Origin of the sequence: Vibrio sp. 10N.286.48.C11 (assembly GCF_041469805.1) — a bacterium.
Taxonomy (GTDB): Bacteria; Pseudomonadota; Gammaproteobacteria; order Enterobacterales; family Vibrionaceae; genus Vibrio; species Vibrio crassostreae_C.
Genome location: NZ_JBFRLK010000019.1, coordinates 1 through 57,671 on the forward strand (window position 1 = coordinate 1; position 57,671 = coordinate 57,671).

The window sequence follows — 57,671 nt, forward strand, 5'->3', positions numbered from 1 at the left end:
TAAAACACCATCTTAATGTCAAAATGAATCAACACTACAAAATTTGGAGCGATACATCGGGTTCGAACCGATGACCTCAACCTTGGCAAGGTTGCGCTCTACCAACTGAGCTAGTATCGCATTTTCATTCTTAATATCTCTTAACTTATCAAGCTAAGAAAAAGAATGGAGGCGCCTCCCGGAGTCGAACCGAGGTCCACGGATTTGCAATCCGCTGCATAGCCACTCTGCCAAGGCGCCTTTTTAATTCAACACTTTAGGGACTTAAGTAAGCCGCACCGCTGTGTTCGGGTGCCTACTTTACGGATTGAGGGGAGATAGTCAAACAAAAAAGTGAATTTAAATTCCGTTTGCTGACATTTAAATCAAATTGCTGCATGTTCGATCTCTTTAATCAAAAAACACACAGCAAAATCGAGTTAAACAAGATGTTCTAGCGCTACCACTTCTTCATAAAACGACCGACAAGACTCGGATGATACGCCCAGCAGTGGTCAAACATAGTCATAAGTTGAGGGTTGCCATACTTAGAAAGACTAACCGCATGGAAACGGTTTTTGTGTTCTTTCAACTTTTCAACCTGAGCAATCATTTCGTCTGATTGTTTCGGCGCAATAAAGTCAGAAAGTACGATTAAATCGGCATTCTTGTATTTATCACCAGTCATTAGGTCAATCGACTTCATGAGAACAGGTTCCAAATCCGTACCGCCGTGGAATGAGTAACTTAAGAAGTCGCTCGCTTCACGTAGGCCATCTTGCCTTGTTAACTCATAGGTAATCTGCTCAGAAGAAAAAAGAATCACATAACAGTCTCTCTCTTCTGCAAGAGCAATTTGCATTAAGGCATAAGCCATTGCTTTAGCAGACTGCTCAGGGAAACCACTCATAGAACCCGAAGCGTCCACACAGACGATAAACGGGCCCTTTTCAATATCGATGTTCTTGCTATCTGGTTTTTGCGCCTTCACTTTGCGTAACGTGCGTGATTTACCTTGCGAGCGATAGCTCAGTAAACGCTTGTCGGCCAAGTGCTTGTAAAAGATAACCTCAAGTTCAGGATAAGCTAAGAACATGGTTTCGTTTGGCAGCATCTTGTTAAGGTCATCACTTTCATGAATCCCGACAATATCATCGACCGCTTCATCGCTTTTCTCTTCAACCACCTGCAATTCTTCTACAGGGGCTTTGTGTAGCGAAGGATCATCTTCCTCACCAGCCATACGGCCTAGCTTTTCAGCGATCTCTTGCAAGCCCTTGTGCTTATTCAAGAACTCAGCATGACGTTTCATGATGGTAAGGTCTGTTTTGCTTAATTTGGCAGAAGCCATGTCCCACAAGCGCCCTACACTGCCTTCATCACCCGACTCAGTCACTTTATCCATGTTTTTCATGGTTTCCATGCGCTGATAAAGATCGGCTAAGACTTTTTCTTTGCTTGTTTCAAGTTCAGTTACTTGAGCTTGTTTAATCGCATCAGAAAGTGATTGGTACCATTGGTCGCAAAAGTAGTGTGGAAACATCGCGTTATAAACACCCTTGTTGTTCTCCATAAGGCGTCGAGCTTGTAGATAAAACGCTGAGTGCCACTCGAGCTTTTTGATAACACTGTCTATCTCATCAAAGAACTGAGGTTCATCCCAGTAAATCACTTCTTGATAAAGGGCGATTTCCTCTTGGAATCGATCAGTTTCACACACCTTGGTGACGCGTTTTTTTACTTTACCGCGCCATTTGACTAAGTGGTTTTTCACTGATGTTTTCACACCTTTGTTCTCTGCAGCCATCATGACTTGAGAACGAGCGATGAGATCATTCATCGCGGTATCAATGATTCCGGAATCAGCTACCATCAAAGCGAGGTTTAAGCCGTCTGCTCCTAACATATGCTCTCCTCTTACTCGAAGTACTGGCTCATAAACTTAATACGCTGAGCGATCTTGGCACTCTTCACTTTCGTGGTTTCAAGATCTTGCGTTACCGATTGCAAACTTGCTTCCATCGCTTTTGGTAAATCAGGGTCAATATAGTTATGAGGTAATGCATCATGGAATTCAGTACGAACGCGTTTTAACTTGAATTCAGCTTCAGTTAACTGTTCTAAGGCTTTCTCAGCGCCACTCAACCACTTGTTGTACAGTTCTTGGTCTAAACCGTCAGTAGTAACCACACTCACCAATACAGAGCGATTGGCGATGTCTTTAATCACTAATTGGTTTGATGCATCCAAGTCGAGTTTTAAACGGCATAGGTTTTTATTTTCGTTTACGTAACCGTAAATATCACCGTGACCTTCTTTAAGAACACGATCAAAATCGTCTTTGGCTACGTATACCCAACGGCTATCGCCTTTCTCAGATTCAGAAACCGACATGTTGCTTTGCAGCATAACCAGTTTCACTAGATTGTAAGCACTGCCCACGCTGTACATTTTCGCGTTCTTGATGTCATTCTGGTAAACATCTTTACGCAACAAGCCACTAGTTGACTCCATAGAAAGTGACACCGACAACGTTGATTCAACATCGTCTTGAATCTCTTCTAACTCTTCACGAGACATTTCAATTTGAGCTTTCGACTCTTGTTGATCAAACGCTCGGTTCAATGCAAAGTCTTTCACCACGCTACGAACCACATCACGTGATTCTGGGCTATGCCACAAACAATCTTGCAGAAGCATAATATCCAGCGGGTTCACGCTATCGCGACCACTGAAGAACGCACTCGCTTTCAATAGTTTAACGGCCTTCTTCCAGCGTCTGTCTGATACATACAATTCTGACTCTGAAGCAGAGCCTTGCTTCTTAACCGTCTCTTCAAGCATGGTTTTTAGTTCAAACAACTTATCAAACGAATTGTCTGTCAGTTCCAGCTTATCGAGCTCTTTCTGCCATTGATGATATTCAATATCCGTAATCGCCAAACCTTTTGGAATTACCGCTTCTTGAGAAGTACCCGTTGTCAGCATCGATTTGAAGTTTTGTTTGTTTTGAATACGGTTTACGAACACGCGTACCAACATACGGTCATAAAGTGCTTCCAAGCCACTGTCTTCATCTGGAAGTTCGTTGGATGCCGACACGAGTAGACGCATAGGTACACGTTCAATATCGCTGCCGTTTTTGAAAGTCTTTTCGTTAACGACAGTAAGTAGCGTATTTAGGATTGCAGGGCCGGCTTTCCAGATCTCATCGAGGAATACAACTTGTGCAGTTGGTAGGTAGCCTTCGGTCAGTCTTACGTAACGACCGTTGTCTTTTAATTCTTGGATACTTAGTGGGCCGAACACTTCCTCTGGAGTAGAGAAGCGAGTCATCAAATATTCGAAGTAACTACTGTTGTCAAAAGCCTGAATGAGACGTTTAGCGATAAGGCTTTTTGCGATACCCGGAGGGCCTAATAGGAACACGCTTTCACCAGCCAAAGCGGCCAGTAAACAAAGCTTAATTGTGTCTTCTCTTTCGTAGACACCATCAGAGAGAGCGTGCGCTAATTTGTTGATTCTTTCAGAGAGTAGCGCCTTGTCAGCATGTGAAGAAATAGAAGGGTTCATGCGTTACTCCGAAAATCTTTGAACAGTTGAGAGTGTAGAATTGTTTTTATACATTTGTTAGCACTTTGTTACAAGTGTATTTTATTATTGAGTTGCATTTATATCAGATGGTTACGTCGGTAATTTTGGCGCAATCATAGATTCCAATTATGAGAGTAACATCACGAACGGCGTGAAACTAAATCTATTGCGAAACCTAATTTTTCTTTTATTTTCGACACCATAGACGTTATGGTGGTGCACGTCTTCCGTTATACGAAAAATTGGCAAGGAATGTGGCCAGACTGCATGAGTAAAGTTATCCATAAATGGAAAAGTATTTCTCTCATAGAAGAGAACGTGACGCTCCCTACGAACGTCGTGGTAAAACATACAACAATCAACCACCCTGGCGCGGCAGTTATTCTTCCTATCACTTCGTCTGGAAAAATCATCCTCATTAACCAGTTTCGCCCTTCTCTTAAGAAATGGCTTTTGGAACTACCCGCAGGCACGATGGAAATAGGTGAGACACCTCTTCAATGTGCCCAGCGCGAATTGGAAGAAGAAACCGGTTACAGCGCAACTTCCTTTCAAAGCTTGGGGCAAGTTACCCCTTTAGCTGGATTCTGTGATGAGATTCAGCATTTGTTCGTCGCCAAAGACTTAAGCCTCACCACCCGCTTTAAATGCGACGAAGATGAAGTCATAGAGGTGATCGAACTGAGTCTAGAAGAACTGCACGACAAAATACGACACGATCAAATTACCGATACCAAAACTATCGCTTGTTTAAGTAAAGCCCAACTATGCGGCCATCTATAGCCAATTATATGACTACCTAAAGTACTCTAGGAGAGAAACATGGACTTTCGTTCTGATACCGTAACTAAACCCTCACAAGCCATGCGTGACGCAATGGCAAACGCAGAAGTGGGCGATGATGTTTATGGCGATGACCCAACCGTCAACGAACTAGAACAGTGGGCAGCAAATGAGACAGGCTTTGAAGCGGCAATGTTTACCTCTTCAGGTACACAAGCCAACCTTCTTGGCTTAATGGCGCATTGTGAGCGTGGTGATGAATATCTGTGTGGCCAGCAGGCGCACAACTACAAATACGAAGCTGGCGGCGCTGCGGTCCTTGGTTCTATCCAACCTCAACCAATCGAGAATAACCCAGACGGTACTTTAGACTTTAAAAAGCTTGCCGCTGCGATTAAGCCCGACGACAGCCACTTTGCTCGTACCAAGCTTCTTAGTTTAGAAAACACGATCAATGGTAAAGTCCTGCCAATGTCTTATCTAGCGGAAGCACGTGAGTTCGTAAACCAACACAGACTTCAAATGCACCTAGATGGCGCGCGCGTCTATAACGCAGCAGTCGCATTAGATGTACACATCAAAGAGATCGCACAACATTTCGATTCTATGACGATTTGCTTATCGAAAGGTTTAGGCGCTCCTATCGGTTCATTACTTCTTGGCAACAAAGAATACATCGCAAAAGCACGTCGACTACGTAAAATGGTCGGTGGCGGTATGCGCCAAGCAGGTATTCTTGCCGCAGCGGGAAAAATGGCTTTAACAGAGAACGTTACTCAACTTAAAGCTGACCACGAGAACGCAAAAAATCTAGCGATTGGTTTAAGCAAACTAGAAGGTTTTTCTGTTAACCCTGATTTCATTCAAACTAACATTGTATTTGCTAAGTTAGATGAGTCTGTGGATATCAACCGAATCGCACGCGAACTGGGCGAACAAGGCATTACGATGTCACCAGGGAACCCTGTTCGATTTGTTACTCATAGAGATATCAGTTCAGAAGACATCGCTACTTTCCTAACTAAGTTGGAAAATGCGCTTTAAGCCATACTAAATGTTCACCCAGAACAAATAAGACTTGAGCTTCCTCTTAGGGGAAGCTTTATAATCATGTTTTTATCGGAGTAAAAACGTGCATTACCCAACCTTCGCTCTAATATTACTAGCTCTTTCCTCTAACCTTCATGCCTCTGATTTTGGCGACGCTGAACTAGGTAAAGTTAAATCACCAAGCTGCGTTTTTTGTCATAACCCTACCAGTCAATCGACTAATAACTCCTATCCTAAGCTTTCTGGCCAAGATCCAACCTATCTCTTTAATACAATGAAAGCGTATCAAACCGGAGATAGGCAGGGCGATTACGCGGATATGATGCGAGCGCAACTAAGTAAGCTTAACGATCAAGATTTGAAAGACATAGCGGCTTTTTACGCTTTACAAGATTAGCGGCTCCCACCTTCAATAGGTCAATCATCAGCTAAATAAACATCACCAAGTCGCCTATACTTCAAGCAAACTCACTGAGCTCATTGAAGGTCGGGATAGATATACCTTTACACGTATCATCCAACCCTTACAATGTGCAGCAAATATATTTATCAAGGTTTATCTCTATGTCTATTCAATGGTTTCCGGGTCACATGCATAAAGCCCGCAAAGAAATCGAAGAAGTTATCCCACAAGTTGATGTGATCATCGAAGTACTGGACGCTCGTATCCCGTTCAGTAGTGAAAACCCAATGATCTCTTCACTGCGCGGCGATAAGCCTTGTGTAAAAGTGCTGAACAAGCGTGACCTTGCAGATCCTGAACTGACTCAACGTTGGATTGAGCACTTCGAGAAGGAGCAAGGCGTTAAAGCGATTGCGATTACGACTAGCGTAAAAGAAGAAGTTAACCACGTTATGGAGCTGGTACGTAAACTGGCACCGCACCGTGAACAGATGGGCAAAAACATTCGTACAATGATCATGGGCATCCCGAACGTGGGTAAATCGACCATCATCAACTGCTTGGCTGGACGTACGATTGCGGTTACTGGTAACCAACCTGCGGTAACTCGTCGCCAACAACGTATCAATCTGCAAAATGGCGTGATCCTTTCAGATACTCCAGGAATCCTTTGGCCTAAAGTAGAAAACCCACACAGTGGCTTCCGCTTGGCTGCAACAGGTGCTGTAAAAGATACAGCAATGGAATACGATGAAGTGGCATTTTACACAGTAGAGTACCTAGCAAAACAGTACCCTAACCTTTTGCAAGAGCGCTACCAAATTGAAGAGCTGCCTGAGTCTGACATCGAACTGATGGAAGCGATTGGCCGTAAGCGTGGTGCACTTCGTGCCGGTGGTCATATCGACATTCACAAATGTTCAGAAATCCTGCTTCACGAATTGCGTAATGGCACTTTAGGTAAGGTAACGCTTGAGTTGCCAGAAATGATCACACAAGAGCTGATCGAAGTTGAAGAAGCGGCTGCGCTGAAAGCGGAACAACAGATTAAGAAAAAAGAAGAGCGTCGTAAGCGTTACCTGAAGAACAAGCGTTAATCGCGATTAGTTTTTATAATCTGCTTTAATTTCTGTTTACCACTCTTACACCAGCCTCTAGATATTCACGCTCTATCGATAATAGAGCGTGAATATTGCCCGCTACCGTTTGTTGATCTAGCTAACATACTGACAAATCTATAGAAATGGTCGTTTACAATCCCAAAGACTGTGACATACTACGCAAATTATTGTGTATCAATCTCGGCTAATTTCTCAATGCGCTCTTATTCTGGGTTCAAGAATCAAAGATTTAAAACCTATTTCGATAATGAAATTTATTTGCCGTACATAAATTTCATCTACATCCCTATCTCAATATTCTGTGCTTTTATCGTCACCGACTACATCCACTTTGGTAGCGAGTGCATTACGCCTATCATTTTCCGAGTCATACTTTTTTTATTGATGATGGCCGCCGCCAGATACTGTATTACAAACAAACCCAACGTTTTGAAACTCGTAGAAAGTGCCTTCCTTGTAATTAGCTCACTTTTCTTGGTCTATATCGGTCGACTAGCCATCGAGCTGAACAACTTCGATTACCAAGGTGGCATCATTTTAGTGATGATCTACATTGGTACGTTTTCAAGATTGTCAGCCAGATACAGTATATCTACGCTGTCGTTTATCTTTTTGGCTTATCTCATCGGCCTTGCGCCACTGCTTTATGAAGCGGAGCCAGAGCATGAAATAGAAACAATTTCCGTTTATATCTCGGCTTACATCCTAATCTCAGCGGCCTGTGTTAGACGTGACCTGGAAGTACACAAACGTTTCGCTCAATCCGAGCAACTCCGCAAACAAGCGATTCAGCTTCGCAAGCAATCTAATATGTTCGAGGCCCTTTCCTATCAAGACGCACTAACGGGCTGCTACAACCGCCTTTATCTTCATCAGGTGATAGAACCGAGCATAGACCGTCAGCGATCCATTACATCGCTCATGATAGATATTGATCATTTCAAATCGATTAACGACACCTACGGCCATCAAATGGGTGACATGGTGATTAAAGAACTGGCCGATGAGATTCAAAAACGACTACCGACTAGCAGTAACTGCTTTCGATACGGCGGTGAAGAGTTTTTGGTGCTGGTCCAAGGAGAAACCGAGGCTTCAATTGAATCGCTGGTTAATGCCCTTTTAGAATCCCCTACTCGCCTTAGATTAGAAGTAACAATTTCAATCGGTGTGAAACATGCCCATCAAGCCCTTGGTTCTGTCGAGCAGCTTATCGACGACGCTGACCAAGCACTCTACATTTCGAAAAAAGGCGGTAGGAATAAGATCACATGGTGTGATTAATCGCCCAATATTTCACGCATCTTTGCGAATCATTAAAACGACCACTAATTCAATCAAAAAAGCCCCGAGCAACTTAATACTCGGGGCTTTTGTCTTTGTTCTTCTGCTTTAAAATAGCTTCGTTAAGAACCTGCTACTCAGCAAAAAACAGTATTCAACAAGAATCGACTAAGAATACACAACGCTCGCTGTTTTCTGTTCAAGTTCAACGGGAGAGCTCCAAGAAATCACTTTTTCATTCACTTGGCTGCCACATGGTGCGTTCCAAACTTGCTCTAGTTCTTCTTTGCCACCAATCGCCTGATAAAAAGCAATCGCTTGGTGGTTCTCAGACATCACCTCTAGGTAAAGCCCTGAGTCCGAATAGTATTGCTGCAACCACTTCGACAATTCAGACAACAGACGCTTGCCTACACCTCGTCCACGATAATTATTATCTACATGTAACGCATCGATGAACGTACCACGCTCAAAGTTGTGATTACCGAACGCGCAGACAAAACCAACCAGTAAACCGCCTTCCTCAAGCAATAAAACATGTTGGTTGAAAGGAGGATTAATCAAACGAGTCTGCCAAATAACAGATCTGTCCTCCAAAACATCATGTTCTAGGTAATCATCAGCAAGAATGCCACGGTAATATAGCTTCCAGCTATCCGCGTGTAATTGGGCAATCCGCTCATAATCTTTATATTCAGCTACCTTAATTTCCATTTATTAGCCCTTAGTACTTCCATTTATGACTTGCTACTACATTTCACACTACCTTTATACAATATTTAAGCAAAACATACTAATACACGTTTACACTTTCAATATTGACTTACACGTGTACGCTGATATTCTAGCGCACAGATGTAAGCCCAATGGAAATTTGCTAATGAATAGTGCCGACAAACAATCTACAAAAAAGCCGCCATTAATCTGGCTCAATATTTTTGTGTTCTCTTTTAGTATGCTGCTTGCTGTTGTAGCGGCTCCCGTTTATGGCTACTTTTTTGGCTATGGCATGGAGCACTGGATATGGCTAGCAATCTGCTTTACGTTCTGTAACCTTTCAATCACGACAGGTTATCACCGCTTATGGTCACATAAAGCGTTTGAAGCGCATTCAAGCCTAAGATTCCTGTTTGCATTAGGTGGTGCATTTGCCCTGCAGAACAGCGCGCTACACTGGTCTTCTGATCACCGTGTTCACCACAAGCATGTCGATAACAACGACAAAGACCCATACTCTGCAAAACGTGGATTTTGGTACTCACACATTGGCTGGATGATTCGTAATTACAGCACCTCAATGTACGAAAACTACGAAAACTGCCGTGACCTTAAAAAAGATAAGATTGTTATGTGGCAGCACAAGCACTATGTTCTGTTAGCATTACTAATGAATTTCGGTGTTCCTATCGCTTTAGGCGTGATTTACGGTGACGTGATTGGCATGTTGTTAATCGTAGGTGCAGTTCGTTTGGTACTTAACCACCACACAACATTCTTTATTAACTCTCTTGCTCACATCTGGGGTAGCCAACCTTTTACTGACAAAAACACAGCGCGTGATAACGGTGTGTTAGCAGTACTCACTTTCGGCGAAGGCTACCACAACTTCCACCACATCTTTGAGAACGACTACCGTAACGGCATCTACTGGTGGCAATACGATCCGACAAAATGGTTGATTAAGAGTGCTTCGTTGATGGGACTGGCAAGTAAGCTTAAGAAAACCCCTCAAGCTCGTATTGAGAAAGCTGAAGCGTCAATGTTACTTAAACGCACCCAGCAAAAAATCATGCATCGTGCCGACAAGCAACAAATCGCAGAGAAGCTTCAACAAGAGTTTGATGCTCTAGTATCAAACATGAACGAATATTACGAAGTTAAAAAACAGCTACTTGAAAGCAAGCGCGAAGACGTTGTGAAGAAGTACGAACACTCTGTTCTTAAGGTTCGTTATCAGCAAATCAAAATGAATTTCGAACAACAGAAGAAAAATTGGGCAATGACGGTTGAGCAATACGCTTAAGGTAAAACAGTACGCTTAACACCCCAGTAACAACACAGTTTGATTCTTATTCAAAAGCCCTCATATTGCTATGAGGGCTTTTTTTTAATAAGCATAACCTACTCGGCTCTGGCCCTATGCTCTCGAGTTTGAATTGTGGATGGTAAGAACCATAGTTATTGGATTTCAGAACTCTTTCTTCATTCTGAATTTATACTTATATTACTTAAACTTACCGAGTTTAAAGCGAAGGAATTGAAAATGAGCAAACTGACTATTATTGCAACGATCGTCTCTAAAGAAGACAAAACTGAGCTTGTAAAAGCTGAGATGATTAAATTGATCGATAAAACCCGTGTTGAAGACGGCTGTATTAACTACGATCTGCACCAAGATAACAGTAACCCTGCTCACTTCGTTTTTCATGAGAACTGGGAGTCTGAAGTTCATCTAGAGAAACACTTAGCGAGCCAACACATCGCTGACTACATGGCTGCGACTGAAGGTTGTATTGAAACCTTTGTGCTTAATAAAATGACGCACATTGCCTAACCAGTCACTCAGTACTAATTCAATAAAAAGCCCTGCTCTGATCGCAGGGTTTGTCTTTTCTACAAGCTTATATCTGCTCATTCTAATAATGAAAAAACCCGCCAGAGTAGCGGGTATGGTCAATAATCATGACTGTCAAAGACAGATAGGTAACAACCATCAATCCAATATTGAGTACCACTTTACAGTGGCACTCTGACATTTCTTTTGCTGATCGCTAGCACGGGGGCACTAGTTAAAAGCACGAGCCAAAATGCCATTCCCTTGATATTGGTAAACACTTGAATTACTACTTACAAAGACCGATTCTCCGGGCTTAAGAGAAACTGACCGCCCTTCTGAAGTGACGGTCGCCTCTCCTTCCACACAGAACAAGATCTCCGCGCTACGTAAATACTGTGACTTGCTCTCATCAGTCGCAGACAAGATATCAAAGCCAAAGTCATCCACTGGAATCGGATAGCTCATCTTGCCCTCTTTCAATACAGGCTTAAGACGAATATCTTCTGGCTTAATCGGCTCAAAGATCGTGTTATCGATAAGCTCAGGAACGTCTATGTATTTGGGTGTAAGACCGGCGCGCAGCACATTGTCTGAGTTTGCCATAATCTCCAAACCTGTGCCTTGAACATAAGCGTGAGGTGTTTCTGCGAACAGGAACATCGCTTCACCGGGCGCCAGTTCAACCGTGTTAAGCATTAATGGCGCAAACAAACCAATATCACCCGGATAGTGCTGTTTGAATTCAATGCTGTATTGCAGAGCTTCACGCCCCATAACCGTTTTGGCTGGTCGCGCATGTGCAGCATAAAGCTCATCAAGTGCGGCTTCTTTACGTTCACCTTCAAGAGACATAATTGCGCTAAAGAAAGACTTCAGAGAATCACTGTCGGCATTGGCTTTCAGTACATTAAGCTCAATCGCTAACGAAGGAATATCCGCTTCTTCGAACAAGGCAATAATATCGTCGATTGGACGAAAGCCATTCATCGCTTTGTAAAAGGTCAACGCATAAACCAACTCAGGCTTATGGTTTGGATCTTTGTAATTACGATTTGACGCATTCAAAGGGATACCAAGTGCATTCTCTCGCTCAAAACCTAATTCAGATTTGCGCTTATTCGGATGAACCTGAATCGACAACGGTGTTTCAGCGGCTAACACCTTAAACAGGAAAGGGAGTTCACCGAAACGTGCCGCCGTGTACCCACCTAAGACATCAATTCTATTTTCATCAATCATGTGAGAAAGCGGCTCACCGGTATCGCCTACTTTTGAGCAACCATTTGGATGAGCACCCATCCAAATCTCTGCTTGAGGTTCTTGGTTTGGGTTCACAATACCAAACAGTTGGTTAATGGAGTCTTTGCTTCCCCACGCGTAGTTTTGAATAACGTTGTCGAGTTTAAATAGAGACATAATTACTTCTCATTAAAAATCTGGCTGCCAAGCTTGAGCGTGGCGGCGATATTACGGGCAGTACGAGTCAGGTTTTGATTCGCTTCTAATAAAACTTGGTCTAAAGACTGAGGTGAACGTACAGTTCCAAATAAGCTAGACATTGAACCGTAAAGCTTTTCAACGTCTTGCCCCAAAGAGCCCGCAATTCCTATCGTTGGAATATTCAGCTTTTGAGCTCGCTGAGCGATACCGAAAGGTGTTTTACCTTGCAGGGTTTGGTTGTCCATCTGTCCCTCTCCGGTCAAGACCAGTGAAGCACCTTCAAGAACCTTATCTGCATCCAAAGCATCTAGTACCATCTCAATACCCGCTTTAATTTGGATATTGAATGCCAGACTTAACCCCAGTGGTGTACCACCAGCCGCACCAAAACCAGCTGTGTCTCGATGATTAATACCCGTACGCGCTTGAGCGATATCGGCAAAGTGTCCGATCGCAGTATCAAGTTGTTCAACTTGAGCTTTTGATGCTCCCTTCTGCGGACCAAACACAGCACTTGCTCCGCTTTCGCCACACAGTGGATTATTTACATCACACGCGACCACGAACGTGACTTCTTTACATCTCGGGTGCAGCCCATCAAGATCGATGCTTGCTAGCTGACTTAATTCGGCACCGCCACCAGATAGCTCGTTGCCTTGCTTGTCTAATAACTTGCCTCCCAATGCTTGTAAAATGCCTGCACCTGCATCGTTGGTTGCGCTACCGCCCAAGCCGATAATGATTTGTTCAACGCCTTGATCTAAAGCATCTTTAATCAATAGCCCTGTGCCAAACGAAGATGCAGTTAAAGGTGATCTTTCTTCTACGGTTAATAGGTCTAAACCCGACGCTTGAGCAAATTCCAACAAGGCAGTTTTCACCTTAATTCCATCAAAAGTCTGCTCTAACGATGCCCAATAAGCCGTACATTCGCGACCGATTGGATCCGTCGTTTGCAACTGTTGTTTCTTGCCATTAAGCGCGTCTAGCAACACGTCTACCGTGCCTTCTCCGCCATCGGCGAGTGGCATTTTCACAAACTCTGCGTGAGGGAAAACGTCAGCAAACCCAAGCTCAATACAAGACGCAACTTGATGAGCGTCGAGTGATTCTTTAAATGAATCAGGGGCAATTACAATTTTCATTGTCGTTCACCATTCCCGCCCACCAAGGTGAGCGGGTGATTAAAATTAGAATTTAATTTGGAATGTTTTTGCTTGGCAAGATGCCAAGTGGCCGAAGTCTTCAGATGCTACATCACCTTCGCGTACTCGCTCGTCCATGCTTGTCTCTTTCCAACTTGAAACGGTTTGAGTGAAGGAGATTGAATCTGACACTGAACCTGTTTCTGCCGGGTTGTAGACACGCAGTATCAACGCATCTTCATCTTCCGCTTTCTTCAGCACACTCAGCACAGCGCCTGATTGTTGCTTAGACAGAAGGCTAAAACTCATCGGTAGGTTTTGCTCACCCACATTCAGCTTCATCGCGTTGTAAGGGATCTTGTTGTAGCATTCGATTTGAGTGACATTGTCACGTGCTTGCGCCATGATGTTCGCGTCAATGTGGTTACCAGAGAATCCACACAGCGTGAATTCACACACTAACTTGCCGCGCACTTGTGAATCTGGTGTCGGGATCTTGATACCTGAAGGACGACCCGGACGAAGCAATAGCTCTTCTTTACCTAACACGCCGATACCGCGGAATAGTGTCAGTGCGAAGGTATCTCGGTTTTCGTCACCTTGAGATGCAATCACTTCAAATTCACGTAGACCATTCGACATGATTGCGATGCCCGCGTTACCGTTTTCTAACGCAGCGAAGTTCATCAGTTGGTAAACCGGAACCGGTGCTTCTTTCCACTTCTCTTCTTCCCAAACCGCCATTGCTGGGTCATTGGTTGGTCGAGTAATACAACCGAACTGGTTATCCGCAACCACAGTTTCAGAAACGAATGGCGTTGGTACTAAGACACGTACACGGTGGTCGTCGGCTTGGTTGTCTAGTTCCATACGTACTTCAATGCGGCGAGAACCTTGCTTCAATACCACTTGGCATTGCGCTTCAACGAATCCGTTTTGACCCGTGCGTTCTTCACGCTCTGCAAGGTTTGCAGGTACGTTCATTCGGAAAGCGATGTTCGCTACCGATTGGAAGCCTTGGTGGGCAATTGATGTTTCTACCGGGAATTCATCTGAGTACAGTAACCATTCTTGACGAGATGGAGAGTAGTCGTATTCATCGCCGTCATCAGAGCCGTCTTCTAAACGAAGGACTTGGTCGAATACTTGCTCTGTCTCTTTATCGAAAATAGTCAGAGTACCGTTGTCGTTTACATTGATTCGGTAGTATTCGTTTTCTAATAGGTAGTCCTTTTGCTCGGCAACTTTTACAGCGCCCTTCTCGTTACCTTGGATGTGTAACGTGGTGAAGCCCATTGCTGGAACACTGCGTTTGATTTGAATATCAAACTCCATGAACGGGTCGTAGTTACCGTAGTGAACGATTTGGCGGTCTACTTTACCCGGGTCAATTTGGCGCTTGTCTTGGATGAAGTACTCAACTGGGTTTTCGTTTTCATCAAAGATTGAGAATTCTTGAGCACGGATAGTAATGGTTGTGTTCACCACTTCTTCACGCTCGTATGGAGAAAGGTTAAACATCGCCAACTTGTCGCAACCTTCGCGATCTGGCATGTGGTCAACAATCTTACGCTTGTAGAAATGAATCAGGTTGGTCGCCATGTCGTCCGCAAGGATGTAACGGTTAAGGATCTCAGCGTGAACCTTGTCAGAACAGCAGCAGCCAATCGAGTCATGAGCGTGGTTCTTCATGCTCTCTTTCCACATTTTCTCAATCAAACCGTGGTGGTATTCAAAGCCTAATGTCCAAGCGATAGATGCTAGCGGTTCTAAGATATTTACAATCTTGTTTTCGATTTCTGCATGGATCAGTTTGATGTCCATACGCGTAGAAGAAATCGTACGGTGAACACGCATGTATTTTCCGTCGTTGAATTCACCTTTGATTGTATCGAGTTGGTCGCGTGCCGCTTCTACTTTTTCGAATACTTCTTCAAAGCGGCTCATTGAGAATTCGCGATCTGGGTAGATTTCGCGGAGCTTGTCCATTACTTCAAAGATGTCTTTTTGAATCGGCATTTGGTCATGGCCATTCGGCAGCAAAATGTCTTTCGTTACCGATGGCTTTTCTAGCACTGGGAAGTACTTATCTAAACGAGCACGCAAGCCTTCTTCGTCTTGTGGAAGGTATTTGCCAATTGCGTAACCTAGCGGAAGCACTTGTGCCGTAACTTCACTGCCGTCGTTTGATTGCCATAAGAATTCTGTTTTGTTGGTGCCATGACGTTCTGAACAACCACGCCAGAACATTGCACGCGTGATGTCGAAACCGTTGTAGATCATCGGCAGCTGTGAGCTCATGCTGAATGAATCTGGTAGGTAACCGATCTTCATTGCATCGCCAAATTTCATACAGTCACGAATGCCATACATCATGTTACGTACAATTGACTCACCAGAAACTTGCATTGTGTCGGTTTGAGAATACCAAGGGCCAATAATTAGCTTGCCCGCTTCAACCAATGCTTTTACGCGTTCTGTGTTCTCTGGTTTGATCGCAAAGTAGTCTTCTAGAACAGCGGTTTGACCATCTAGAACGTAGTATTTGTATTCTGGATCACTCTCCAGACGGTTCATGATTTCTTCCATGTTGTTCACAAGAAGAATGCGAGACTCTTCTGTTGTGAAATACCATTCACGATCCCAGTGCATGTGTGGAGTAATATGTACGCGTGATGTAGTCATAATCATTTACCTAAATGTGTCGCTTCGAGTAAATCTAAAATTCGAACTCAAATACGACTAAATTAAAGTTTTTCAAGGGGTTAAAATTGGCTGCCACTAAATTTAGAGTGCAGAAAACCACGCCCAGAATCTGTGTGAATAAAACCGTTAGGAGCACAGGTATTTAGGACAGCCAGTTGTTTGTTATTTTTTATATATTGATTTCGCAGTGAGTTAGGAGCTAACTCAAAATTCAGTTAGTTCTGTGTTGCAGTACTTGCTTCAAACTTACCCTTTTTTACAGCATGACCACGCCACATCAGAAGAGTAATGGTTGAAATCACTGTGCCGACAATCGCAGCACCGAACCAGATTGCAGCAGCAGAGAATGCGCCTAAACCAGAATCGTGTAACAAGAAAATAGAGAAGATACCTGCGCCCGGAGTGGATAGACCAATACCTGCCGCACCCACCATTGCACCTGTTACTACAGAGCCTAGTAAGAATGAGCCGATTACACGGATTGGATCTTCAATCGCCATTGGGATTGCACCTTCAGTAATACCCGCAAGACCAAGTAGCCATGTAGATTTACCGGTTTCAATCTCAAAGTCTTTGAATAAGCGTGGAGCAATCATGGTAGAAGCCGTTACCGTGAACGCCGATACCATTTTTACTGAGCCAAAGATTGCGTAAGGACCATAAACACCGTTTGCCATTGCACCTAAACAGAATGCGTAAGCAGCTTTGTTTACCGGACCACCTAGGTCGAATGATACAAACAGACCTAAAATTGCACCCAATAACAACGCATTGGTGCCTGACATACCGTTCAACCAGTCCGTTAAACCTTGGTTTAAGAACGCAACAGGTTTACCGATAACAAACAGCATCAAGCTACCCGCTACCAAAGTACCAATCACAGGGTAAAGGTAGAAAGTAAGGAAACCGTTAAATGCAGGGCCTAAGCGAACATGCTCTTTTACCCAACGCATTACGTAACCCGCAATCAAACCACCAACAACACCGCCTAGGAAACCAGAACCAATGATGTTTGCGGCAATACCCGCAGCAAAACCAGGACCAAGTGCCGGTTTGTCGGCTAATGAGTATGCTGTGTAAGCTGCCAGTACTGGCACCATTAATGTACCTAATAGGCCGCCACCTAATTTACGATACATCCACAGCCAAGAATCTTTTGTTGCGTAAAGCTCTTGCAGGTCAAAAATTTGCGCGATAAGAACAGCAACCGCAAGAACAGTACCACCAGCAACGATAAGAGGAACTGCGTAAGAAATACCAGAAAGCAGCGCTTGTTTAAGCTCAGTTTTCAGTGGCAGTTTTTTCGGTTTGTCATCAGTAGCCACTGTGCGTTCTGCACCGTTACCTTTTTTCGACTCTTCAATCGCTTCATTTAGAATGCGTTCACCGTGTTTAATCGGTTCTGCAACTGGCGTTTCAACACGAGGGATTCCGTTAAAACGATCCACTTCTTTAATCGCGACTTCAGCAGCAAAAACACACGCCACAGCATTGTTTAATTGCTCAGCCGTCAAACGATCTTCAATGCCATTTGCGCCCTGCTTTTCAACATGAACCTTGTAGCCAAGCTTTTTGCCCGCTTTTTCAAGGTATTCTGCAGCCATATAGGTGTGAGCAATGCCTGCAGGGCAAGCAGTAACACATACAATTGTCGGCGCATTTGTATCTAAGTTGTCTTGTTTTTCTTCTTGCTGATTATCGCCATCAAGAAGCGCGAAGATTTCATCAGCGGTTGTTGCTTTTAATACTGCTTCACGAACATCGTCATCAACCAATGTGGTTGTCAGTTCGGTCAGCAGGTGCATGTGGGTAGAACCCGCTTCTGCATTTGGAATGGCAATTAGGAAGATAAGATTCACATCTTCGTCTTCATCTAGGCCTTTCCATTTCATGTCTTCTTTCAATGTTGCAACAGCGAAACCAGCTTCTTTAACCGCGTCAGTCTTGCCGTGCGGTACTGCTAGGCCTTCGCCAAGCGCTGTCGGGCCTTGCTCTTCACGAGCAAATACTGCATCAAGATACTCTTGTTTGTTGTGCAGTTTGCCTTGCTGATTCAGTTGGTCAGCAAGTGCGTAAATCGCTTCTTCTCGACTGCTAAACGTAGTTTGCAGATTTACGAGCGACTTATTCGTTAGAGTAGTAAGTTTCATAACCTTTGTCCCATAGTCACGGATTAGTACGACAGTCGTCCCTGTCGACGAGATGAATAATACAACTTCAAGACATTTAATCCGTGATCACGATCTCATCAATACATATTTGTATTTAATTTGTATTTAAACTGTATTGGTAAATCCTTTAAGAAAGCTTGTTATGTATCGTTTAATTTGTATTATATGTACTACAAAACACCGATACGATGCTCACACTAACCTTTAAAGCAAAGCTTATATAGAGCAAATTTACGTATTTAAGGTACAGGTTGTTAATCAAAGTCTAGTTGTCCTAGCGCACAAATGAGGCAAAAATGGCAAGACTCCCTATGTATCGCCAAATCGCCGATGCAATAAGAGAAAAGATCAGTTCTGGAGAATATAAAGTTGGAGAAGCACTCCCAACGGAAGCGCAATTGCGTGAAGTATTCTCGGTAAGCCGCGTAACGGTTAGGCAAGCACTGAAACTACTGATCGAAAACGATGAGCTTGAAAGCGTTCAAGGCAGCGGCACTTACGTAAAAGAGAACAAGATCAATTACGACATCTACAAACAGTCGAGCTTTCAAGAAAAGTGGGCGCATTTGGATGTGGTTACACACAGTGAAGTTCTGGCCTTTGAAATGAAGCCCTGTTCTTTGGCGATGTCTGAACATCTAGATATTAAAGAAGGCGAATTAGTTTTCTACGTAAAGCGTGTTCGCTTCATAGACAACAATCCAATCACGGTTGAAGAAACTTGGTTACCTGTTGCTCTATTCCCAGATCTCACCTATCAAGTGATGCAGACATCAAAATACGACTTTATTGAGAACACCAAAGGCATGGTGATTGATCGAAGTGAGCAGGAATTGGTACCGATTCTTCCGCCTGAAGACGTTGCTAAACAGTTAGGTATTGACCCTGCTCAACCGATTATTGAAAAACGTACTCGTGGTTACCTAGCTAACAACACAGTATTTGAATACAGCCGCAACTACTTCACATCTAACGATTACCGATTCACTTTGGTCGCCAGACGCCAGAGATAATGCTCATCAGCGAGTTTCGATAATAGCAAAATGACCAACACAGAGAGCGCCTTGTTCTCTGTGTTTCTATGCTGTTAACTCAATCATAAAACCAACTTTCCTACCCAAATATTCCTAAACCAATATCAAGTAACCTCACGAAAGATCATTCACATTCATTTAAATACTGTTCTGGCGCTTTGACCATAAACTAAGCGCCAAATTACAAGAACAACAGTCGACAGGAATGCAGATGAATACCAAACAACTTGAGGACGCTGTAAGTGAAGTGAGCTTATTCAATCAGCACCTCCACTTAATCCAATCCGTGCATACCATTCCGACCCCAAAAATGAATTGGGAGTCGATTGCGATGGAACCTGCGCCGACAATGCCAACGGTTCGATTCGATCACTGTCTACTCATCAGACTAACACTTAGTTCGTCGTGTTAAATCACTTTATATACAAAACCATTATGTCGAAACACACTATCTCACGAACATCGCACCCATTAGCAAATACAATTTCATACACACGATTCCTACCAAAGCTACCTTTAGTTCTAATCGCTTTCTCTATGCCCCTATTCGCAGAAGAAGTTGAAGAAGTGGTACTCGAGGACGAAGTCGTATTAAATGAAGGTTCTGAGTTAAACGAAGAAGCTGAAGAATCGCCTTATTATAACTTGTGTTTTAGCGCTTACTTATGGGAAGTAAGTAGGCGTTAAACATAAGTAATCTTTAAATGTAAGTAAGCTTAAAAGCTAAGATTCTCACCTCTTTACTCCGATAAATACCCACTTCGTTACACGTTTCCTTCCAAAGTACAAAAAATACTCGCGATTTATAAAATAACACCACCATATGCAAATAGAACAACCAAAGGTGATCCAAGTTATATTCTAACAAGCCACAAAATTTGTTTATTAACATCTAAACAACAGTAGTTATTCACGATTTACAACCACAATTAACATCGAAAAAAATGTTTGTCTTAGATCATATCAACCTCAACTATGCCTCGTGCCACAGTGCAGTTTTCTGTACATTCATTGTCATATTCTGAAACACTTTCTTATATTTTTTAAACTTTGTGGAGATTTCTATGTTAGAGCTCTTGATCGGATTAGTGATTACTATTGCTGTTGGTTACTTTATTGTAAAAGGCTATAAAGCGGCGGGTGTATTACTAACTGCTGGCCTTGCCCTACTTCTTATCACCGGCCTTATTGGTCACACAGTCTTACCAGCTAAGGTAGCTTCAACAGGTAACATGGTTACCGACTCACTAGAATTTGTTAAATACATGCTTCAGTACCGCGGGGGCGGCCTAGGCATGCAAATCATGCTTCTTTGTGGTTTTGCTTCTTACATGACGCACATTGGTGCTAACAACGTGGTAGTGAAACAGTTCTCTAAACCGCTTGCTGCGATCAAATCTCCCTATGTACTTCTTGTTGCGGCTTACATCGTAGCGTGTCTGATGTCTCTAGCAGTAAGTTCTGCAACGGGTCTTGGTGTGCTATTGATGGCAACCCTATTCCCAATGATGACGGCAATGGGTATTTCTCGCCCAGCGGCAGTTGCAGTTTGTGCGTCACCTGCAGCCATCATTCTTTCACCAACGTCTGGTGATGTGGTTATCGCGGCAGAAAAATCAGGCATGTCTCTTGATGTGTTTGCTGTTCAAACGGTACTGCCTGTTTCTATCTGTGCGATCATCGTGATGGCGGGTGCGGCTTTCTTCTGGAACAAATACCTAGATAAGAAAGAAAACACACCAATGGAAAAAGTAGACGTTTCTGAAATCGAAACAACGGCGCCGGCTTTCTACGCTGCACTTCCATTCCTACCTATCATCGGCGTTTTCCTATTCAACGGTCGTACGATTCCAGGGCTTTCACTTGATATCTACACTATTGTGGTAGGTTCTATCTTCGTAGGCGCAGTTATCGATTACGTTGTTAAGAAGTTTGACGGCGAGAAAACACTAGAAGATCTAGACTCTTGCTACCAAGGCATGGCTGACGCGTTCAAAGGCGTGGTAATGCTGTTGGTTGCGGCGGGCGTATTTGCTCAAGGTCTAATGTCTATCGGTGCAATTGATAACCTAATCGGTCTTGCCGAATCTGCAGGCGCAGGCGGCATCGCATTGATGCTTATCCTCACAGGTCTAACGGTTGCTGCGGCAATTGCGACAGGTTCAGGTAATGCACCTTTCTATGCATTCGTAGAACTGGCTCCATCATTAGCGGCGAAAATGGGCTTGAACCCAGCGTTCCTAATCATCCCAATGCTTCAAGCATCGAACCTAGGTCGTACAATTTCACCAGTATCTGGCGTAATCGTAGCGACTTCTGGTATGGGTAAAATCAGCCCATTTGAAGTCGTAAAACGTACGTCTGTACCCGTAATCTGTGGTCTTATTACGGTTATCTTCGGTACGCTTGTATTGGTTCCAATGTCGGCGTAAGCCTTAAGTTTCTAATCTCAAAGAACGAAGAACAAACGAACACCAATACTGAATATAAAATGCGTAAACAAAAAGGCGCTGAACTTAATAAGTTCAGCGCCTTTTTTAATGTCACTTTCTCAACATCGTTAAAACTATCGAGACATGTACAAAATGTATAAACAGTCAGGCTTGAAATAGTGTTATCTCAAAGGAACAAGCCCTACTTCATTTCACCATAGCGTTCTAGATACAGAACCGTTGCAGCGGTACGGGAAGGCACTTGCAGCTTTTTCAACAAGCTTTTCATATGTACCTTAACTGTCGATTCAGAAATAAACAGGTGATCGGCGATCTGCTTATTACGGTAACCTTTCGCGACTTCTTGAAGGATCTGCATTTCACGTTCAGTCAGTTGTTCGAAGATATCATTGCGGCTTCCAGCATCATTTAGGTAACGAGCAACCACACTGCTGTAAGCCTTGTCACCGCTGTGTGCTTGCTTAAGCAGTTCAATTAACTCATCGGGTTCAGTGTCTTTCAACAAGTAGCCATCAGCGCCTGCTTTTACAATCGCTTCAATGTCTGCAGGGCTATCAGAAACCGTTAGAATAACAATGTTTGCGCTAGAACCGTCAGTGCGAAGTGCTTTCAAGGTATCTAAACCAGACATGCCCTTCATATTGAGATCCAAAAGGATCAAATCAGGTTCTTCTTCATGAGCAAGAGCAACCGCTTCAGTGCCGTTACTTGCTTCTGCAATCACTTCGAATTCGTCTTCAAAGCTCAGTAATTGGCTTATACCTCTGCGCATCAATGGATGATCATCAACCAGCATTACTTTACAAATCGTCAACTTTAACTTCCTTCAAACTTTTATATTTCAATATGACTGTACAGCCTTCACCTTGCGCCGCTTCAATCGTCAAGTCGCCATTCAGTCTTGCCGCACGCTCCTGCATAATGCTCATCCCGTAGTGGTTCACCTTGGAACTACTTGAGTCAAAGCCATCTCCATTATCTTTTATCACGACTAATACTTCACCGTCCTCATCGATACAGCATACATCTATCAAGTCGGCATTGGCGTGTTTTATTGCATTTATTGTTGCTTCACGAATCAATTGAAGCAAGTGAACCTGACTATGCGCATCAAGCTCGATCGATGAGAGATTATTAGTGAGGTTAATCTTCGCATCGGTTCTCTCGCTGAGCGCCTCAAGCATGGTACTTAAGGCGTCTCCAAAGTTGCCCTCTTTAATGGTCAACCTAAATGTGGTGAGTAGCTCTCTTAACTGGGTATAAGCGTCGGCTAAGCCGTTTCCGATCTCAGACGCGATTTGTTCAGATTGCTCTCGGTGCTGTTGCTCTGGCAGTTTGCCAATCACACGCTTTAATAGTGTAACTTGAATTTTCAAGTACGACAGTGATTGAGCCAATGAATCGTGGAGTTCACGTGCAATCGTGGCACGCTCTTCCATGATAATAAGCTGTTCAGCTTTCTTTTGAGCACGATTGTAGTAGATCGCTCTCGATAGCAGTTGAATGAAGCTTTCGATCAGAGCTTTAGTTGAGTGCCCGTGGTGATATGAACAGTATAAATAGCCGAGAATAAGTTCGTTATCGTCGAGTTTCATCTCAAACTTTTCGTAGTCTAAATTCGAATCGTAACCTTCATCCATAATCAATGAACGGCCTGAGTTATCGACAATCTCGAGCCTCAGTGATCCAATCCCTTCCAAGCTCACGAGATGCTGCAAGATAGCTCGGAAGTTTTCAGGAGCAATACGCGTCACCGTGAGCTCTTGTGACGAGTTATAAAGTGCCTGCAGCGACTGGTTCGCATTTTGCAACTCAATCGTCTTTGCATCCACCACATCTTCAAGGTTTCGATAAAGCACGCCTAAATCTTTGGCCATCGAGTTGAAGGTTTTGGTCAAAATGCCCATTTCGTTGTTACTGGTCACCTTGAGTTCTACCTCGAAGTCGCTGTTTTTGATTCTTTGGCTCGCACCGACAAGAGCATGTAGCGGTTTAACAACCTGTTTACGTACAAAGTGAACAACAAAAAGAGATATGACCAGAATCCCACCAAGGCCGATACCACCAGCCCACGCTAACTTTATTAACTTGTCTTCAGAGAACTCTTGCAGCTTATAAACGAAGCCATCGATTTCAGCCACGAAGTTTTCAACCAACACGAGATAGTGATCGCGCTCTTCGCTATTCAAGACCTGTTTTAGCTCATGCCAACGGCCGATAATTAAATAGTAATCTTCTGTGATGTCTGTCGGAACATTCCAACTGACCAAATTGGTCATGGATGGCGAGTAAAGAGAACTTTCGAATTCACGAATATGAGATTCATAATCGACAGATTCTATTTGAATATCATGGGCTAAACGGTAGCTTTGCATTCGCATTGAACCGGCCACGTTAACCGCTTCCGCATCATTCAAACTTGAAGCCAAAGTAAAGATGGCAAAGCCAGTCGTAGCAACCGACAACAGCAGTATAGAGAGCAAAGATTTTGCTATCGTACTTGTTACAGATGAAACCGGTTTTATAAGCAAAAGTGCCTTCCTATTGATAAATGACTTGCCAGCGATATCGTATTGTCACACATCAAAAATCATAGCTCCATTCAATATGTGATCACTCGCTCCGTAATTTATTGATCTAAGACAATATATGCCCCCAATTAGCCCTTAGGGGGTATTTATACAATTGTTTCTAAAACTACACTACTTGTGAGGACTCATTACAAGATATTAATAGAATAATGACCTACAATTACAACATCTTAGTAACATCTATAGGTATCTAGTGGTAGATCTATCAAAACGCCGTCTTTTTTCAAGACGAAAAGTTGACTCAAGCCAGATTCGTTTGCCTTGGATTGACAGCCTAGAAAGCTTTACAGATGACTGTACTCGCTGCGGTAAATGCATCGAGAGTTGTGAGACTAAGATAATCATTGTAGGCGATGGTGGTTTTCCCACTGTAGATTTCTCTATTGATGAGTGTACGTTCTGCTATCAATGTGCAGATGTTTGTCCCGAACCCATTTTTAAGCCAAAGCAAGGAGAGCCTTGGCAAGCAAAAGCACAAATCTCTGATAAGTGTTTAGCGCAACAAAATGTTGAATGCCGAAGCTGTGGTGACATGTGTGAACCTATGGCCATTCAATTTGAACTTAGAGCAGGCAGTGTTGCTCTACCAAAAATCGAGTTAGATGAGTGTAGCGGTTGTGGGGCCTGCGTAGCAATTTGCCCTACTTCGGCTATTCTTGTGAGTAATGCATAAAACAAAAATAACGAGAGCAATTTATGGCACTAAATGAAGTGCATATATCAAGTTTAGTCGTGCATGTGAGCCCAGAGCATCTAGACGAGATCAAAGCACAAATCGAGCAATTCGATAATGCAGAGATTTACGGCAGCAGCCCTGAAGGCAAAATCATCGTGGTCCTAGAAACCGAGAACCAAGGTTTTGTAACGGACACCATCGAAGAAATTAATAATATTACGAACGTTTTAGGGACAGCTTTGGTTTATCACCAAATCGAGACTGGACTGGACGAAACGGATTTAGAAACTGGAAGCAACAATTCTCAACTTGAGGGTGAAGTATGAAAATGACAAGACGTGCGTTTGTGAAAGCAAACGCAGCTGCATCAGCGGCAGCCGTTGCAGGTGTAACTCTACCGGCAACAGCAACCAACCTGATTGCTAGCTCTGATCAAACAAAAATCACGTGGGATAAAGCGCCTTGTCGTTTTTGTGGTACGGGCTGTTCAGTACTAGTAGGTACTCAAAACGGTAAAGTGGTTGCGACTCAAGGCGATCCAGAAGCTCCTGTAAACAAAGGCCTTAACTGTATTAAAGGCTACTTCCTTTCAAAAATCATGTACGGTAAAGACCGTCTTGAGACTCCTCTACTTCGCATGAAAGACGGTGAGTTCCATAAAGATGGTGATTTCGCACCCGTATCTTGGGACAAAGCGTTCGACGTGATGGCTGAGAAATGGAAAGCTTCACTGAAGAAGAACGGTCCAACAGGTGTTGGTATGTTCGGTTCAGGCCAATGGACAGTAATGGAAGGCTACGCAGCCGTTAAGATGATGAAAGCGGGTTTCCGTTCAAACAACATAGATCCAAACGCTCGTCACTGTATGGCTTCTGCTGTAGTAGGCTTCATGCGCACTTTCGGTATTGATGAGCCAATGGGTTGTTACGATGACTTTGAACACGCAGACGCATTCGTACTGTGGGGTTCAAACATGGCAGAAATGCACCCAGTACTATGGACTCGTATTACAGACCGTCGTCTAAGCCACCCACACGTTAAAGTAAACGTACTGTCTACTTACTACCACCGTTCTTTCGAGCTTGCAGACACGGGTTACATCTTCAACCCTCAGTCTGACCTTGCGATCGCAAACTTCATCGCAAACTACATCATCCAAAACGATGCGGTTAACTGGGACTTCGTGAACAAGCACACGAACTTCAAGCAAGCAACGACAGACATCGGTTACGGTCTGCGTGACGATGATCCACTACAGAAAGCAGCCGCAAACCCTAACTCAGGCGAAATGACTGCTATCTCTTTCGAAGACTACAAAGCGTCTGTTGCTGAATACACAGTTGAGAAAGCGTCTGAAATGTCAGGTGTATCTCAAGAAGACCTTATCAAGCTGGCTAAGCAATATGCCGATCCAAACATCAAAGTAATGTCACTTTGGACTATGGGTATGAACCAACATACTCGTGGCGTATGGATGAACAGCCTTGTGTACAACATCCACCTTCTTACAGGTAAGATTTCTACTCCAGGTAACAGCCCATTCTCACTAACTGGCCAACCGTCAGCGTGTGGTACAGCGCGTGAAGTTGGTACATTCGCTCACCGTTTACCTGCCGATATGGTGGTTGCTAACCCTAAACACCGTAAAATTGCAGAAGATATCTGGAAACTTCCAGAAGGCACCATTCCACCGGTACCCGGCGCTCACGCTGTTCTTCAAGACCGTATGTTGAAAGACGGTAAAATCAACGCTTACTGGGTAATGTGTAACAACAACATGCAAGCGGGTCCAAACATCAACACTGAACGTCTGCCAGGTTACCGTAACCCAGATAACTTCATTGTATGTTCTGACCCGTACCCAACGGCAACAGCTCAAGCGGCTGACCTCATCCTTCCAACAGCAATGTGGATTGAGAAAGAAGGCGCTTACGGTAACGCAGAGCGTCGTACACAAGCATGGTACCAACAAGTGAAAACTGTAGGTGAAGCTAAGTCTGACCTATGGCAAATCATGGAATTCTCTAAGCGCTTCACTATTGAAGAAGTTTGGGGTGAAGAACTGGTTGCGAAAATGCCTGAGTACCGTGGCAAAACCATGTACGACGTGCTTTACAAAAACGGCAACGTTGATGCATTCCCACTGTCTGAAGCTCAAGAGCTTAACGACGATGCACAAGCTCAAGGTTTCTACGTTCAAAAAGGTCTATTCGAAGAATACGCAGCCTTTGGTCGCGGCCACGGTCACGATTTAGCACCATACGATCGCTACCACCAAGTTCGTGGTCTACGTTGGCCTGTTGTTGACGGTAAAGAGACACTATGGCGCTTTAAAGAAGGTTCAGATCCATATGCTAAGAAAGGTTCTGATTGGGACTTCTACGGCAAACCAGATGGTAAAGCACTGATCATCAATGCACCATACGAAGCGCCACCTGAAGTACCAAACGATGAATACGATATGTGGCTATGTACAGGTCGTGTTCTTGAGCACTGGCACACAGGTACTATGACTCGTCGTGTACCAGAACTTTACAAAGCAGTACCGGATGCACTTTGTTACATCCACCCTGCTGATGCTAAAGCTCGTGGTCTTCGCCGTGGTGATGAAGTTCTTATCGAAAACAAACGTGGTGAAGTACGCGTTCGTGTTGAAACTCGTGGTCGTAACCGTCCACCACAAGGCTTGGTATTCGTACCATTCTTTGATGCAAGAATTCTGATCAACAAGTTGATCTTGGATGCAACGGATCCTCTATCTAAACAGACGGATTACAAGAAGTGTCCAGTTAAGATCACTAAGGTCGCTTAAGGACAATATGTTCTTACCACTTAGCTCGTAGATCTGACGTTTTTAATATTGCGACTGCTTTTTTCGTTACTTTTTGAAAGAAGTAGTCCACTCAAAGAATTAGCCTTTAGGCGGAGAAATTAACCATGAAAAAACTGATTACTGCCCTACTATCAGCTGGTCTTTTGCTAGCTGGTGCAGTTCAAGCTGAAGCTGAACTGGATAACCCAGGCGGCATTGGTGGCGTAGAATCTCTACGTGGTGCAAGTGAACTTGAAGCAACTCGCGCAGCAGATGACTTCAAAAAGTTCCCTCGTGACCAAGTACTTGAGAGTGACTACGTATACCAACCACCTCTAGTGCCTCATACTATTCGTAGCTATGAAGTTTCTCTTAACGCTAACAAGTGTCTTTCTTGCCACAGCTGGAAAAACGCAAAAGAAATGGGTGCTACTAAAGTGAGTGTAACTCACTACATGAACCGTGAAGATGCGGTACTTGCAGACGTATCACCTCGTCGTTACTTCTGTCTACAGTGTCACGTACCTCAAGCTAATGCTAAGCCACTAGTTGAGAACGAGTTCAAACCTGTAGATTCACTGCGTTAATCGTAGCCGGACTGTAAGAGAGGCTATATATGATAAAATTACTTAAAGCGTTTTGGAAAAGACTTGCGACACCAAGCAAAGCAGCCGTAGGCGTTGTTTTGTTCTTGGGTTTCTCGGGTGGTCTTTTGTTCTGGGGTGCATTCAACACGGGTATGGAGGCAACCAACACGGAAGAATTCTGTTCTGGCTGTCACGCACCTATCGTTGCTGAAATCCAAGAGACAATTCACTACTCTAACCGTTCTGGTGTTCGTGCTATCTGTTCAGACTGTCACGTTCCTCATGAATGGACAGATAAAATTGTTCGTAAGGTTCAAGCATCTAAAGAGCTATACGCACACTTTATTGCGAAAACCATCAATACTGAAGAAAAGTTCAAAGCACGTCGTGCTCACCTAGCGGAACGCGAATGGGCTCGATTGAAGAAGAACGATTCACTTGAGTGTCGTAACTGTCACCAGTTCGATTACATGGACTTCTCAGAGCAGAGCCCCCGTAGTGCGAAACAACACTCGACTGCGCTAGCTTCTGGTGAAAAAACGTGTGTAGACTGTCACAAAGGTATTGCACACAAACTACCAGACATGCACGGCGTTGAAGGCTGGCAATAAGGAGCGATTGAATGAGTACTTTAGAAAGCGTAATTTGGCACATCCTAGGTTACAGCGCTATGCCAGTTATCATTCTTGGTGGCTTTGCAGCTGTTGCAGCCGTATCTCTTTGGATTTTATCTATGGGTAAAGACAAAGAAATCGATTAACAATCGAGATTCCATCAACTTCTACCAGATAATTCTGATATGAGTTGATACGAAAAAGCCACTGATTTCAGTGGCTTTTTTATTATCTGACGTTGTGTATCTTTATAATTGAATGTGACTTAACGCCCTAAGCTTCGTTTTCTGGCGCTTCGTTTTCTGGCGCTTCTTTCTCTGCGGTCTCTTTATCAACCTGCTCTTGATCGACAATCGGCAGCACCTGTTTTACATAGTTGCCTGGCGCTTTGCCAATCACAGGATTAAGCTCTGAGCCTTGATTGAAAGGTTCGATTTTTTCGTCAGTTTCAAAACCTTGTAGCCACTGATTCCAGTGTGTCCACCAAGACCCCTCATTATGAGTCGCATTAGTTAGCCACTCATCCGCCGAGTCGTCTAGGTTGTCATTCAGCCAGAACCCGTACTTCTTCTTATCTGGATGGTTAACAATACCCGCGATATGACCAGATTCACCAAGCACGAACGTCTTGTTGCCACCGGTATTCAAGGCACCACGGTAAGTCCCCTGCCAAAGCGCGATATGATCTTCTTTCGCTGAAATGAAGTAGCTTGGTATTTTTATCTTATTGAGATCAATCCAGACACCGCCTACTTTCACGCCTTTGTCTTGAACAAGTTTATTCTCAAGGTAAAGCTCACGCAGCAAGAAATTATGGCATTTAGCTGCAACGTTAGTGCTGTCACTGTTCCAGTACAACAGATCAAACTCCATTGGGCTGCTGCCTTTTAGGTAGTTATCAATGTAGTAGTTCCAGTACAGGCTGTTTTCACGAAGCAAACTGAATGTCACGCTTAATGAACGACCATCCATGAATCCTTTAGCATCGTTCTGTTTCTCAATGGCGTTAATGATCGTTTCATTGATATATGCGCCAACCTCTCCCGGCTGAGAGAAGTCTAATAGAGTCGTAAAAAAGGTCGCAGTTTTAATGCGTTTCTTCATTCTTTTAGCAGCATAGTAAGCGACCGTTGAAGCGAGAACAGTACCACCAATGCAGTAACCTGCAGCATTGATTTGCTCTTTACCCGTGATATCTTCAATTGCCGTCACGGCTTTCGCTACGCCTTCCGTGACATAGTCACCGAACTCTAAGTCTTTTTGCGCTTCACCTGGGTTGCGCCAAGACATCATGAAGACGCTGTGCCCTTGCTCAAGCAACCAACGAACCATTGAGTTCTTTTCACGAAGGTCGAGAATGTAGTACTTATTGATGAATGGAGGAACGATCAACAAAGGCGTGGCGTTCACCTGAGGTGTTTTTGGGTAGTATTGAATAAGCTCGAACAGATCATTTTGAAAAACGACATCACCTTCCGTGTTCGCAACATCAACACCTAATCGGAAGGCATTATTGTTGGTCATACGGATCTTGAGGATATCCGCGCTCGCTTCAACGTCAGCTTGTAGCTGCTCTAGCCCATCTAGCAAGTTCTCACCATTGCGCTCAAGCGTTAGCTTCATCAACTCTGGGTTAGTCGCAATGAAGTTACTAGGAGAAAGAGCATTGATAGCCTGACGTGAAAAGAACGCCACACGTTCCTTGGTTTTCTCGTCTATGCCTTCGATTGAATTAATGGTGTCTATATAGCTTTTGCTGAATAACAAATAAGACTGCTTGATAAAGCTGTAAAACGGGTCATTTTTCCACGCTTCATCAATAAAGCGTTTATCACTGCGCTCTTCAGTAATGACGCTTTCGGTATTACCCATCAGTGCGGCATTTTGCCAAATCTTAAGTTGCTGTTCCCACCACTGGGATTGTAACTGAAGGAGAACGGCGGGTTGGTTAGCGGCTTGCTCGAAGATTTTTGACGCATCATCAAAATTCAACTCTTGCATCGCTTGATTTAGGGGAGATTGCGCGGCTTCCTTGTTTTGTTCAAAGTTTTCCCACCATTGCTGGTTTGTTTGTTGAAGTTTAACAAGGTAGTCCGAAAAGAAGTGTTGAAACATAACATGACTCCAATAATCGGAAAATCGCCACCGAGCCTCACAGTAAACACTGTGCTGACTCGATGGCGATTTTATTTATGCAGGTGTAACTGTTTTCAAGTTTTCAGTTGTTAGTGTTTCAACATCTTCTTTGAACTCTTTTGCAGCAGCTTGCATTTTTGAGCTATCACTCATCATCTGTTGAGACAATTGAGTTAGCGCTGCTAGTTGCTGGCTGTTGAACGCCGTTAGGCTAGTCACGTCTTTGATTTCAGTCACTGCTTTCATTTGCGCAAGACCCATGTTCGTGTAAGTCTGCATTGCATTCATTTGCAGTTCTGTCATCGTTTGGACGTTCTTTGCAACCAACTTGTTGAACTTTAAGTACGGTTCAAATTGCTTTTCAGTTTGGTCAGTAATTGTTTTGAAAATATCCGTGTACATAAGTAACTCCTGATGAATACATAGTTTAATAAATTTGTGTCACTATCGTTTCAGCCAACGCTCATCGATTAACTCGCGATGCTTTGAAAAGCTGATCCGATATTTAAGCTTGCTACCGATATATCAGGCTCTAACCTTCAATACCTTTTAGCAAAACAGCGGTTCCCATTCCCCCACCCACACAGAGTGAAGCAACGCCATAAGTCGTTTTCTGTTCAAGCATTTCATGGATGAGTGAAACAATAATTCGATTGCCTGAAGCACCTAAAGGATGGCCAAGCGCGATTGCACCACCATTCACATTGACCTTTGGCTTGAACTCATCAAGCGGTAAGTCATGCTGCTCTGACAATTGGTACATTACGCCAAGAGCTTGTGCTGCAAACGCTTCATTCAATTCAAACAAATCTACTTCTTCTAGAGTGAGATTCGCCTTATCAAGCGTTTTAGAAACGGCTTCTACTGGGCCTAAACCCATAATCTTTGGATCTAATCCAGACTGTGCGTAGCTCGTTAGCTCTACCAGTGGTGTCAGTCCGTATTTCGCTACTGCACTCTCTGAGGCTAAGATGATTGCACTCGCGCCATCATTGATGCCCGAAGCGTTACCTGCCGTAACAGACCCTTCACGGTCAAAAGCTGGACGAAGCTTTTGCAGACCTTCGAATGTCGCGTCTGACTTCGGATACTCATCGGTATCAAAAGTGACGGTTTGTCTGCGCTGCTTAACTTCTACAGGCACGATTTGCTCGTTAAACTTACCCGCCTCAATCGCAGCAACGGCTTTTTGTTGGCTTTCTAAGGCATAGTTATCTTGAGCTAGGCGCGAAATATTCAACGTGTTCGCGATATTTTCAGCGGTCATGCCCATGTGGTAATGATTAAACGCATCGGTTAAGCCATCACCAACCAGTAAGTCTTTCATTGAGATGTCACCCATTTTGTGACCATTACGAACGCTCGCTGGTACCACAAAAGGAATTTGTGACATCACTTCAACGCCAGCAGCAATAACCACTTCAGCATCTTGTGCTTTGATGTGCGCCGCTGCGTCCATCACTGATTTCATTCCGCTGCCGCAAATCATGTTCACGCCGTATGCTGGTGTTTCCTCAGGAAGCCCTGCATAGATGGAAGCCTGACGAGCAACCCCCATGCCTTGACCTGCCGAAATCACGTTGCCGACGATTACTTCATCAATCGCATCTAACGAAAGATCGACAGACTCAAGTGCACCTTTGATCGCAACGCCAGCCAGTTCACCCGCAGATACGTTTTTTAGCGACCCGGTAAATGCACCAATAGGAGTGCGCTTAGCCGCAACAATAAATACTTTTTCCATCATTCCAACCCCTTCAGTTTCGCCAATTACTGCATGTACAAGCCGCCATTCACAGACAATGTTTCGCCTGTAATGTACGCGCCAGATTCACTCGCTAAAAAGCCCACTGCGTCTGCAATTTCAACAGGTGTTGCTAAGCGTTTCATCGGAATTTGGTTCTTGATTGAATCCAGTACTTCAGGCTTCATTTGCTCAACCATAGGAGTTGCTGTGTAGCCAGGGGCAATCACGTTCACGGTTACGCCGCTACGAGCGCCTTCTGCAGCCAAAGCTTTAGAAAAACCAATCATTCCAGCTTTCGCTGCTGAGTAGTTAGTCTGTCCAAATTGACCTTTAAGACCATTGACGGAAGAGATGTTGATGACACGGCAGTTACCCTTTTCACACATAGGAGCGAACAAAGGTTGAGTCACGTTGAACAAACTGTTTAAGTTCGTTTCAATCACATCTTTCCACGCTTCGGCATCCATCTTTTTAAAGACGCTATCACGTGTAATACCTGCGTTATTGACCAGCACATCCACCGTGCCTTCTTCTTCTAACAACTTGCTTAAGCTCAGCGCACATTCCGCAGTATTGGTAACATCTAATTCAAACAATCTCACTTGATCTTCGGTGAATTGTTTTTCGTTAAACCAATCCAAGGCACATTGGTAATTTCCAGTAAAATAAGTCGCGATAACACGATAGCCGTCTGCAACTAATTTAGAGGAAATTGCTGAGCCGATACCGCCTTTTGACCCTGTAATTAAAGCAAGCTTTTTCATTAATGGTTCCATCCCTTACAAGCAATTAAATAACAATGATGTTAATAAGATAATGTCTTAGTTGATAATTAAACTTTACGTTTTGCTTTAATTAAACCCTACAACTCAAAATCAAAAATTATTATTACAAATATAAAATATTTTCGTATTATGATTAAAAACTAGACTTGCATCCCAAAACCAATGAAATGTTACAATTATGTAAATCAACGCAAGACTCTGATATTAATAAGGTTTGTTTAATTTTACTTTTATCACCAAGCAGATAAGCCTTTGTAAATACGAGATAAATCTATATCTCTCAGCTTGTTTCAAGAATAATGCAATGTGGGAATTTGAAATGATTGATCACGAGAATAATAACAAAACTCTTATTAGCCATTAATAAATGGTTCCTAATTATTCTATATAACCTTCGATATAATTAACGTTCTAAATGGGAAAGATGAACATTATGGATAGACAAAAAAGCCCACTCAACCTATGAGTGGGCTTTAGTAAATAGCATTATTAAATAGAGCGTGGGATCTTACTTCGTAAATATTTCATTTGTATTTACATCAAGATAAATTTTGTTTTCAAGGGACAACCCACCACAATAAATAAAATAGACATCTCGATTGCTGTACTTAACAGATTTCACCCATCCGCCTAATTCTTCAAAATCACTTGGGGCACACTCCCCCTCAGAGATCAGTTTAGCCACCGAATTACGGAATTTCTCTTGATGGATCTTGAGATCATCAGACTTAACCAAATAGGAATCCAATATCTCTTTGCTTTCTTTTTCCGAAATAATGACTTCATCATTCGATAAGCCTGACATAGAGACCCATTCCGCCGTCTGTGGGCCGCCATCTTTAAGGACAATATAGTCTGAGATACGAGCCCATTCTCCCTGTTTCTCGAGTACCTCCACCTTTTCCCCTTTGTAGAGGTAATCCGTTATCAAGCCATCAATTTCAGGTTGCTCGACCACTTCAAGCTTTCTCTCCAAAACGTAAAATTCCGTCTGCTCGGGTTCAGGCTGAAGATCCATGATGGGTACAAGCTCAGATTCAGATTGCTCGGTAGCTTCTAACGCCGGCTCTTCCGTTTTCTCTTGTGGGATTGGGTCTTTATTCATGACCAAGAAGTAGTATGCCGCTCCTCCCCCTCCGCCCAATATCAACAACACAAGTAAAGCGATCAGCGCTTTTTTCATCAAATCCACCAGCTCTTCCGTTATAGGTATGTCTCAAGTGTACATCAACTCATGCTGCTGCTCATCTATACTCTCAATAGAGCGCACGGTAAGTAGAGGAAAGTCATGAGTTTTTGGGGGAAAGTTATCATTGTAAGCGCAACTTTTAGTGCCAATGTCGCTCTAGCGAATCATTGTGACCGTGAAAACTGGCATACACTGTTGGATCGTCAGCTCTCTTTTGAAGGTCGCTATAATCAGTACACCAAAGAGTTCAACCAAGTTCTTTCAACCTATGAGTCACAGACATTGTTATCTAAACACTTTAATGAAAAGCAGATCATTGAGCTTTGGGCAAAGTACGAAGAAAGGTTTAATGTGCAGCTCAATAGTCATATGAATACCGCGTATGACGTCTCTGAGGTTTTGTTGCAACAGGCGTATGTTGTGTCTAGTGAACTTGAAGGCGCTGACTCTCTAGTGTATTCATGGCAAGCCGTCGCCAAACACTGCACCAAAGCAAAACTCCCGCGCCAGGCAGAAAGCGCAAAGGTGCACGTACAAAGCTCACAATCACTCTCCCGAGATCTCCATACACTCAGTGAAAAATTCCGTCAGCTGTCTTCAAAATACCGCAGAGAAGCGACGATGATTGATGAAGCGCGCCACATAAACCAACCAGTAAACGATGCATCAAACTGAAATCACCATTAGACTCTCTCACTCGTTCGACTGGACTTTTCCGATAAATATGCTTAATCCCATTCATAATATTCTAAGAACTCGTTAATCAAAGCTTTATCAATAGGTTGTAAAAGTAATGTGCTATCTATCAACAATGAAGTTCAATTTTCGACCAATGCAAGCGAGTATGTGAGATATTCATCACAAAATAGATTTACAAACGCCAGAAAATTGTTATCATGAATCTTCATATAACTTAATAACAAGAAACATTTTGGCTAGGTAATATGCAAAAGACTATGGCTTTCAACTGCTTGAGTAACACGGAATGGACTGCAGAGATAAGAGGTAAACTTTTATCTGTAGCTAAACACATGGAAGAGTTCGGTTCAGTAAGTGAGCTAGAGCTATGTAAGATATTTGGAGAGACAATTTGGAATGACGGCGTGGATTATCATTCACATGCTTTTTCATTCAGAATTAATGCACAAACTGGGGATTGTTCAATCTCTAACTTTAAGTATCACTAAGTTTTGCACCTATCATATACGGAGTACCTTTCACGAGGTGCTCCGTTTTTTATTGCCTGAAGTCTGACAATTTATCAATTAGTTTTAATATTGACCAAGCTTCTACTTCAAGGTCAAACCATTTCGTTTTCAGCTCATTCTACCACCGTGTTACTGCTCAGAGTTTGGCTTAATCGGTATAAATTGGCAGTGGTGCATTGCCTTTTACTTGTCTTATCGCAAGGTGGGTATGAATATCTTTGACGTTAGAGAGCCTTTGAAGTTTTCTTGTAAATGCTTCATAGGCCATCAAGTTCGGGCTAACCACTTCTAGCAAATAGTCATAAGCCCCAGATACAACGTGGCAACTGATCACCTCTTCCATCTCTACAACGGCCGCTTCAAACTTATCTATCGACACTTCTTGGTGGTTGTTTAGGCTCACCTCAACAAACACACTCATTGCGATGCCGACTTGTTCTCGTGACAAGCTCACACGATAACCGTCAATAATGCCCTTTTCTTCTAGCCTTTTGACTCGTCTTGCACAAGGCGAAGGTGATAAACCCACTTCATCAGCAAGTTCAGCCGTGGTTAACCTGCCATCTTTTTGTAGCAGTTCGAGAAGGTGCCTATCAATTCTATCCATAGCAAATACCAAACATTAGTTAAATCCGTTAATTTTTTGGTGAATGTTAGCAGAAATCATCAACGATAGTTCAAGTTAGGCCAAAACTTGCCAACCTGTGGCACAACAACTGTTCCATAATGAGTCATCACCCACTCTCCTTCAATATTATGAATCTTGGCTACTTATCTATTACTGTCACCCTACTCATTTGGGCGAGCTTTTTCCTGTCTCTTAAAGGCGGCGCAAATTCAGATTTAACACCTGCAGATATCGCCCTCACAAGATTTCTCATACCGGCTTTGGTGTTATTGCCTTTGATGTGGAAAGCACGCAGCGCGATTGCCGTCGTCCCTAAACGGTATCTAACGGGTATGTTTGTCGGTAGCGGATTGCCTTATCTGCTTGTTGCGGGAACGGCCATGCAGTTTGTTCCGGTCTCACATGGCAGTGCTCTTGTTCCGGGCACGCTCCCTCTGTTCGTCACAGGAATTGCGGTACTCTTTTTTAAGCAACCACTCAGCCGACACCGTGTTGTTGGTTTAGGTTTGGTTTTACTCGGTATACTGTTGTTTTTAGGAAGTAGCTTAAGCAGCTTCAACTTTGAATACACCAAAGGTCATTTATTGTTTTTATGCGGAAGCTTAATGTGGGCGATGTTCACCATCTCAGCCCGTGTCGCTAATCTTAATGCGTTAGTCAGTGCCGGTTTTATTTCTCTCTGTTCTACTTTGCTTTTACTCGTCCTAATTCTGACTGGAACCCTCCCAAGCCACCTAATGGACACACCAATCGCTAATTGGCCCTTCACGGAGCTTGCCGTTCATTCAACAGTGCAAGGCGTTGGGGCGGGTTTAATCGCTGCGTTCACTTACCTTTATGCGGTTAATACCTTAGGGGCTGAACGCTCTGCCGCTTTTGGCAGTGCAACACCCGCAGTGGCGACCTTGTTGGCGATCCCACTATTCAACGAGATTCCTGATGCGATGACTTGGCTCGCCCTTGGCTCTATTTGCATCGGCAGTTTGGTCGCGAGCAACATATTCATGAGAAACGACCAGTCGATGCAGTACCAACCGCCAAGCCATAGCAAAGCCTGATACTGCGTTCAAACCTAAATACAGTTCCCCTAAGCATCGATTTTAGGGCTTGTAGTACACAGATAAGCCTGCCAACGCAGGCTTATCTAAAATCTGCTTTTTCTAAACTCGCTTCTCCATTAAACTGTCCGACCTTTTTGCAGATCCAAGAGAACACCATGCAACGCGACTACACCTTAAATTGCTTAATCACCATGCCTCGCCATGAACTAGAAGAATTTAGTTTAAGAATGATTCATCGCCTTGTACCTGAAGATGCAATGACGGAATTGTTTACGTTCGAGCAAGAAGAAGTCACCAGCGAAGAACGCATGCAATCAGCGAAATTTGACGCAATGCTTCGAATGACAGCTATCGCGCTTGGTGAAGTAAACCTAGCCTTCTCAGAGTCGGATAACTCGCAACAGAACATCGAGCGAATGACTCGCCTACTGCTTTGGCACTTCTACTCAATTTCTTTCAACCTTGAAGAAGCAATCGCAATCGAAGTACACTGTGAGAAAGTAGAAAAGATCTTAAAGAACGCACCTAAAGATGCGTTTGGCTGGGTTAAAGAATTAACTGAGCTACTTCACTTCTACGCGAAAGTGAACGAAAGCAACGAAGACAGTAAAGACGCTTAACGTTAGTTCTACGTAAGTATACATCGAGCTAAACGAAGGCAGACAGAGCTATACCGAAGGCAAATAAAAGCTTTGCTGAAAGGAGTTCTCTGCCTTTGTTGTTTCTAGCACACTGTGATGCAACATCAGTATCGACTGCGCGATCTTGGTTCCTATTCCCAAAGAACCATTCGGCGCTTCCAGTTCAACCTCATTATGAATCACCACCTTCACCCGTTTGGAATCCGCTTCAAAACCAACATCTAACGACACCACAGTGCCACTTGGGCTATGCCTCAATGCATTATCTAACAGATTCAAAATCAACCTCTCAAGCAGATCACTGTCACCCACAGCCTTGATTCCAATAGGCATATTAATGTTCAACTCAACATTTTTATGGCGATATTGGCTTTGTATCGTTTCTAAGCATTCGCTCATCAGCCCATTGAAATCGATTGAAGCGTATTGATATGTGGGTACCGGGTTATCATTCTTGGCGCTATCTAACAGCGAATGGAGCTGTTCAGATAACTTGTTGCCATTGCGATATGCCACATCTATGAGTGGATCCGAATGTGGGTTTTGAATCCTCCACGTTTCTAGATACCCCAATACACTCGACAATGGCGTTTTCAAATCATGACTGAGCTGTAATAAGCTTTGTCTTCGATGTGACGACTGATATTCAAGTTGCAAAAATTGCTGTTGAATGTGCTTCGCCATCAACTGATACGAGCGTGCAATCGGCACCAATTCTGGTACTTGATGAATGAAGTTCGGGTCCAATCGAAAATCTTGCTCTGCTTGTTGTTGCAGCTTGTTGGTTACTGCTTCTATTGGGTTTAACAGGCTACGTTTAACCAATAGATAAGCCCCAACTGCAAAACCCAAGATAGAGATCAGCATGAGCCCCGCGAGCGCTATGTATGGCGTGTCGACCTGCGAATTGGCAATCACGGTGTGACGATTACTGCCAATCAAAACGTACAGATACCCGACGGTCGAACCTAGCTCTTCAATCGCTGCTACGGAAAACACCTTACGAGCCCCGGGATTGATCGGATCTTCCCCCAGAATGGGATAAGGCTCGTCGTTTAAAAACTGTTGAATGGGTGCTAAGTCTATCTGGTTCGCTAACACAGTGCCTTCTGGCGCAGCATGAGTCGTAATCTTGCCCTGACTATCGAGGAAATAGATATCGAAATCTGGCCCTATCAACATCAAGGTGTGGAAAATTGATTTGAGTGCTTTCGGGTTGTAGTCGGTGCCAATCATCAAAGGATTATCATCGCGCATGTGAACCGCGAGCTCTTTGTGTAAGCTCTGTTTAGTTCTCTGCTCTATGGTCTCTTTTTGCCAATGATAGGTGTAAGCAATCACCACACTCACGAGCAGAAACCACAAACTGGTGAACAACACTAAACGCGATTTGAAACTCATGTTCTCTCCTCGATGGCTCTTAGGTCTTACTGGCCTTTTAGTAAACTTCGGACGCGACACATAGGCCTAAGCTTTCGACTCAAACTTATAACCAACACCCCAAACGGTTTTAATGAAATCATCATCACTATTCGGCATCGCAAGCTTGGTTCTTAGACGGTTGACTGTGCTACACACGGTATGGTGATAGCCAGAGTGATGAGTATTCCAAACATGATCGAGCAGCTCGTCTTTGCTATACACACGCCCCGGGCGGGTTGCTAAGAAATGAAGTAAGGTAAACTCGGTAGCTGTCAGCGGTACGTCTTGATTATTGAGTGACACCTGATGGCGTTCAGGTTGAATAGTGAGCACACCAAAATTCATAATCGATTCTGCTGTCACAACCTCTTGAGTCGCTGATTCGACATGGCTTAAACGGCGAAGCACGTTCCTCACTCTTGCTTGAAACTCGAGAACGCTGAAAGGTTTCGTTATGTAGTCATCAACACCGGCTTCTAAGCCTGACACCTTATCTAACTCAGCGTCTCTTGCGGTTAGCATGAGTACTGGCGTCCAATCCTCTTGCTGACGCAACATTCGACAGAAATCGAGTCCGTCACCGTCTGGTAAGCCACGATCCAGTACGATCAAATCGAAATGACCCTCTTTATAGAGCGCCTGAGCCTTTTCAATCACATTAGCTCTGATTACGTTATGCCCTAGGAACTTAAGATGCATCTGCACCAGTTCAGCCAAGTCATCATCGTCTTCAACCAACAATATGTTTGCCATCAAATTTACCGCAGCACTATTCATGATCCCTGCTCTATTCTGAGTCCGCCCACCTTTCAATTGACCGGAACAGAGCAGGAATTCTTTCATCGTGCTTTCAACCTGTTACTGAGTTCGAGTAATGGTGATTCTTGCACCGGGGTTAAGGAAACGATGATTTGCACTTAAAGTAGAAGTCGTAAGGCCATCATCTTGGCTGATTACGCCAGAGTGAAAACTCACTATATCGGTGTCGTCTCGTGTGGTATTAAAACCTTCACCACCGCCTGCTGGTCCCGGAATGGTTGCAGCAAGCTCATCGTTCAGCTCAGTTCCCGAATCCCAAACATTCATGTTCATGGTAAAGGTATCACCCACCGCTAATGACTTGAGCGATAATCCGGATTCGCCGACAAACGCATCATTGGTGTTCACCAACATGGAAGCAACTGAGATATACCCTTCTTGATTTGGGTCGACACGAATCGACACCGTGTCTTGCTCACCTGAAAGAATCAGTCCATTGCCTGAGATGCCTTGATAAACATTGGCGTCACTGTCACTGAGCGCAAGCAATTGTGCATTACTACCCCCTTCCGCCAAGTATTCCAGATCGACAGAGGCACTTTGCCCAACTTCAAACAGATCAAAATTCGTATTGTGAGTCAACACCGCGAGTGGTGACATTGGTTGATTGGGGGTGAGGTTAGTAACACTCACATCATAGCGATAGTAATCGTCGTCATCGTCCGGACAACCCGCTAACACAGCTACTGATGCAGCGATAAATAGAATTCTAGCTTTCATACATCCCCCTTACTTCACAACAATGGTGATAGTTGCAACAGGGTTTAACCAGCGATGGCTGCTGCTATCGAGGTCACTAATACCGCCTGCAGCATCACTATCACCAATGTTGCCCGGATGAATATGAACCTTAGCGTTAGACACGGCAGTCTCTACACCGGTACCACCAGCACCAAAGGTAATAAAGGGAGGATTTGGCATACTACTAGCCAACTCATCATTGGCTTCAGTACCGGCATCGTAGCCATTCAGTATGGCTTTATAGGTACCTGCTTGAGTTGGGATCTTCCAGCTGTCTAATCCAACAAAGCCATCGTTGGTTGGCAATAACATCGCGCCGAGTGACAAGTAAGCCAGATCACCCGTATCAATATCGAATGTGGTCGCGACACCTGGGTCAAGAATACCGCTCGCAGGGTTTTCAACGACGACACCACCTGCATTGGCGATGACACCAGATAAGCCCGAGATGTCACCACCTTCCGCCATGGATTCCAACTCAGCAGAAGCTGCCTCCCCTGTTCTAAACATGAACAAGCTTGAATCATGAGCCGCTGCCAAGATTGGCGTAAAGTAGATTCCTTTAGTCGCATTAGTCACTGTCACCTCAAGCTGGGCTGCCTGAGCTTGAACAGCCCCAAGAGCGAACATCGCTGAACCAATCACTAAGCTGATTTGAGTACGTTTATTCATTTTGATTCCATCCTTTATTGAGTCCTTTCGAGACCGACAAATGGATAACATCTAAATACGTGTTATCTAGTCAGCCACGAACTGCGGTGTTGTTGACTCTAAGAATGGCGATCAAATCTATCAGCAACTTCATTGAATTCTCATAAAAGTCTCACAAGTTTATCCAAACTTATTACAGCCCAGATAAGTACCCATAGAGCGCTGATATTTAAGTGAAATTAGTCGCCTCGCAAAGCAAAGCAAAGCAAAGCAAAGCAAAGCAAAGCAAAGCAAAAGGGAAACATTAAAATAAGAATAACAAAGGATGAAAACGCAAAAAGGCCGAATCGATATACCGATTCGGCCTCTGTTTTTGTGTATTGTTGCTCGTTCTAAAAGCCGTATAGGCCTCTAAGAAAAGCTAACAGTACAACATCAATTTAGAACGCGTAGTTTGCGTCAATAAGCTCGCTTACTTCAACTTTCGTTACTTCAGCACGCGCTTCAAGCCATTGTGCAACTTGCAGTTGTTCTGCTTCAGTTACTGATCGGTAACGCTCGATAGAACATAAGAAACCTTCAAACAGCTCTAGGCCACCGCCACCAAAGCATAGACCGATGCTGTCGATGAAATCGATGAACTCATCAATGAACACATCGTATTGATCAAAATCAGTAATCGATGTCTTGCAGCTTACTTCAAAACCCAGAATCGCGAATTCACCTAGGTATAGCTTTTTGCGTAGGCGACGATTTTTGTTTTCGATTTTATCTAATTTCATAACTGCCTCTCTTTTCGTTTGATAAAGCATTTATACACAGTTCCACATCAATCCCCAAGAGTTTTGTATTACACAAGGGTGTTAATGGCAAAAATCGTGCTACAGAAACAAAACCTTAATCAAATCTATAAAAATCTGTCACTTAACTGCTTCACGATTAGTCACACATTGACCCAACTTATTAACCAATTAGTTAGTAGGTGGGTAAGTCATGAATAACGAATAATAAAATCAGCCAATAGGAAGCAGTAAAGATGAGCAAGGAAACATTTGATAGCACTCGTTTTAATAAGAGCAAAAACAAACCCTTCGAAGAAGTTTTAGATGCGAACCTTTCAAGAAGAAATGTTCTCAAAGGCGGTTTAGGCATCAGTGCAATGACGGCGTTTGGTGCTTTTGGTTTAGCAGGCCACAGCACAGCGCACGCGGCGACAGCATCATCTAGCGCACCGCAAAAAAGCACTGCTACACTTGCATTCGAATCGGTTAAAGGCTCACTGACAGACAGTGTCGTTGTGCCAAAAGGCTATACAGCACAAGTATTGGTTCCTTGGGGTACTCCACTTAACAAGCAAGGCAATGCTTGGTTAAAAGATGGAACCAACAACGCACAAGATCAAGCAAACTCACTGGGCATGCACCACGACGGCATGCACTTCTTCCCGCTTAATGGCAACAGCAACGACGGTTTGTTGGTGATTAATCACGAATACATCGACCAAAAAGCACTGCACGCTAATGGTCCTACATACGATGAAGGCAACCGCCCTAGCCTTGATGAAGTACGTAAAGAGATCAACGCACACGGCGTGAGTGTGGTTCGTGTAAAACTTGAAGGCAACCAATGGGTGATGGTCGATAACGATCCTCTGAACCGCCGCTACACAGGCGCGACCGTAATGGATCTGTCTGGTCCTGTTGCACACAGTGAATTTACCAAAACCAAGTTCTCACAAGACGGCAGCCAAGCTCGTGGCACGTTGAACAACTGTGGTAATGGCTACACACCATGGGGCACTTACCTAACGTGTGAAGAAAACTGGCCGGGTTATTTCGTTAACAAAGGCGAGACAACACCAGCGCAAGAACGTATTGGTATCGCTACCGACAAAACACGTTACGGTTGGGACACACTTTCTGGTGACAAACAAGAACGCCTAGACGAATTTGCTCGCTTTGACGTAACACCAACAGGTGAGTCAGCAATGGACGATTACCGTAACGAAGCACACGGTCACGGCTACATTGTTGAAATCGACCCATACACAGCAAACTCTCGCGCTAAGAAACGTTCTGCACTGGGTTGTTTCCGTCACGAAGGCTGTACGTTTGGTAAGTTGACCGAAGGCGAGCCAATCGTATTCTACTCTGGTCACGATTCTCGCTTTGAATACCTATACAAATTTGTTTCTGAAGAGAAATGGGACCCGCGTGACGCAGAACCGAGTAATCGCCTAAGTGCGGGTGACAAGTACATGGATAAAGGCACGCTGTATGTGGCTAAGTTCAACGATGACGGTTCAGGTACGTGGCTACCACTAACGTTGGGCAGCAAGACTACAAACGGCGGCAAGCTAGGTGATTCATTTGACTCTCAAGCAGCGCTTATCATCAATACAGCGGGCGCTGCCGACCTTGTTGGTGCAACGCCAATGGATCGCCCTGAATGGTGCTCTGTTGACCCAATGACGGGTACGGCTTACCTAACGCTGACTAATAACAACAAGCGTAAAGAAGCGAACTCTGCGAACCCTCGCGTAGACAACAAGTTCGGTCATGTTATCCGTTGGGATGAAGGCAAAACGGCAGGCGAGTTCGATTGGGATATCTTCGTATTTGGTTCACCAGCAGTGGAAGACAAGTCTATTAACCGCTCTGGTCTAACAGACATGAACCAGTTCGCGAGTCCTGACGGCTTAGCGTTTGATGCTCGTGGTATTTTATGGATTCAGACAGATAATGGCGCAGACGAAGTCACTGGCTACACCAATGACCAAATGCTGGCAGTGGTTCCATCTCAATTAACGGATGACCAAGGCAACAGCGCGGTAATTGATGCAAACAATCAAGCGCAGCTAAAGCGTTTCTTTGTGGGTCCAAACGGTTGTGAAGTGACTGGCTTTACCATCAGCCCAGATTTCAAATCACTGTTTGTGAACATTCAACACCCTGCAAACTGGCCATCGTCTGAAGATGCAACAGCACAAACTCAAGGCAATGTTCGTCCAAGAGCATCTACGGTTGTGATTCGTCGTGAAGACGGCGGTGAAATCGCGGTTTAATACGCAAATCTAGCTAAGAGCAGAAACATTTCTGTTATCTAGTTTCTGTTCGCTAGCTCAGTAAAATCAAAAAGAGCGATAAGGCCAAATGCCCTATTGCTCTTTTTATATTCTATGCATTCTTCGGTTTAAGTAAGGAACCAAGCCTTAAAAACTTATCATCATCCAAAGAGCTCGTCATACCAAGCTCTAGTCATCCTCGAGAAGGAGGGACGACTGAGTCGGAGATCTCTAACCGTTATCGCTTTTCAGAATTAACTCACGAACAGCCACACACCAACACCCATCATCAACGTACCAGCAATACGGTTCATCAACTTAACGTTATCCGCCTTGCCGAGCATATGTTTTAAGCTCTTACCGCCGGTCGCGTATAAAGTCATGCAAACAAACTCAGAAACCAGAATGATCGACACGAGAATGAGTAACTGCGGTGCTAAGTCTTTATTGCTGTTAATAAAAGGAGGCAGCAAAGAAATCATAAACGCCCAGCCTTTTGGGTTCGCAATTGCAGTGACAAAACCTTGAACCACCAAGTCCCAATCATTGCTGACTTTTGTTGTTTGGTTGTCAGTACTGATCGCCAGTTTGCCTCTCGAACGCCACATCTGAACGCCTAAATAAAACAGGTAACCCGCACCAACAAATTTAAAGCCCGTAAATAGCCATGGGTAATTCAACATGATCGAAGCGATACCCAATACCGCGGCAATAGAAACCACAGCGACACCAGCCAGTTCACCGATCATCATCCATAATGTACGCTTGTATCCAACACTCATTCCAAGTGTCAACGCCAAAGTCATACACATACCGGGCGTGATTGACACGAAGAAAAACGTGGGAATAAAAGCCCAAAGTAGTGCGCTATCCATATTATTACCTTATCGACTTGTTTTTATTTATTAGTTCTTGTTTCTTGATCGGGCTTGAAATGAAGCGAGGTTGAAACGAAGCAGTAATGACAATAAACAATATTGCGATCAATACAAACAAAAAGAGCCACATAACAGTGGCTCTTTTCAATCACCAACCGTAATTACTTACGACGGTTTTTAATTCGCTTCATCATAGTCAAACGACGTTCAGCGCTTGCTTGATCTTGTGGCTCTTCGTTCGCGTTGTTCTTACGACCCTGACGGTTTTTGTAAGCCGATTTAGTGTTCAGCTTCTCGATGTAAGCATCACGTTTCTTCGGTTCATAACCCGGTTGTTCAACACGACGAATGCGCTGTTGAATCAGTTTTTCAACTTGAACGACAGTCAGCTCTTCTTCGCGGTTAACGAAAGAGACAGCGTGACCTTGCTTACCTGCACGACCTGTACGGCCAATACGGTGAACGTAATCTTCCGCTAGGAAAGGCATGTCGTAGTTAATTACGTGTGGTAAGTCTTCGATATCAAGACCACGAGCCGCAACGTCGGTTGCTACCATTACACGCGCTTTACCTTCTTTAAAATCGTCTAGAGCACGACGACGAGCACTTTGCGCTTTATCACCGTGACACAGTACTGCTTTAATGCCGTCTAGCTTAAGCTCTTTAACTACATCGTTCGCTGTTTCTTTGTAGTTAACAAAAACAAGCACTTGGCGCCAGTTTTTACGACCAATCAGCTCAGAAAGCAGTTCTGTTTTACGCTCTTGATCCACTGGGTAAACCACGTGGCCGACAGTAGCAGCCGTTGAGTTTTCGCGCTCAACACTAATACGTTTTGGTTTACGCAGAATATCAACAGACAGTTGGTTTAACTGAGTAGAAGTCGTTGCAGAGAACATCATGATTTGCGGTGATGTTTCTACATCCAACATGATCTTACGAACGGCATTGATAAAGCCCATATCAAGGATACGGTCAGCTTCATCAAATACTAGAAATTCTAGGTTAGCAATAGACACGTTACCCGCTTCTAAGTGCTCTTCTAAACGGCCAGGTGTTGCAACCAAAATATCCACACCCAGTTCTAGTTGACGAACTTGTGAAGACATCTTGTTACCACCGTAAACCGCAGAAACACTTAGATCTGTGTATTTAACGTAGTCTTTAATGTTTTGAGCGATCTGCGCAGCAAGCTCACGAGTTGGAGCAAGAATAAGGCCGCGAGCCGTTCCTCTAGACGCCTTTTTACCGCTGTTCAAAAGGTGTTGGATAACAGGCAATGAAAATGCCGCTGTTTTACCCGTACCGGTTTGAGCAGTAGCAAAAATATCATGGCCTTTACGAGCCATTGGAATCGCTTTTTGTTGAATTGGAGTGAGTTTTTCATAACCACACTCAGTCAACGCTTTGACTAATTCAGGAGCAAAACCTTGAGAGGAAAATGACATTGTTACGGGTTCCTTAAGCAGACAGCCTACATTCTTATTTCAGCCGAGCACTATAAAGTAATTAGAGTGATTTATCTCACATTTATCGTGATATAACGCAAACTTTCTCATTTAATCTGGTGTTTATCCCGCCTTCAACGAGGTAAACACCAAGATCCTTGGTTCAAACAGCAAAAACAGGGCTATTTGATGCCACACAGCTTGAGTAGAATCTGCTCGAGATCGCCCCATGGCATGAGCTGCGAGTCGATCACTTCCAGTCGAGATTCAAAGCCATCAAGCGTAATTTCGTTCACAGACACGACTTGATTCGCCACATTGAATGCGTAGCAACCTTGGTCGGTGTTCACGACAGCTTTTACACGCTCGGCCGTTAGATCTGACAACATAGAGAATAGCGCATCGAAGTCGAACTTATGCTCTGCGCCAAACAACCAACCACAACTGAAATAGCCCTGTCCTTTATTCTCTTTACGGATGAAAGCTTCACCAGGAGGAAGTTGGAATTGAGGCTCTTGTTCAGCGTGATCGTGATGATGCGCTTCAATATGAGATGAAGCACTGCCGTATACTCTTTCAATGTCTAACACTTCCAATGGCACTTCACCATCGTGAATTAGCTTATGGAAGACTTTTGCTGGCGTTTGATCCGTCACCCAATCATTGAACACATCGATGTCTTCAGAATGAACAAGGTCAACCTTAGTACCAAGAATCACATCTGCACTATTTAGTTGATCATTAAAATTCTGATTCGAGGTGTACTTTTCATTAGACAGATTTCGTGGGTCAACCAAACCAAGCGTCGCTTTTAAATCGACATATGGTGTGTACTGATCGGAAGTCAGTGTCGCTATAACCTGTTTAGGGTGACCAAGCCCTGTCGGCTCAATCAATAAACGGTCTGGCTTTTGGCGAAGTAAGGCATTAATACCCACTGACATAGGCACGCCCGCAGTACAGCACATGCATCCACCCGGCACTTCTTTAATCAAAGCGCCTTGATCTGTCATTAATGCACCGTCAATACCGATTTCCCCGAACTCATTAACCAGAACAGCCCAGTTTTCATTCTCAGGTTTATTTTTTAGCAGGTTCAAGATGGCTGTCGTTTTACCAACACCCAAGAAACCCGTAATGATGTTCGTAGGAACTTTTTTAGTCATATCAGTTCTCCTTTTTAAGGGAGTATATACTCAATCACCAAAAAGTTGACCCCAATCGATTGTTTACACTGAGATTCGTTAATAGAGGTTGGCGCGAAAATAATCAGAAGAGATAAACAGTAGAGGCAGAATGTGGAAATGGGATGCTCCAGACGAACTAAAGGCGTACTTACTCAGTACGCCTCACCCTCGTTACTCAATCGTGAGTTCGCGAATCAGGAAGCCTTAAATATCGACCTGAACATTTAACGAGGAACTAAAACTTTGTTTCTGAATCCATCCAAATTGTGTGTAAAACCTCACTTCTCCTTGCGGTTCGTTATGTTGCTTTACGATTTAACTATGGTTCATTTTTGGGGATATTCAAGCCGCCGCCAGAGAATCGATCAAAATTGTGACGGTGATTCCACTATTGACCATAGATTCCATTTATGTAACACGCACATTCCATAAATGAAATTCAACTTTTCATCTTTGTTGCTATAGGATATGCGGAGGAAGCGTATAATTTAATGCAACCCCGCCTTAACTCATTCAGGAAACTTATTTCTATGACCAGAAGAGAGAAAATTAAGCAGTCCTTATTAGCAAAAATGCCAAGGGATGCTATTAATCAATTTCTCTCAAGAGATAAGACCCCAGCTTCAGTTCTCTTTCTTTCTTGTATTGTCGGTGTACTTGCTGGCGTAGTGGGGACCTATTTCGAAGTCGCGGTTCATTTCATCACAGAAACTCGTACCGATTGGCTTAAAGATGAAATCGGTAGCTATTTACCCCTTTGGCTAGCCGCTTTCCTTACTAGTGCTGCATTTGCCTTTATTGGTTACTTCCTCGTTCACCGCTTTGCTCCAGAGGCTGCAGGCTCAGGCATCCCCGAAATTGAAGGTGCGATGGACGGTATGCGCCCTGTTCGATGGTGGAGAGTATTGCCAGTAAAATTTTTTGGCGGTATGGGCGCATTAGGCTCTGGTATGGTTTTAGGTCGAGAAGGACCAACCGTTCAAATGGGCGGCAGCATTGGTCGCATGGTCACCGATATCTTTCGAGTCAAAGATGACGACACTCGCCACTCACTATTAGCTTCGGGTGCCGCAGGTGGTTTAGCCGCCGCATTCAACGCACCACTGGCTGGCATCATGTTTGTAGTCGAGGAGATGAGACCACAGTTTCGCTATTCACTCATATCAATTAAAGCCGTCATCATCTCCGCGGTTTCAGCCAACATCGTTTTTCGATCAATCAACGGGCAGTCTGCCGTTATCACAATGCCTCAATACCAACCGCCTGAACTGGATGCTCTGTGGTTATTCTTGTTGTTAGGCGTGTTGTTCGGCATGTTTGGTGTGATTTTCAATAAGTTGATTACACTTTCGCAAGACCTATTTGTGGCAATACACAAGAATGACCGTAAACGCTACTTAATGACAGGTTCCCTGCTGGGCGGTTGCTTTGGCTTATTGCTGCTCTATATACCGGAGTTGACTGGCGGTGGTATTGGTATCATCCCGAACATCACTAATGGCAACTACAGCGCAAACGTGCTGCTGTTAATCTTCTTAGGGCGCGTGCTCACCACGCTACTTTGTTTCGGCTCTGGTGCACCGGGTGGTATCTTTGCACCAATGCTTGCTCTAGGAACGCTCTTTGGTTACGCGTTTGGGCTTATCGCGGCGGCATTCTTTCCTGAACTGAATATTGAACCGGGTATGTTTGCAATTGCTGGCATGGGAGCCTTATTTGCCGCCACCGTGCGAGCGCCTATCACCGGTATTCTGTTAGTTATTGAAATGACCAATAACTACTACCTGATCCTGCCGTTGATCATCACCTGCTTAGGTGCGGTAATCATTGCTCAAATGTTAGGTGGGCAGCCAATTTACAGTCAACTGCTTAACCGTACGCTGAAAAACGAAAAACTAAGACAACAAGATCTCCCTCAACAAGAGGAAGTACGTTAATTACAAATGACTCATGAAACAAAAGCACACATTCAACGTGCTTAATCTCCCGATTCCGTATCAAAATCAAAAAAGCAAACGTTAAACTTGGTATCATCCACTCAAAATTAGTTGAGTGCCCTCAAAATCTATTGATGGAAGACCTACACACTCTAACTAAGGCAAATAGTCCAATATTCTGTAATTAACTAAGTCGGAGCAAGTCGTTGAACTGGAGAAGATTAACCCAAGTAAAAAATGTGCCGCCATCTCAGGCGTCTTTAGCACTTGGCGTTATTGGGTTAGGACAAGCTTGGGCGTTATATATCCCGGGCATTGGTGAGATAATTCGTCCCTACCTCGCTGCATTCGGCGCGCTATTATTGCTGCCTGTTTTACTGCGCTATTTAACGAGCTTTAATACCTTCCTTAATGACATTCGCCACCCGTTAAGTGGAAGCTTGATGGCACCAATGAGCATGGCTTTACTGATTCTGTGCGACTATTTAGCCGAGATATCGCCAGCTATCGCCTACCCAGTTTGGTTCTGCGCGCTATTGCTGCACTTTACCATGATGGTGTTGTTCTTTAGTTTTCAGATCATCAACTTCAAAATGTCGAACATTGTACCGAGTTGGTTTCTGTATCCGGTCGGTTTGATCAGCAGTTCCTTAGCTGGCACACAGTTCGGGCACACCGTATTTTCAGAAACACTTGCGGTCACTTGTATCGGTATCTATTTCCTTATGTTGCCAGTGGTGTTGTACCGCTTGGTGTTCGAAGGCAATCTTCCTCGCCGAGCAAGACCAACACTCGCTATCATGGCAGCTCCGGTTAACTTATCTTTAGCCGCTTACTTGGTTAACTTCGACAACCCAGACCCGATTCTAACAGGTGCATTGGCGGGCATTGCCATCACCATGACTTTGTTGATTTACTTGTGTTACATCCGCCTGATGCGTTTGAAGTTCCAACCTTCGATTGCTGCCGTCACCTTCCCATCTGTGATCAGCGCTATTGCCATGCATCGTCTAACTACATTTTTCGGCGCGGAATACCCACAATGGTATTGGCTACACAAGTTTGGTTTCTTTGAGCTAACCATCGCCACCATTCTAGTGATTTGGGTTGCCGGTGGTTACGTAAAAATGTACTGGCCTGAGTTTTTCGATTCCGACTACATGTCCAAGAAGATGAAACGTTCTTAGATAGAAGCGAAAAGATCTTAGCTGAACCATCGTGTTCTGCAGTAGTCGATGATGTCAGACAAAACCAACCAAACCCAAAAAGGCCTCACACTGTGAGGCCTTTGAATAGGCAAGGTATTAATAGTTCAGGCGAGTGTTACTAGAAATGCCGAGACCTATTAGAAGTTAGCGTGAGGGCCGAATACTTCGTAGTGAACGCGTGAACGGTCAACTTTCATTGCATCTAGCTGCTCTACGATGTTCTTCATGAAACCAACAGGACCACAGATGTAGAAATCGCTCTCTTCAAAGCCTTTAGTATCAGAGATAGACGCTAGATCCATTTGACCTTGATGCGTGTTTTCACATGCAGATTCATCTTTGTTCATGTACCACGTTTTCGCTTCCCAACCTTTGTCGGCAACAATATCTTTAACACGAGTCGTGAAAGAGTGTTGGCCTACGTTCTCACAAGCGTGAAGGTAAAGTACTGGCTCGTTTTTATCTTCCGTGTTTAGGAACTCAAGCATAGACTGCATTGGCGTTACACCAACACCTGCAGAGATAAGTGTTACTGGCTTGCTGCGCTCTTGATACATGAAGTCACCCGCTGGTGCGTATAGGCTAACCTCATCACCAACAGCAACCTTATCGTGTAGGTGGTTAGATACAACGCCTTGTGTCTCTTGGCCTTGTCCTTCACGTTTAACAGAAATACGGTATTGCTTGCCGTTTGGCTTATCAGACAGTGAGTATTGACGAATCTCGCTGTATTGAGAGCCTTCTGGTTTCACTTCGATACCGATGTATTGACCTGGTGTGTAATCCAGAACTTCACCGCCGTCTTTTGGCTGAAGGATAAAACTTATTACTAGCGCTGACTCTTCGATTTTGTCTGCAATCACAAACGCACGCGCTGCTTCCCAACCACCAACAGCTTGCTTACGCTGTAGGTAAAGTTCAGCTTCACGATCGATGAATACTTGCGCCAAGAATAGGTAAGCGGCTGTCCATGCTTCTTCCACTTCTGGAGTAAAGGCGTCAGCAGCTAGTTCACGTAATGTCTCAATCAGGTGCAAACCAACAATTTGGTAGTGCTCTGGTTGAATGTTAAAGCTTGTGTGTTTCTGAGCAATACGTTCAACGGCAGTTGTTAACGCTGCTAGATTTTCAATGTTCTTTGCATATGCCGCGATAGCTTCAAACAGTGCTACGCCTTGGCGACCTGTTCTTTGGTGAGTCATATTGAAGATATCTTTCAACTCAGGGTTATGCGTGAACATACGTTGATAAAAATGCTGAGTTAAAGCTGGGCCTGCGCTCTCAAGTAGAGGAATAGTAGATTTGATGATTTCGATATGTGCATTGTTAAGCATGAATTTACTCCGAACACTGAGCCTTATGACCTATATGTCATTTTGACTACTAAAAATTAAGAATGACTTATCGATTTTCTGAAACCTTAGTTATTTTTAGAAACTGAGTTATTTTGACTCGTTTTCATTTCAAAAAATCGCGAAACCTGATTAATGCAACCTGATTGATTGAGATCAAGAATAGTCTGTTTAATCAGCGCTATAATTGGGCTTCTCTGTATCTTCTGCACAATCAGTGCCAACTTTATCAATCCCCGTCATTACTGGTTTTCTTCTCAAAACTCATCTTATAAAAATGTCAGAAAGACCTTTTTTTTAAGTCAATAAGACTCTATTATGTAGATGAACACACACAGTTAGAGTTTTTTATGCAAGATATCTCCGCATCTACCCTCATGGAAATGACCATTGGCCTCGCAAGTGGTGTCAACGATCAAGATCGTTTCAATCGCCTGATCGATGCCATTCGCAAAACCATAACGTGTGATTGTGTCGCGCTTTTAAGCCTTCAAGGCGACACGCTAGTACCTATCGCAATGCAAGGGCTCAGCCGAGATACGTTCGGTCGTCGCTTTATCATTTCAGAACACCCACGGTTTGAAGAGATCTGCGCGTCTCGCTCTCCTGTTCGTTTCGATGCTGACAGCTCCTTACCCGATCCTTTCGATGGTTTGCTTATTGACCATGATGGCGATTTACCAATGCATGCTTGTATGGGCTTGCCTTTGCTATTTGGCGATAAGCTCTTAGGTATTCTGACTCTAGACAGCTTGAAACCTGATGTCTTCGCGAATATTCCGGCGCGTAACCTTGAAGTGCTGGCGGCTATTGCAGCCTCAACCATGCAGATGGCACTGACCTTCTCGCAACTTGAACATCAAGCAAAACAGTCAAAGCAATTACTCGAAGAATTGAACGTAGAAGCGTGGGAACGTGACGGCGGTGAGTTGATTGGTAACAGTGACACCATGGTCGCGCTTAAGAACGACATCGCTGTTGTCGCGCCGTCTGAGTTTAATATCTTGATTCATGGTGACACCGGAGTTGGTAAAGAGCTTGTGGCTCGCACCCTGCACCACCAATCTCAACGTAAACGTAACCCACTCGTCTACGTAAACTGTGCAGCAATTCCTGAAAACTTAGTAGAGAGTGAACTGTTTGGTCACGTTCGTGGCGCGTTCACTGGCGCAGACAAAAACCGCGTAGGTAAGTTTGCTTTAGCCGATGGTGGCACACTGTTCCTTGATGAAATTGGTGAATTGCCTTTAGCTGCTCAAAGTAAGCTCCTACGTGCTCTACAAAACAACGAAATCCAACCTGTTGGCCAAGACAACATTCAAACTATTGATGTTCGAGTATTGGCAGCGACAAACCGAGATCTAAAACAAGAAGTTGAAGACGGTCGATTCAGAGCCGATTTGTACCACCGATTGAGTGTGTACCCTATCGCGGTGCCTGCACTGAAAGATCGTGGTGACGACATCAGCCTATTAGCGGGTTTCTTCTTAGAACAAGCGCGTCGTAAGCTTGGTATCAACCAAGTTAAGTTCCGCTCCGACGTTCTTTCTTTCCTAAACCGTTATGGTTGGCCGGGTAACGTGCGTGAACTTGAGCATGTGATCAGTCGTTCCGCATTGAAAGCGTTAGCGCGCAGCACCAATAAAAACCTGGTGACAATCACCAAGGAAGATTGTGGTCCTCTAGACCAAGATCAGCCAATTGCGACGACTCAGGTGAAAAACACACCATTATCGACACCAACGATCGACCTTTCTGCAGGGCTACGTGGTGCAACGGACGATTTTCAACGCAGTATCATTACTGAGGTGTTGGAAGATGCCAACTTTAACTGGGCACAAGCAGGGCGAGTTCTGAAAACAGACCGAGCAAATCTGACTCGACTGTCTAAGCGTTTAGGGCTAAATGTGGCTAAGTCTCATACGATCGAACGGACAAAATAGATATTAGCGGTTTGTTGCGAGCATCTGACAAAACTTGTGTATATAATGCTGCAAATTGTAACGCTAATTTTAAATATGTAGAGAGAGTTATGAAGTTTATCCGTTGGTTCTTAGGTCGTGTCATCTTGTTATTGAATTTTGTTTTCAGCCCACGTGGTGTGAAGCGTTCTCAAGAAGAACAAAGCAAAGTGAATGAGCAAGCAAAAACGCACACGTTATACCAATTCGAAGCGTGCCCATTTTGTGTGAAAGTGCGCCGCGCGATGAAACGTCAGTCGGTTCAATTTGAACTTCGTGATGCAAAAAACAACGAACAACACCGTGCTGAGCTTGAAGCTGGCGGCGGTCGTGTGAAAGTGCCTTGTCTACGTATCGAAAAAGACGGCAAAACTGAGTGGATGTACGAATCTTCAGATATCGTAACTTACTTAGAAAAGCAGTTTGCATAAGCAATAAAGCGACAAAATCTAGATACAAAAAATCCCTCTAATGTGAGGGATTTTTTATGTCTGTTATTTGGCGTTAATCGCTTCAAATTGGGAGCAAAAGTTCAAACCACTACTTCGCTACAATCAGCATCAATTCCACACGGCGGTTACACGCCTTGCCTTGCGCAGAAGCGTTGGTGCAAGCTGGTACGTATTCGCCAAATCCACGAGTATAAATGGAGCGACTCGACACATAGTTACTCTCTAATCGAGCCTTCACTTCTTTTGCTCGCTGCTCTGAAAGCGGATCATTGATTCGATCTGTGCCCGTATTATCGGTGTGCCCTTCAATCACCACATCAATATCTTGGCGTTGAGCAAGGTAGCTGCCTAGCGTATCTAACCATTGATTATAAGCTGGCTCGGGGAATGCTGAACCTGTTTTAAAGTTCACGTGCTGCTCAAGCTTTACCATCACATGGTTACCCGGCAACACTTCAAAATCGATGCGGTTTTGTCTTAAAAAGACTTCCAGTGGGTCGTTAGTCGAAACGCCACGTCCGTAGTTGGTCGTGATGGTTCTGTGTTGATGAGTGCTACTCTGGATAGAGTACCCACGATTGCTTGCTACATGAGTCGTTTGAACCACACCCCATTCAGGATGCATCAAGTCGTAATCGGTTTGTGGTGCAGTCTCTAGCATGTCACCGCCAAGTAAGTCAGTTGGTGACGTGGCTTCACACCCAGCCAAAGCTATGCTTAACATTATCGCTAAATATCTCATTACTTCACCAACCACTCATGCAGATAAACCATTCACTAATGTCTATATCGGCACCGAGGGAAAAACTTTAGACGAAAAGAAAGCAGAACCCAAAAAAGTGCTGTTGATCACAGTTAACCGTCTACTAGCTTGTCTTCAGCCGCTAGTTCGAACTGTTTGCATTTATTTACCTTATAATTGTTTTCCAATTCGTACTAAATAGTTAGAATCTCACGACTTCTCAACGCTAGAGCAAACATTATGTTTAAACCATTTACTAAATTCATCACAGCACTCGCTGCCGTACTCATTATCGCGGGTTGTAGTGAAACAGACGAGCCACAAAAAGGCGTTCAATACGAAGCGCTTCCTACTGCTCTAACAGAATTTAACTTGTCTCCGATCACTGAAATCTTCTCTCTTAACTGTGGTCACTGCCGTCAAATGGAAAGTGCCATTCCAGAGATTGAATCTCTAACAGACCAAACTATTGGCAAGATGCACGTGACGTTCAACGAAAGCGCTCAAATCAGCGCAATGATCTACTACACAGCAGTGATGCAGCTTGATGCGACGCCTGACCACGCATTCATGGACGACCTATTTGGTGCCGTTCAAATGGGTGCAGATGCAACACCTGAGCAGCGTCAACAAGCACTAGAGACAGCGTTTACTTCTCGTGGTTTGGTTAGCCCATACCAGCTGAATAAAGAACAGCAAGTCGCTCTTTTCGACTACGTTAAGCAAGCAGAAGAGATCTCAGTAAAAGGTCAGATCAACTCAGTACCAACCTTTATCATCAACGGTAAATACCAAGTACTAACAGCAGGTCACCAAGACGTTGCTGGCATTGCAAAAACGATCAACTACCTTTTGACTCAACCATAATCACGGCTTTAGTCAACTGATTAACACATTTTGTATTAACTACGAAATTCAGCACTCAATATAAATAGGTTTTACTATGTCTAAATTTGTCATCCCGGTCATTGTCTTTCTTTTGGCGGGTTTCATGATTTACCGTACTTGGACGAATCATAAGTCTGGCGGAGAAAACTTCGAACAAGGCCAACAATTTCTAATTGAAAACGGCACTAAAGAAGGCGTGATTACGACTGAAAGCGGTCTTCAATACCTTGTTCTTGAAGAAGGTACAGGCACAGAGCACCCAACTAAGAACAGCAAAGTAACGGTTCACTACCACGGTACGCTAATCGACGGCACTGTTTTCGACAGCTCTGTTGAGCGCGGCGAGCCAATCTCATTTGCTCTTAAGCAAGTAATTAAAGGCTGGCAAGAAGGTTTGACTTACATGGTTGAAGGCCAAAAAGTTCGTCTATTTATTCCAAGCACTCTAGCTTACGGTAAAGGCGGTTCAGGCCCTATCCCACCATCATCGACTCTGATTTTTGATGTAGAACTCATCTCTATCAAA

General features: G+C 43.9%; 53 protein-coding genes and 2 tRNA genes (1 of these 55 running past the window's edge). 28 read left to right on the plus strand and 27 right to left on the minus strand.

Going from position 1 to position 57,671, the window contains the following annotated elements; translation table 11 throughout:
- Positions 1-44: 44 nt before the first annotated feature.
- From AB4209_RS06365 to AB4209_RS06380, 4 genes are all read right to left on the minus strand, one after another.
- Positions 45-120, minus strand: a tRNA-Gly gene (locus tag AB4209_RS06365).
- A gap of 46 nt (positions 121-166) precedes the next feature.
- Positions 167-240: transfer RNA gene (locus tag AB4209_RS06370), tRNA-Cys, on the minus strand.
- A gap of 199 nt (positions 241-439) precedes the next feature.
- On the minus strand, positions 440-1,885 hold the full coding sequence (gene viaA / locus AB4209_RS06375) for an ATPase RavA stimulator ViaA (protein WP_017064542.1): 1,446 nt from the start codon (positions 1,883-1,885) through the stop codon (positions 440-442).
- An 11-nt stretch (positions 1,886-1,896) separates the two neighbouring features.
- The gene (locus tag AB4209_RS06380) at positions 1,897-3,552 is read right to left on the minus strand and encodes an ATPase RavA domain-containing protein (protein ID WP_017067123.1); all 1,656 of its coding nucleotides are present in this window, start codon (positions 3,550-3,552) and stop codon (positions 1,897-1,899) included.
- Positions 3,553-3,840: 288 nt separating this feature from the next.
- On the opposite strand from AB4209_RS06380, the gene AB4209_RS06385 reads away from it, so the two are divergent.
- From AB4209_RS06385 to AB4209_RS06405, 5 genes are all read left to right on the plus strand, one after another.
- Positions 3,841-4,356, plus strand: a complete 516-nt coding sequence (locus AB4209_RS06385) for an NUDIX hydrolase (protein WP_372055210.1) — start codon at positions 3,841-3,843, stop codon at positions 4,354-4,356.
- Between the two features lie 39 nt (positions 4,357-4,395).
- Entirely contained in the window at positions 4,396-5,400 is a 1,005-nt protein-coding gene (gene ltaE / locus AB4209_RS06390; protein WP_372055212.1) for a low-specificity L-threonine aldolase, read from the plus strand.
- 88 nt (positions 5,401-5,488) lie between these two features.
- Positions 5,489-5,803: a cytochrome c gene (locus tag AB4209_RS06395; protein WP_017069125.1), complete on the plus strand. Its 315-nt coding sequence runs from the start codon at positions 5,489-5,491 to the stop codon at positions 5,801-5,803.
- 167 nt (positions 5,804-5,970) lie between these two features.
- Positions 5,971-6,906 carry a ribosome biogenesis GTPase YlqF gene (gene ylqF, locus AB4209_RS06400; RefSeq protein WP_029405588.1) on the plus strand — a complete coding sequence of 312 codons (936 nt, stop codon included), beginning with the start codon at positions 5,971-5,973 and terminating at the stop codon, positions 6,904-6,906.
- Positions 6,907-7,188: 282 nt separating this feature from the next.
- A complete protein-coding gene (locus AB4209_RS06405) occupies positions 7,189-8,214 on the plus strand; it encodes a GGDEF domain-containing protein (protein ID WP_229647827.1) in 1,026 nt (341 codons plus the stop codon).
- A gap of 168 nt (positions 8,215-8,382) precedes the next feature.
- Here AB4209_RS06405 and AB4209_RS06410 read toward each other — a convergent pair whose 3' ends face one another.
- Entirely contained in the window at positions 8,383-8,928 is a 546-nt protein-coding gene (locus tag AB4209_RS06410; protein ID WP_017062600.1) for an N-acetyltransferase, read from the minus strand.
- Between the two features lie 166 nt (positions 8,929-9,094).
- Here AB4209_RS06410 and AB4209_RS06415 point away from each other — a divergent pair, with 166 nt between their 5' ends.
- Both AB4209_RS06415 and AB4209_RS06420 read left to right on the plus strand, forming a co-directional pair.
- On the plus strand, positions 9,095-10,237 hold the full coding sequence (locus AB4209_RS06415) for a fatty acid desaturase (protein ID WP_017062601.1): 1,143 nt from the start codon (positions 9,095-9,097) through the stop codon (positions 10,235-10,237).
- Positions 10,238-10,477: 240 nt separating this feature from the next.
- Positions 10,478-10,768, plus strand: coding sequence for a putative quinol monooxygenase (locus AB4209_RS06420; RefSeq protein ID WP_017062602.1), 291 nt, complete (start codon positions 10,478-10,480; stop codon positions 10,766-10,768).
- 231 nt (positions 10,769-10,999) lie between these two features.
- Here the strand turns inward: AB4209_RS06420 and manA are convergent, their stop codons facing one another.
- The 4 genes from manA to mngA form a co-directional block, all read right to left on the minus strand.
- Positions 11,000-12,187, minus strand: a complete 1,188-nt coding sequence (gene manA, locus AB4209_RS06425) for a mannose-6-phosphate isomerase, class I (RefSeq protein ID WP_102567512.1) — start codon at positions 12,185-12,187, stop codon at positions 11,000-11,002.
- A gap of 2 nt (positions 12,188-12,189) precedes the next feature.
- Positions 12,190-13,356: a glycerate kinase gene (locus AB4209_RS06430; protein ID WP_372055215.1), complete on the minus strand. Its 1,167-nt coding sequence runs from the start codon at positions 13,354-13,356 to the stop codon at positions 12,190-12,192.
- A 45-nt stretch (positions 13,357-13,401) separates the two neighbouring features.
- The gene (gene mngB, locus AB4209_RS06435; RefSeq protein WP_372055216.1) at positions 13,402-16,041 is read right to left on the minus strand and encodes a mannosylglycerate hydrolase; all 2,640 of its coding nucleotides are present in this window, start codon (positions 16,039-16,041) and stop codon (positions 13,402-13,404) included.
- A gap of 236 nt (positions 16,042-16,277) precedes the next feature.
- The gene (mngA, locus tag AB4209_RS06440; RefSeq protein WP_017070591.1) at positions 16,278-18,212 is read right to left on the minus strand and encodes a PTS 2-O-a-mannosyl-D-glycerate transporter subunit IIABC; all 1,935 of its coding nucleotides are present in this window, start codon (positions 18,210-18,212) and stop codon (positions 16,278-16,280) included.
- A 317-nt stretch (positions 18,213-18,529) separates the two neighbouring features.
- Here mngA and AB4209_RS06445 point away from each other — a divergent pair, with 317 nt between their 5' ends.
- The 4 genes from AB4209_RS06445 to dcuC all read left to right on the plus strand — a co-directional run bounded on the left by AB4209_RS06445 (position 18,530) and on the right by dcuC (position 21,699).
- Positions 18,530-19,246, plus strand: a complete 717-nt coding sequence (locus tag AB4209_RS06445) for a GntR family transcriptional regulator (protein ID WP_009845448.1) — start codon at positions 18,530-18,532, stop codon at positions 19,244-19,246.
- 232 nt (positions 19,247-19,478) lie between these two features.
- Positions 19,479-19,679, plus strand: a complete 201-nt coding sequence (locus AB4209_RS06450) for a hypothetical protein (protein WP_080582262.1) — start codon at positions 19,479-19,481, stop codon at positions 19,677-19,679.
- A 23-nt stretch (positions 19,680-19,702) separates the two neighbouring features.
- A complete protein-coding gene (locus AB4209_RS06455) occupies positions 19,703-19,954 on the plus strand; it encodes a hypothetical protein (protein WP_133151380.1) in 252 nt (83 codons plus the stop codon).
- 377 nt (positions 19,955-20,331) lie between these two features.
- Positions 20,332-21,699 (plus strand): anaerobic C4-dicarboxylate transporter DcuC, encoded by a 1,368-nt coding sequence (gene dcuC / locus AB4209_RS06460; RefSeq protein ID WP_017062608.1) that lies wholly within the window; start codon positions 20,332-20,334, stop codon positions 21,697-21,699.
- 202 nt (positions 21,700-21,901) lie between these two features.
- Here dcuC and AB4209_RS06465 read toward each other — a convergent pair whose 3' ends face one another.
- The gene (locus AB4209_RS06465; protein WP_017062609.1) at positions 21,902-22,534 is read right to left on the minus strand and encodes a response regulator; all 633 of its coding nucleotides are present in this window, start codon (positions 22,532-22,534) and stop codon (positions 21,902-21,904) included.
- Positions 22,521-24,251 (minus strand): nitrate/nitrite two-component system sensor histidine kinase NarQ, encoded by a 1,731-nt coding sequence (gene narQ / locus AB4209_RS06470; protein WP_017062610.1) that lies wholly within the window; start codon positions 24,249-24,251, stop codon positions 22,521-22,523. Before narQ ends, AB4209_RS06465 begins: the two co-directional genes overlap by 14 nt.
- Before the next feature lie 253 nt (positions 24,252-24,504).
- Here narQ and napF point away from each other — a divergent pair, with 253 nt between their 5' ends.
- From napF to AB4209_RS06500, 6 genes are all read left to right on the plus strand, one after another.
- A complete protein-coding gene (gene napF, locus AB4209_RS06475; protein ID WP_017062611.1) occupies positions 24,505-24,984 on the plus strand; it encodes a ferredoxin-type protein NapF in 480 nt (159 codons plus the stop codon).
- Between the two features lie 23 nt (positions 24,985-25,007).
- Positions 25,008-25,313 carry a chaperone NapD gene (locus AB4209_RS06480; protein ID WP_019824440.1) on the plus strand — a complete coding sequence of 102 codons (306 nt, stop codon included), beginning with the start codon at positions 25,008-25,010 and terminating at the stop codon, positions 25,311-25,313.
- Positions 25,310-27,799, plus strand: a complete 2,490-nt coding sequence (napA, locus tag AB4209_RS06485; protein WP_372055219.1) for a periplasmic nitrate reductase subunit alpha — start codon at positions 25,310-25,312, stop codon at positions 27,797-27,799. The genes AB4209_RS06480 and napA overlap by 4 nt, the downstream gene beginning before the upstream one ends.
- Before the next feature lie 125 nt (positions 27,800-27,924).
- On the plus strand, positions 27,925-28,386 hold the full coding sequence (locus AB4209_RS06490) for a nitrate reductase cytochrome c-type subunit (RefSeq protein WP_017062614.1): 462 nt from the start codon (positions 27,925-27,927) through the stop codon (positions 28,384-28,386).
- Positions 28,387-28,415: 29 nt separating this feature from the next.
- On the plus strand, positions 28,416-28,997 hold the full coding sequence (locus AB4209_RS06495; RefSeq protein WP_009845456.1) for a NapC/NirT family cytochrome c: 582 nt from the start codon (positions 28,416-28,418) through the stop codon (positions 28,995-28,997).
- 11 nt (positions 28,998-29,008) lie between these two features.
- Entirely contained in the window at positions 29,009-29,146 is a 138-nt protein-coding gene (locus tag AB4209_RS06500; protein WP_372055221.1) for a TIGR02808 family protein, read from the plus strand.
- A 127-nt stretch (positions 29,147-29,273) separates the two neighbouring features.
- On the opposite strand, the gene phaC is transcribed toward AB4209_RS06500, so the two are convergent.
- The 5 genes from phaC to AB4209_RS06525 all read right to left on the minus strand — a co-directional run bounded on the left by phaC (position 29,274) and on the right by AB4209_RS06525 (position 34,860).
- A complete protein-coding gene (gene phaC, locus AB4209_RS06505; protein WP_372055223.1) occupies positions 29,274-31,115 on the minus strand; it encodes a class I poly(R)-hydroxyalkanoic acid synthase in 1,842 nt (613 codons plus the stop codon).
- A gap of 75 nt (positions 31,116-31,190) precedes the next feature.
- Positions 31,191-31,538 (minus strand): phasin family protein, encoded by a 348-nt coding sequence (locus tag AB4209_RS06510; RefSeq protein WP_017062616.1) that lies wholly within the window; start codon positions 31,536-31,538, stop codon positions 31,191-31,193.
- A gap of 130 nt (positions 31,539-31,668) precedes the next feature.
- On the minus strand, positions 31,669-32,880 hold the full coding sequence (locus AB4209_RS06515) for an acetyl-CoA C-acetyltransferase (RefSeq protein WP_029236542.1): 1,212 nt from the start codon (positions 32,878-32,880) through the stop codon (positions 31,669-31,671).
- 26 nt (positions 32,881-32,906) lie between these two features.
- Entirely contained in the window at positions 32,907-33,647 is a 741-nt protein-coding gene (locus tag AB4209_RS06520) for an SDR family oxidoreductase (protein ID WP_017062618.1), read from the minus strand.
- 529 nt (positions 33,648-34,176) lie between these two features.
- Entirely contained in the window at positions 34,177-34,860 is a 684-nt protein-coding gene (locus tag AB4209_RS06525) for an SH3 domain-containing protein (protein WP_136979884.1), read from the minus strand.
- Between the two features lie 96 nt (positions 34,861-34,956).
- Between AB4209_RS06525 and AB4209_RS06530 the strand changes: the two genes are divergently transcribed.
- Together AB4209_RS06530 and AB4209_RS06535 are read left to right on the plus strand one after the other, a co-directional pair.
- Positions 34,957-35,532 (plus strand): hypothetical protein, encoded by a 576-nt coding sequence (locus AB4209_RS06530; protein WP_372055225.1) that lies wholly within the window; start codon positions 34,957-34,959, stop codon positions 35,530-35,532.
- A 269-nt stretch (positions 35,533-35,801) separates the two neighbouring features.
- A complete protein-coding gene (locus AB4209_RS06535) occupies positions 35,802-36,044 on the plus strand; it encodes a hypothetical protein (RefSeq protein WP_017062621.1) in 243 nt (80 codons plus the stop codon).
- A 169-nt stretch (positions 36,045-36,213) separates the two neighbouring features.
- Here the strand turns inward: AB4209_RS06535 and AB4209_RS06540 are convergent, their stop codons facing one another.
- Positions 36,214-36,672, minus strand: a complete 459-nt coding sequence (locus AB4209_RS06540) for an Lrp/AsnC family transcriptional regulator (protein ID WP_017062622.1) — start codon at positions 36,670-36,672, stop codon at positions 36,214-36,216.
- A 149-nt stretch (positions 36,673-36,821) separates the two neighbouring features.
- On the opposite strand from AB4209_RS06540, the gene AB4209_RS06545 reads away from it, so the two are divergent.
- Both AB4209_RS06545 and AB4209_RS06550 read left to right on the plus strand, forming a co-directional pair.
- Positions 36,822-37,751, plus strand: a complete 930-nt coding sequence (locus AB4209_RS06545) for a DMT family transporter (protein WP_017064490.1) — start codon at positions 36,822-36,824, stop codon at positions 37,749-37,751.
- Positions 37,752-37,909: 158 nt separating this feature from the next.
- Positions 37,910-38,374 (plus strand): exoribonuclease R, encoded by a 465-nt coding sequence (locus AB4209_RS06550; RefSeq protein WP_102394556.1) that lies wholly within the window; start codon positions 37,910-37,912, stop codon positions 38,372-38,374.
- 48 nt (positions 38,375-38,422) lie between these two features.
- On the opposite strand, the gene AB4209_RS06555 is transcribed toward AB4209_RS06550, so the two are convergent.
- The 5 genes from AB4209_RS06555 to AB4209_RS06575 all read right to left on the minus strand — a co-directional run bounded on the left by AB4209_RS06555 (position 38,423) and on the right by AB4209_RS06575 (position 42,810).
- On the minus strand, positions 38,423-39,796 hold the full coding sequence (locus AB4209_RS06555) for a sensor histidine kinase (protein ID WP_372055227.1): 1,374 nt from the start codon (positions 39,794-39,796) through the stop codon (positions 38,423-38,425).
- A gap of 66 nt (positions 39,797-39,862) precedes the next feature.
- The gene (locus AB4209_RS06560) at positions 39,863-40,594 is read right to left on the minus strand and encodes a response regulator transcription factor (RefSeq protein ID WP_372055229.1); all 732 of its coding nucleotides are present in this window, start codon (positions 40,592-40,594) and stop codon (positions 39,863-39,865) included.
- Positions 40,595-40,675: 81 nt separating this feature from the next.
- A complete protein-coding gene (locus AB4209_RS06565) occupies positions 40,676-41,356 on the minus strand; it encodes a spondin domain-containing protein (protein ID WP_017072230.1) in 681 nt (226 codons plus the stop codon).
- Between the two features lie 9 nt (positions 41,357-41,365).
- Complete coding sequence (locus AB4209_RS06570) at positions 41,366-42,049, minus strand: spondin domain-containing protein (RefSeq protein ID WP_372055231.1); 684 nt, start codon at positions 42,047-42,049, stop codon at positions 41,366-41,368.
- Between the two features lie 419 nt (positions 42,050-42,468).
- Positions 42,469-42,810 (minus strand): YggL family protein, encoded by a 342-nt coding sequence (locus AB4209_RS06575; RefSeq protein WP_057623238.1) that lies wholly within the window; start codon positions 42,808-42,810, stop codon positions 42,469-42,471.
- A gap of 254 nt (positions 42,811-43,064) precedes the next feature.
- Here AB4209_RS06575 and AB4209_RS06580 point away from each other — a divergent pair, with 254 nt between their 5' ends.
- Positions 43,065-45,092, plus strand: a complete 2,028-nt coding sequence (locus AB4209_RS06580; RefSeq protein WP_372055233.1) for a PhoX family phosphatase — start codon at positions 43,065-43,067, stop codon at positions 45,090-45,092.
- Positions 45,093-45,346: 254 nt separating this feature from the next.
- Here the strand turns inward: AB4209_RS06580 and AB4209_RS06585 are convergent, their stop codons facing one another.
- The 3 genes from AB4209_RS06585 to AB4209_RS06595 all read right to left on the minus strand — a co-directional run bounded on the left by AB4209_RS06585 (position 45,347) and on the right by AB4209_RS06595 (position 48,584).
- A complete protein-coding gene (locus AB4209_RS06585; protein WP_017062631.1) occupies positions 45,347-45,967 on the minus strand; it encodes a LysE family translocator in 621 nt (206 codons plus the stop codon).
- Positions 45,968-46,131: 164 nt separating this feature from the next.
- Positions 46,132-47,418 (minus strand): DEAD/DEAH box helicase, encoded by a 1,287-nt coding sequence (locus AB4209_RS06590; RefSeq protein WP_017062632.1) that lies wholly within the window; start codon positions 47,416-47,418, stop codon positions 46,132-46,134.
- A 182-nt stretch (positions 47,419-47,600) separates the two neighbouring features.
- A complete protein-coding gene (locus AB4209_RS06595) occupies positions 47,601-48,584 on the minus strand; it encodes a GTP-binding protein (protein ID WP_017069160.1) in 984 nt (327 codons plus the stop codon).
- A 551-nt stretch (positions 48,585-49,135) separates the two neighbouring features.
- On the opposite strand from AB4209_RS06595, the gene clcA reads away from it, so the two are divergent.
- Both clcA and AB4209_RS06605 read left to right on the plus strand, forming a co-directional pair.
- A complete protein-coding gene (gene clcA, locus AB4209_RS06600) occupies positions 49,136-50,542 on the plus strand; it encodes a H(+)/Cl(-) exchange transporter ClcA (RefSeq protein WP_372055235.1) in 1,407 nt (468 codons plus the stop codon).
- 206 nt (positions 50,543-50,748) lie between these two features.
- Positions 50,749-51,729, plus strand: coding sequence for a TDT family transporter (locus AB4209_RS06605; RefSeq protein ID WP_104216296.1), 981 nt, complete (start codon positions 50,749-50,751; stop codon positions 51,727-51,729).
- 158 nt (positions 51,730-51,887) lie between these two features.
- Here the strand turns inward: AB4209_RS06605 and hmpA are convergent, their stop codons facing one another.
- A complete protein-coding gene (gene hmpA / locus AB4209_RS06610; protein WP_372055237.1) occupies positions 51,888-53,084 on the minus strand; it encodes an NO-inducible flavohemoprotein in 1,197 nt (398 codons plus the stop codon).
- Between the two features lie 368 nt (positions 53,085-53,452).
- Between hmpA and norR the strand changes: the two genes are divergently transcribed.
- Together norR and AB4209_RS06620 are read left to right on the plus strand one after the other, a co-directional pair.
- On the plus strand, positions 53,453-55,045 hold the full coding sequence (gene norR, locus AB4209_RS06615) for a nitric oxide reductase transcriptional regulator NorR (protein WP_372055239.1): 1,593 nt from the start codon (positions 53,453-53,455) through the stop codon (positions 55,043-55,045).
- 89 nt (positions 55,046-55,134) lie between these two features.
- Positions 55,135-55,494, plus strand: coding sequence for a glutaredoxin (locus tag AB4209_RS06620; RefSeq protein WP_017062638.1), 360 nt, complete (start codon positions 55,135-55,137; stop codon positions 55,492-55,494).
- Between the two features lie 109 nt (positions 55,495-55,603).
- Here AB4209_RS06620 and AB4209_RS06625 read toward each other — a convergent pair whose 3' ends face one another.
- Entirely contained in the window at positions 55,604-56,239 is a 636-nt protein-coding gene (locus AB4209_RS06625; RefSeq protein WP_104216162.1) for an OmpA family protein, read from the minus strand.
- 258 nt (positions 56,240-56,497) lie between these two features.
- On the opposite strand from AB4209_RS06625, the gene AB4209_RS06630 reads away from it, so the two are divergent.
- Complete coding sequence (locus AB4209_RS06630; protein WP_017062641.1) at positions 56,498-57,124, plus strand: thioredoxin domain-containing protein; 627 nt, start codon at positions 56,498-56,500, stop codon at positions 57,122-57,124.
- 76 nt (positions 57,125-57,200) lie between these two features.
- A protein-coding gene (locus tag AB4209_RS06635; RefSeq protein ID WP_017062642.1) for an FKBP-type peptidyl-prolyl cis-trans isomerase crosses the window boundary here: on the plus strand, positions 57,201-57,671 show its 5' portion. 3 nt of this gene lie beyond the right edge of the window; only the first 471 of its 474 coding nucleotides appear in the window; the start codon lies at positions 57,201-57,203; its stop codon lies beyond the right edge, outside the window.

What these genes read in the sequence shown, in the direction of transcription:
- viaA (WP_017064542.1), bottom strand. Translation starts at nt 1,885, where the DNA reads ATGTTAGGAGCAGACGGCTTAAACCTCGCTTTGATGGTAGCTGATTCC.
- AB4209_RS06380 (WP_017067123.1), bottom strand. Translation starts at nt 3,552, where the DNA reads ATGAACCCTTCTATTTCTTCACATGCTGACAAGGCGCTACTCTCTGAA.
- AB4209_RS06385 (WP_372055210.1), top strand. Translation starts at nt 3,841, where the DNA reads ATGAGTAAAGTTATCCATAAATGGAAAAGTATTTCTCTCATAGAAGAG.
- ltaE (WP_372055212.1), top strand. Translation starts at nt 4,396, where the DNA reads ATGGACTTTCGTTCTGATACCGTAACTAAACCCTCACAAGCCATGCGT.
- ylqF (WP_029405588.1), top strand. Translation starts at nt 5,971, where the DNA reads ATGTCTATTCAATGGTTTCCGGGTCACATGCATAAAGCCCGCAAAGAA.
- AB4209_RS06410 (WP_017062600.1), bottom strand. Translation starts at nt 8,928, where the DNA reads ATGGAAATTAAGGTAGCTGAATATAAAGATTATGAGCGGATTGCCCAA.
- AB4209_RS06415 (WP_017062601.1), top strand. Translation starts at nt 9,095, where the DNA reads ATGAATAGTGCCGACAAACAATCTACAAAAAAGCCGCCATTAATCTGG.
- AB4209_RS06420 (WP_017062602.1), top strand. Translation starts at nt 10,478, where the DNA reads ATGAGCAAACTGACTATTATTGCAACGATCGTCTCTAAAGAAGACAAA.
- manA (WP_102567512.1), bottom strand. Translation starts at nt 12,187, where the DNA reads ATGTCTCTATTTAAACTCGACAACGTTATTCAAAACTACGCGTGGGGA.
- AB4209_RS06430 (WP_372055215.1), bottom strand. Translation starts at nt 13,356, where the DNA reads ATGAAAATTGTAATTGCCCCTGATTCATTTAAAGAATCACTCGACGCT.
- mngB (WP_372055216.1), bottom strand. Translation starts at nt 16,041, where the DNA reads ATGACTACATCACGCGTACATATTACTCCACACATGCACTGGGATCGT.
- mngA (WP_017070591.1), bottom strand. Translation starts at nt 18,212, where the DNA reads ATGAAACTTACTACTCTAACGAATAAGTCGCTCGTAAATCTGCAAACT.
- AB4209_RS06445 (WP_009845448.1), top strand. Translation starts at nt 18,530, where the DNA reads ATGGCAAGACTCCCTATGTATCGCCAAATCGCCGATGCAATAAGAGAA.
- AB4209_RS06450 (WP_080582262.1), top strand. Translation starts at nt 19,479, where the DNA reads ATGAATACCAAACAACTTGAGGACGCTGTAAGTGAAGTGAGCTTATTC.
- AB4209_RS06455 (WP_133151380.1), top strand. Translation starts at nt 19,703, where the DNA reads ATGTCGAAACACACTATCTCACGAACATCGCACCCATTAGCAAATACA.
- dcuC (WP_017062608.1), top strand. Translation starts at nt 20,332, where the DNA reads ATGTTAGAGCTCTTGATCGGATTAGTGATTACTATTGCTGTTGGTTAC.
- AB4209_RS06480 (WP_019824440.1), top strand. Translation starts at nt 25,008, where the DNA reads ATGGCACTAAATGAAGTGCATATATCAAGTTTAGTCGTGCATGTGAGC.
- napA (WP_372055219.1), top strand. Translation starts at nt 25,310, where the DNA reads ATGAAAATGACAAGACGTGCGTTTGTGAAAGCAAACGCAGCTGCATCA.
- AB4209_RS06490 (WP_017062614.1), top strand. Translation starts at nt 27,925, where the DNA reads ATGAAAAAACTGATTACTGCCCTACTATCAGCTGGTCTTTTGCTAGCT.
- AB4209_RS06495 (WP_009845456.1), top strand. Translation starts at nt 28,416, where the DNA reads ATGATAAAATTACTTAAAGCGTTTTGGAAAAGACTTGCGACACCAAGC.
- AB4209_RS06500 (WP_372055221.1), top strand. Translation starts at nt 29,009, where the DNA reads ATGAGTACTTTAGAAAGCGTAATTTGGCACATCCTAGGTTACAGCGCT.
- phaC (WP_372055223.1), bottom strand. Translation starts at nt 31,115, where the DNA reads ATGTTTCAACACTTCTTTTCGGACTACCTTGTTAAACTTCAACAAACA.
- AB4209_RS06510 (WP_017062616.1), bottom strand. Translation starts at nt 31,538, where the DNA reads ATGTACACGGATATTTTCAAAACAATTACTGACCAAACTGAAAAGCAA.
- AB4209_RS06515 (WP_029236542.1), bottom strand. Translation starts at nt 32,880, where the DNA reads ATGGAAAAAGTATTTATTGTTGCGGCTAAGCGCACTCCTATTGGTGCA.
- AB4209_RS06520 (WP_017062618.1), bottom strand. Translation starts at nt 33,647, where the DNA reads ATGAAAAAGCTTGCTTTAATTACAGGGTCAAAAGGCGGTATCGGCTCA.
- AB4209_RS06530 (WP_372055225.1), top strand. Translation starts at nt 34,957, where the DNA reads ATGAGTTTTTGGGGGAAAGTTATCATTGTAAGCGCAACTTTTAGTGCC.
- AB4209_RS06535 (WP_017062621.1), top strand. Translation starts at nt 35,802, where the DNA reads ATGCAAAAGACTATGGCTTTCAACTGCTTGAGTAACACGGAATGGACT.
- AB4209_RS06540 (WP_017062622.1), bottom strand. Translation starts at nt 36,672, where the DNA reads ATGGATAGAATTGATAGGCACCTTCTCGAACTGCTACAAAAAGATGGC.
- AB4209_RS06545 (WP_017064490.1), top strand. Translation starts at nt 36,822, where the DNA reads ATGAATCTTGGCTACTTATCTATTACTGTCACCCTACTCATTTGGGCG.
- AB4209_RS06550 (WP_102394556.1), top strand. Translation starts at nt 37,910, where the DNA reads ATGCAACGCGACTACACCTTAAATTGCTTAATCACCATGCCTCGCCAT.
- AB4209_RS06555 (WP_372055227.1), bottom strand. Translation starts at nt 39,796, where the DNA reads ATGAGTTTCAAATCGCGTTTAGTGTTGTTCACCAGTTTGTGGTTTCTG.
- AB4209_RS06560 (WP_372055229.1), bottom strand. Translation starts at nt 40,594, where the DNA reads ATGAATAGTGCTGCGGTAAATTTGATGGCAAACATATTGTTGGTTGAA.
- AB4209_RS06565 (WP_017072230.1), bottom strand. Translation starts at nt 41,356, where the DNA reads ATGAAAGCTAGAATTCTATTTATCGCTGCATCAGTAGCTGTGTTAGCG.
- AB4209_RS06570 (WP_372055231.1), bottom strand. Translation starts at nt 42,049, where the DNA reads ATGAATAAACGTACTCAAATCAGCTTAGTGATTGGTTCAGCGATGTTC.
- AB4209_RS06575 (WP_057623238.1), bottom strand. Translation starts at nt 42,810, where the DNA reads ATGAAATTAGATAAAATCGAAAACAAAAATCGTCGCCTACGCAAAAAG.
- AB4209_RS06580 (WP_372055233.1), top strand. Translation starts at nt 43,065, where the DNA reads ATGAGCAAGGAAACATTTGATAGCACTCGTTTTAATAAGAGCAAAAAC.
- AB4209_RS06585 (WP_017062631.1), bottom strand. Translation starts at nt 45,967, where the DNA reads ATGGATAGCGCACTACTTTGGGCTTTTATTCCCACGTTTTTCTTCGTG.
- AB4209_RS06590 (WP_017062632.1), bottom strand. Translation starts at nt 47,418, where the DNA reads ATGTCATTTTCCTCTCAAGGTTTTGCTCCTGAATTAGTCAAAGCGTTG.
- AB4209_RS06595 (WP_017069160.1), bottom strand. Translation starts at nt 48,584, where the DNA reads ATGACTAAAAAAGTTCCTACGAACATCATTACGGGTTTCTTGGGTGTT.
- clcA (WP_372055235.1), top strand. Translation starts at nt 49,136, where the DNA reads ATGACCAGAAGAGAGAAAATTAAGCAGTCCTTATTAGCAAAAATGCCA.
- hmpA (WP_372055237.1), bottom strand. Translation starts at nt 53,084, where the DNA reads ATGCTTAACAATGCACATATCGAAATCATCAAATCTACTATTCCTCTA.
- norR (WP_372055239.1), top strand. Translation starts at nt 53,453, where the DNA reads ATGCAAGATATCTCCGCATCTACCCTCATGGAAATGACCATTGGCCTC.
- AB4209_RS06620 (WP_017062638.1), top strand. Translation starts at nt 55,135, where the DNA reads ATGAAGTTTATCCGTTGGTTCTTAGGTCGTGTCATCTTGTTATTGAAT.
- AB4209_RS06625 (WP_104216162.1), bottom strand. Translation starts at nt 56,239, where the DNA reads ATGTTAAGCATAGCTTTGGCTGGGTGTGAAGCCACGTCACCAACTGAC.
- AB4209_RS06630 (WP_017062641.1), top strand. Translation starts at nt 56,498, where the DNA reads ATGTTTAAACCATTTACTAAATTCATCACAGCACTCGCTGCCGTACTC.